The organism is Alcaligenes sp. (assembly GCF_050255915.1).
Lineage (GTDB): Bacteria > Pseudomonadota > Gammaproteobacteria > Burkholderiales > Burkholderiaceae_B > Alcaligenes > Alcaligenes aquatilis.
The window spans coordinates 57,672-115,342 of sequence record NZ_JBFWIQ010000011.1; the positions used below are offsets into that span (position 1 = coordinate 57,672).

The 57,671-nt window shown below is 56.0% G+C and carries 49 protein-coding genes (1 of these 49 only partly in view); 16 read left to right on the plus strand and 33 right to left on the minus strand.

Annotated features, from left to right (window positions below; genetic code table 11):
• Positions 1–281: 281 nt before the first annotated feature.
• From accD to AB7E06_RS14300, 4 genes are all read right to left on the minus strand, one after another.
• Positions 282–1,160, minus strand: coding sequence for an acetyl-CoA carboxylase, carboxyltransferase subunit beta (accD, locus tag AB7E06_RS14285; RefSeq protein WP_094197320.1), 879 nt, complete (start codon positions 1,158–1,160; stop codon positions 282–284).
• A gap of 117 nt (positions 1,161–1,277) precedes the next feature.
• Positions 1,278–2,111 (minus strand): tryptophan synthase subunit alpha, encoded by an 834-nt coding sequence (gene trpA, locus AB7E06_RS14290; protein ID WP_094197321.1) that lies wholly within the window; start codon positions 2,109–2,111, stop codon positions 1,278–1,280.
• A gap of 16 nt (positions 2,112–2,127) precedes the next feature.
• On the minus strand, positions 2,128–3,327 hold the full coding sequence (gene trpB / locus AB7E06_RS14295; protein ID WP_094197322.1) for a tryptophan synthase subunit beta: 1,200 nt from the start codon (positions 3,325–3,327) through the stop codon (positions 2,128–2,130).
• Positions 3,328–3,402: 75 nt separating this feature from the next.
• Entirely contained in the window at positions 3,403–5,697 is a 2,295-nt protein-coding gene (locus tag AB7E06_RS14300; RefSeq protein ID WP_094197323.1) for a RelA/SpoT family protein, read from the minus strand.
• A gap of 83 nt (positions 5,698–5,780) precedes the next feature.
• On the opposite strand from AB7E06_RS14300, the gene AB7E06_RS14305 reads away from it, so the two are divergent.
• On the plus strand, positions 5,781–6,299 hold the full coding sequence (locus tag AB7E06_RS14305) for a flavodoxin family protein (RefSeq protein WP_094197324.1): 519 nt from the start codon (positions 5,781–5,783) through the stop codon (positions 6,297–6,299).
• A 63-nt stretch (positions 6,300–6,362) separates the two neighbouring features.
• Here AB7E06_RS14305 and pncB read toward each other — a convergent pair whose 3' ends face one another.
• Positions 6,363–7,538, minus strand: a complete 1,176-nt coding sequence (pncB, locus tag AB7E06_RS14310; protein WP_094197325.1) for a nicotinate phosphoribosyltransferase — start codon at positions 7,536–7,538, stop codon at positions 6,363–6,365.
• Positions 7,539–7,778: 240 nt separating this feature from the next.
• Here pncB and fdxA point away from each other — a divergent pair, with 240 nt between their 5' ends.
• The 6 genes from fdxA (at position 7,779) to AB7E06_RS14340 (ending at position 12,692) form a co-directional block, all read left to right on the plus strand.
• Complete coding sequence (fdxA, locus tag AB7E06_RS14315; protein ID WP_026483116.1) at positions 7,779–8,102, plus strand: ferredoxin FdxA; 324 nt, start codon at positions 7,779–7,781, stop codon at positions 8,100–8,102.
• 214 nt (positions 8,103–8,316) lie between these two features.
• Positions 8,317–9,540: a polyhydroxyalkanoate depolymerase gene (locus tag AB7E06_RS14320; RefSeq protein WP_094197326.1), complete on the plus strand. Its 1,224-nt coding sequence runs from the start codon at positions 8,317–8,319 to the stop codon at positions 9,538–9,540.
• Between the two features lie 52 nt (positions 9,541–9,592).
• Positions 9,593–10,234, plus strand: a complete 642-nt coding sequence (locus tag AB7E06_RS14325) for an RnfABCDGE type electron transport complex subunit B (RefSeq protein WP_094197327.1) — start codon at positions 9,593–9,595, stop codon at positions 10,232–10,234.
• A complete protein-coding gene (gene nth / locus AB7E06_RS14330; RefSeq protein ID WP_108727760.1) occupies positions 10,231–10,869 on the plus strand; it encodes an endonuclease III in 639 nt (212 codons plus the stop codon). The genes AB7E06_RS14325 and nth overlap by 4 nt, the downstream gene beginning before the upstream one ends.
• A gap of 244 nt (positions 10,870–11,113) precedes the next feature.
• On the plus strand, positions 11,114–11,827 hold the full coding sequence (locus AB7E06_RS14335; RefSeq protein ID WP_094197329.1) for an ABC transporter ATP-binding protein: 714 nt from the start codon (positions 11,114–11,116) through the stop codon (positions 11,825–11,827).
• A 223-nt stretch (positions 11,828–12,050) separates the two neighbouring features.
• Entirely contained in the window at positions 12,051–12,692 is a 642-nt protein-coding gene (locus AB7E06_RS14340; RefSeq protein WP_094197330.1) for an OmpW/AlkL family protein, read from the plus strand.
• Here the strand turns inward: AB7E06_RS14340 and AB7E06_RS14345 are convergent.
• The 4 genes from AB7E06_RS14345 to AB7E06_RS14360 form a co-directional block, all read right to left on the minus strand.
• Positions 12,689–13,471: an ABC transporter ATP-binding protein gene (locus AB7E06_RS14345; RefSeq protein WP_094197331.1), complete on the minus strand. Its 783-nt coding sequence runs from the start codon at positions 13,469–13,471 to the stop codon at positions 12,689–12,691. The genes AB7E06_RS14340 and AB7E06_RS14345 overlap by 4 nt on opposite strands.
• Entirely contained in the window at positions 13,468–15,300 is a 1,833-nt protein-coding gene (locus tag AB7E06_RS14350; RefSeq protein ID WP_094197332.1) for an ABC transporter permease subunit, read from the minus strand. Before AB7E06_RS14350 ends, AB7E06_RS14345 begins: the two co-directional genes overlap by 4 nt.
• A 5-nt stretch (positions 15,301–15,305) precedes the next feature.
• Positions 15,306–16,343: a branched-chain amino acid ABC transporter permease gene (locus AB7E06_RS14355; protein ID WP_094197333.1), complete on the minus strand. Its 1,038-nt coding sequence runs from the start codon at positions 16,341–16,343 to the stop codon at positions 15,306–15,308.
• Positions 16,344–16,481: 138 nt separating this feature from the next.
• Entirely contained in the window at positions 16,482–17,651 is a 1,170-nt protein-coding gene (locus tag AB7E06_RS14360; RefSeq protein ID WP_094197334.1) for an ABC transporter substrate-binding protein, read from the minus strand.
• 328 nt (positions 17,652–17,979) lie between these two features.
• Here AB7E06_RS14360 and msrB point away from each other — a divergent pair, with 328 nt between their 5' ends.
• Genes msrB through AB7E06_RS14380 form a run of 4 tightly spaced genes read left to right on the plus strand, consistent with a single transcriptional unit; the run spans position 17,980 to position 19,994 of the window.
• Complete coding sequence (msrB, locus tag AB7E06_RS14365) at positions 17,980–18,375, plus strand: peptide-methionine (R)-S-oxide reductase MsrB (RefSeq protein ID WP_094197335.1); 396 nt, start codon at positions 17,980–17,982, stop codon at positions 18,373–18,375.
• Positions 18,372–18,938: a septation protein A gene (locus AB7E06_RS14370; protein ID WP_009456639.1), complete on the plus strand. Its 567-nt coding sequence runs from the start codon at positions 18,372–18,374 to the stop codon at positions 18,936–18,938. Before msrB ends, AB7E06_RS14370 begins: the two co-directional genes overlap by 4 nt.
• A 7-nt stretch (positions 18,939–18,945) precedes the next feature.
• On the plus strand, positions 18,946–19,209 hold the full coding sequence (locus AB7E06_RS14375; protein WP_094197336.1) for a BolA family protein: 264 nt from the start codon (positions 18,946–18,948) through the stop codon (positions 19,207–19,209).
• Positions 19,210–19,217: 8 nt separating this feature from the next.
• Positions 19,218–19,994 (plus strand): peptidylprolyl isomerase, encoded by a 777-nt coding sequence (locus AB7E06_RS14380; RefSeq protein ID WP_094197337.1) that lies wholly within the window; start codon positions 19,218–19,220, stop codon positions 19,992–19,994.
• 300 nt (positions 19,995–20,294) lie between these two features.
• Here AB7E06_RS14380 and ligA read toward each other — a convergent pair whose 3' ends face one another.
• From ligA to smc, 3 genes are read right to left on the minus strand one after another with little or no spacing between them, the layout of a single operon-like run.
• Positions 20,295–22,382, minus strand: coding sequence for an NAD-dependent DNA ligase LigA (gene ligA, locus AB7E06_RS14385; protein WP_094197338.1), 2,088 nt, complete (start codon positions 22,380–22,382; stop codon positions 20,295–20,297).
• Entirely contained in the window at positions 22,379–23,401 is a 1,023-nt protein-coding gene (locus tag AB7E06_RS14390) for a cell division protein ZipA C-terminal FtsZ-binding domain-containing protein (RefSeq protein WP_094197339.1), read from the minus strand. Before AB7E06_RS14390 ends, ligA begins: the two co-directional genes overlap by 4 nt.
• Positions 23,402–23,446: 45 nt before the next feature.
• Complete coding sequence (gene smc, locus AB7E06_RS14395; RefSeq protein WP_094197340.1) at positions 23,447–26,971, minus strand: chromosome segregation protein SMC; 3,525 nt, start codon at positions 26,969–26,971, stop codon at positions 23,447–23,449.
• Positions 26,972–27,470: 499 nt separating this feature from the next.
• Between smc and lplT the strand changes: the two genes are divergently transcribed.
• The gene (gene lplT / locus AB7E06_RS14400) at positions 27,471–28,781 is read left to right on the plus strand and encodes a lysophospholipid transporter LplT (protein ID WP_094197341.1); all 1,311 of its coding nucleotides are present in this window, start codon (positions 27,471–27,473) and stop codon (positions 28,779–28,781) included.
• A 243-nt stretch (positions 28,782–29,024) separates the two neighbouring features.
• On the opposite strand, the gene AB7E06_RS14405 is transcribed toward lplT, so the two are convergent.
• Entirely contained in the window at positions 29,025–29,942 is a 918-nt protein-coding gene (locus AB7E06_RS14405; RefSeq protein ID WP_108727765.1) for a uracil-DNA glycosylase, read from the minus strand.
• Complete coding sequence (gene tsaB, locus AB7E06_RS14410) at positions 29,939–31,171, minus strand: tRNA (adenosine(37)-N6)-threonylcarbamoyltransferase complex dimerization subunit type 1 TsaB (protein WP_108727766.1); 1,233 nt, start codon at positions 31,169–31,171, stop codon at positions 29,939–29,941. Before tsaB ends, AB7E06_RS14405 begins: the two co-directional genes overlap by 4 nt.
• A 278-nt stretch (positions 31,172–31,449) precedes the next feature.
• Between tsaB and ompR the strand changes: the two genes are divergently transcribed.
• Together ompR and AB7E06_RS14420 are read left to right on the plus strand one after the other, a co-directional pair.
• On the plus strand, positions 31,450–32,184 hold the full coding sequence (ompR, locus tag AB7E06_RS14415) for a two-component system response regulator OmpR (protein WP_003801024.1): 735 nt from the start codon (positions 31,450–31,452) through the stop codon (positions 32,182–32,184).
• A 35-nt stretch (positions 32,185–32,219) separates the two neighbouring features.
• On the plus strand, positions 32,220–33,629 hold the full coding sequence (locus AB7E06_RS14420) for an ATP-binding protein (RefSeq protein ID WP_283255439.1): 1,410 nt from the start codon (positions 32,220–32,222) through the stop codon (positions 33,627–33,629).
• A gap of 60 nt (positions 33,630–33,689) precedes the next feature.
• Here the strand turns inward: AB7E06_RS14420 and ispF are convergent, their stop codons facing one another.
• Both ispF and ispD read right to left on the minus strand, forming a co-directional pair.
• A complete protein-coding gene (gene ispF, locus AB7E06_RS14425; RefSeq protein WP_125277934.1) occupies positions 33,690–34,175 on the minus strand; it encodes a 2-C-methyl-D-erythritol 2,4-cyclodiphosphate synthase in 486 nt (161 codons plus the stop codon).
• Positions 34,172–34,873 carry a 2-C-methyl-D-erythritol 4-phosphate cytidylyltransferase gene (ispD, locus tag AB7E06_RS14430; RefSeq protein WP_108727768.1) on the minus strand — a complete coding sequence of 234 codons (702 nt, stop codon included), beginning with the start codon at positions 34,871–34,873 and terminating at the stop codon, positions 34,172–34,174. Before ispD ends, ispF begins: the two co-directional genes overlap by 4 nt.
• Positions 34,874–34,902: 29 nt before the next feature.
• Between ispD and mfd the strand changes: the two genes are divergently transcribed.
• On the plus strand, positions 34,903–38,382 hold the full coding sequence (gene mfd, locus AB7E06_RS14435; RefSeq protein WP_264671828.1) for a transcription-repair coupling factor: 3,480 nt from the start codon (positions 34,903–34,905) through the stop codon (positions 38,380–38,382).
• A gap of 314 nt (positions 38,383–38,696) precedes the next feature.
• Here mfd and serB read toward each other — a convergent pair whose 3' ends face one another.
• Complete coding sequence (serB, locus tag AB7E06_RS14440) at positions 38,697–39,548, minus strand: phosphoserine phosphatase SerB (RefSeq protein WP_249459818.1); 852 nt, start codon at positions 39,546–39,548, stop codon at positions 38,697–38,699.
• A gap of 169 nt (positions 39,549–39,717) precedes the next feature.
• Here serB and AB7E06_RS14445 point away from each other — a divergent pair, with 169 nt between their 5' ends.
• Positions 39,718–40,833: an NAD(P)H-dependent flavin oxidoreductase gene (locus AB7E06_RS14445; RefSeq protein ID WP_094197349.1), complete on the plus strand. Its 1,116-nt coding sequence runs from the start codon at positions 39,718–39,720 to the stop codon at positions 40,831–40,833.
• A 226-nt stretch (positions 40,834–41,059) separates the two neighbouring features.
• On the opposite strand, the gene AB7E06_RS14450 is transcribed toward AB7E06_RS14445, so the two are convergent.
• From AB7E06_RS14450 to AB7E06_RS14525, 16 genes are all read right to left on the minus strand, one after another.
• Positions 41,060–41,593 (minus strand): DUF2818 family protein, encoded by a 534-nt coding sequence (locus AB7E06_RS14450; protein WP_094197350.1) that lies wholly within the window; start codon positions 41,591–41,593, stop codon positions 41,060–41,062.
• A 12-nt stretch (positions 41,594–41,605) separates the two neighbouring features.
• Entirely contained in the window at positions 41,606–43,084 is a 1,479-nt protein-coding gene (nuoN, locus tag AB7E06_RS14455) for an NADH-quinone oxidoreductase subunit NuoN (RefSeq protein WP_094197351.1), read from the minus strand.
• A gap of 11 nt (positions 43,085–43,095) precedes the next feature.
• Positions 43,096–44,583 carry an NADH-quinone oxidoreductase subunit M gene (locus tag AB7E06_RS14460; RefSeq protein WP_162496904.1) on the minus strand — a complete coding sequence of 496 codons (1,488 nt, stop codon included), beginning with the start codon at positions 44,581–44,583 and terminating at the stop codon, positions 43,096–43,098.
• 11 nt (positions 44,584–44,594) lie between these two features.
• Positions 44,595–46,598, minus strand: a complete 2,004-nt coding sequence (gene nuoL, locus AB7E06_RS14465; RefSeq protein WP_094197353.1) for an NADH-quinone oxidoreductase subunit L — start codon at positions 46,596–46,598, stop codon at positions 44,595–44,597.
• A gap of 15 nt (positions 46,599–46,613) precedes the next feature.
• Positions 46,614–46,922 (minus strand): NADH-quinone oxidoreductase subunit NuoK, encoded by a 309-nt coding sequence (nuoK, locus tag AB7E06_RS14470; RefSeq protein ID WP_026483136.1) that lies wholly within the window; start codon positions 46,920–46,922, stop codon positions 46,614–46,616.
• A gap of 2 nt (positions 46,923–46,924) precedes the next feature.
• Positions 46,925–47,566, minus strand: a complete 642-nt coding sequence (locus AB7E06_RS14475) for an NADH-quinone oxidoreductase subunit J (RefSeq protein ID WP_042482517.1) — start codon at positions 47,564–47,566, stop codon at positions 46,925–46,927.
• Between the two features lie 18 nt (positions 47,567–47,584).
• Positions 47,585–48,073 carry an NADH-quinone oxidoreductase subunit NuoI gene (nuoI, locus tag AB7E06_RS14480; RefSeq protein WP_003801051.1) on the minus strand — a complete coding sequence of 163 codons (489 nt, stop codon included), beginning with the start codon at positions 48,071–48,073 and terminating at the stop codon, positions 47,585–47,587.
• 17 nt (positions 48,074–48,090) lie between these two features.
• Entirely contained in the window at positions 48,091–49,164 is a 1,074-nt protein-coding gene (nuoH, locus tag AB7E06_RS14485; RefSeq protein ID WP_094197354.1) for an NADH-quinone oxidoreductase subunit NuoH, read from the minus strand.
• 1 nt (position 49,165) lies between these two features.
• Entirely contained in the window at positions 49,166–51,496 is a 2,331-nt protein-coding gene (gene nuoG, locus AB7E06_RS14490; RefSeq protein WP_094197355.1) for an NADH-quinone oxidoreductase subunit NuoG, read from the minus strand.
• A gap of 14 nt (positions 51,497–51,510) precedes the next feature.
• A complete protein-coding gene (nuoF, locus tag AB7E06_RS14495; RefSeq protein WP_094197356.1) occupies positions 51,511–52,878 on the minus strand; it encodes an NADH-quinone oxidoreductase subunit NuoF in 1,368 nt (455 codons plus the stop codon).
• Positions 52,875–53,369 carry an NADH-quinone oxidoreductase subunit NuoE gene (gene nuoE, locus AB7E06_RS14500; protein ID WP_026483139.1) on the minus strand — a complete coding sequence of 165 codons (495 nt, stop codon included), beginning with the start codon at positions 53,367–53,369 and terminating at the stop codon, positions 52,875–52,877. Before nuoE ends, nuoF begins: the two co-directional genes overlap by 4 nt.
• Positions 53,370–53,398: 29 nt before the next feature.
• The gene (locus AB7E06_RS14505) at positions 53,399–54,652 is read right to left on the minus strand and encodes an NADH-quinone oxidoreductase subunit D (RefSeq protein ID WP_094197357.1); all 1,254 of its coding nucleotides are present in this window, start codon (positions 54,650–54,652) and stop codon (positions 53,399–53,401) included.
• A 5-nt stretch (positions 54,653–54,657) separates the two neighbouring features.
• Complete coding sequence (locus AB7E06_RS14510) at positions 54,658–55,269, minus strand: NADH-quinone oxidoreductase subunit C (protein WP_042482529.1); 612 nt, start codon at positions 55,267–55,269, stop codon at positions 54,658–54,660.
• Between the two features lie 26 nt (positions 55,270–55,295).
• Positions 55,296–55,772 carry a NuoB/complex I 20 kDa subunit family protein gene (locus AB7E06_RS14515; RefSeq protein ID WP_003801059.1) on the minus strand — a complete coding sequence of 159 codons (477 nt, stop codon included), beginning with the start codon at positions 55,770–55,772 and terminating at the stop codon, positions 55,296–55,298.
• A 145-nt stretch (positions 55,773–55,917) separates the two neighbouring features.
• Complete coding sequence (locus AB7E06_RS14520; protein WP_003801061.1) at positions 55,918–56,277, minus strand: NADH-quinone oxidoreductase subunit A; 360 nt, start codon at positions 56,275–56,277, stop codon at positions 55,918–55,920.
• A 605-nt stretch (positions 56,278–56,882) separates the two neighbouring features.
• Positions 56,883–57,671, minus strand: partial view of a porin gene (locus AB7E06_RS14525; RefSeq protein ID WP_427957410.1) — the 3' portion only. Its footprint extends 405 nt past the window's final position; 789 of the gene's 1,194 nt are visible here — the last part of the coding sequence; its start codon lies beyond the right edge, outside the window; it ends in the stop codon at positions 56,883–56,885.

The following is a 57,671-nucleotide window of genomic DNA, read 5'->3' on the forward strand; positions in this document are numbered from 1 at the left end:
GTACTTGGTCCGAGGGGACCGAGTACCTGGCGAGTTCACTGGGCGCCTGGGTTGTTCAATAGCCAAGAGCACCCGTGCGCAGCACGGGCCAAGGCCCCGCCCCCAGGCCGTACTCCCCCCACCCCAAGAAAACCAAGCCAATCTCGCCCTGAAGTCTCAACCAAGAGACCAACGTTCCAATAGCACAACCCCCTATGCAAAAAAAACTACAGCGGAGTAGGCAAAAAAAAACGCCACCTGAACCCAGATGGCGTTTTTCCCTAAGCGTCAAGCCGTGGCAATCAAGAATGACGCGACACAGCCTCAGCCGGTTGACGAGTCAACAAAGCCAGCAGCTCCGCCAGTTCACGCTGCAACTCACGACGGTCCACCACCATATCGATCGCGCCCTTCTCCAGCAAGAACTCGGCACGCTGGAAGCCTTCAGGCAGCTTCTCACGCACAGTCTGCTCAATCACGCGAGGACCGGCAAAGCCAATCAAGGCATTAGGCTCGGCAATCACCACATCGCCCATAAAGGCAAAACTGGCCGATACACCACCCATGGTTGGGTCAGTCAAAATACTGATAAACGGCAAACCCGCCTCGGACAGTTCGGCCAGGATAGCCGTGGTCTTGGCCATCTGCATCAGGGAGAACAAGCTCTCCTGCATACGCGCGCCACCCGAAGCGGCCACACAGATGAAAGGACTACGGTCGGCAATAGCCGCCTTAACACCACGTGTGAAACGCTCACCCACCACCGACCCCATGGAACCGGCCATGTATTCAAACTCGAAGCAAGCCACCACGGCTGGCACAGACAAAATCGTGCCGCTCATGACCACCATCGCCTCAGTTTCGCCCGTTTGTTTGGCTGCCTCGGAAACGCGTTCGGTGTATTTGCGCGAATCGCGGAACTTCAAGGGGTCCATAGGACGGGTGTTAGAACCAATTTCGGTCTGGCCTTCGGGGTCCAGCAAGGATTTGATCCGGCCACGCGCACCAATACGCATGTGATGACTGCACTTGGGGCAAACATTCAAAGTTGCCTGGAGATCTTCCTTGTAGAGCACAGACTCACACGACGGACATTTCACCCACAGCCCCTCGGGAACGCGACGGCTGCTTTCGGGGTTACGGTTAATTCGCGGCGGGAGTATTTTCTCGATCCAGCTCATTGTTAGATCCTGTTTTCGCTTGGCCGGCACCCGGCCCACCAAACTCTTTATTCTGAAAAAAAGCGCCTGTTCCTCAAGAACAGGCAGATGATTCTATACGCGGAATAGGTATTTAGGCTAATTATCCAGCGCCTGACGTATCTGTGCGAGCCATTGACTGGCCGCGGCAACCGCCGCTGCGTCCTTATCCTTTTGCTCTTTGCCCGCGTTTTCTTGCACGGCCTGCTCCATAGTCTGAATCAGCTTGGAACCAATAACAACTGCGTCCGCACAACGGGAGATGGCTTTGGCACTTTGCGCATCACGAATCCCGAAACCTACTCCGACCGGAATTTTGACGTGCTGACGAATGCGCTGCAAGTGGTGTTCCACATCAGCCACATCAATCTGGGCCGAACCGGTCACCCCTTTCAGGGAAACATAGTACACATAGCCTTGAGCCAACTCGGCCACCTTGGCAATGCGTTCGTCCGTGGAAGTGGGCGACAGCAGGAAAATGGTGTCCACGCCCTGCTCGGTCAGCAAACGGGTGAAATCCTCGGACTCTTCAGGCGGGTAATCCACCGTCAGCACGCCGTCCACACCCGCCTTGCCCGCCATCACGGCAAACTCGGCCTGACCGATACGTTCGATAGGATTGGCGTAACCCATCAGCACAACCGGCGTTTCCTCGTCGATCAGGCGAAACTGCTGCACAATCTCCAGCACTTTACGCAAGCCGACACCACGGCTGATGGCACGTTCAGCGGCTTGCTGAATCACCGGGCCATCGGCAGTGGGATCAGAAAAAGGCACACCCAGTTCAATGACATCTGCCCCGGCCTGACGCAAGGCATGCATCAAGGCCACGGTAGCGGGCACCGAAGGGTCTCCGGCCGTAATATACGGCACCAGGGCGCAACGCCCATTCAAACCTTCAAACGTCTTTTGCAGACGCACATTACTCGACATATCAGTTCCCGATTGCTTACAGAGTCAAGCCGCCGTACTCGGCGACCGTATGCATGTCCTTATCGCCACGACCGGACAAACTGACCAGAATGATTTTATCCTTGGACAAAGTCGGAGCAATGCGAGCCGCATGAGCCAGCGCGTGCGAGGACTCCAGCGCAGGCATGATGCCTTCGATGCGGCAGCAATCGTGAAACGCTTTCAGAGCGTCTTCATCGGTGCAGGTGGCGTAGTGGGCGCGGCCACAATCTTTCAGCCAGGCGTGCTCGGGGCCCACACCCGGGTAATCCAGACCAGCCGACACCGAGTGCGTAGGCATGACGTTGCCGTCATCATCCTGCAGTACATAGGTACGGTTACCGTGCAGCACACCCACCAGTCCCTTGTTCAGGGAAGCCGAGTGCTCCAGCGTATCCAGGCCGCGTCCAGCCGCTTCCACACCGATCAGCTCCACGTCCTTGTGCTCGATATAGGGGTAGAAAATGCCCATGGCATTGGAACCGCCACCGACTGACGCCAAGACGTAATCAGGCTGACGACCAGCATCCTCAGGCATTTGCTGCACGCACTCTTCACCGATCACGCATTGGAAGTCGCGCACCATCATCGGGTAAGGATGAGGACCAGCCACCGTGCCAATGATGTAGAAGGTATTACTGATGTTGGTGACCCAGTCACGCATGGCCTCGTTCAGCGCATCTTTCAGGGTGCGCGAACCGGATTCCACGGGCACAACCGTCGCACCGAGCAGCTTCATGCGGTACACATTGGAAGCCTGACGACGCACGTCCTCGCTACCCATGTAGACCACACATTCCAGACCGTAACGGGCAGCGACCGTAGCCGTTGCCACGCCGTGCTGGCCTGCACCGGTTTCAGCAATAATGCGTGGCTTGCCCATGCGGCGAGCCAGCAGGATCTGACCAATACAGTTATTGATCTTGTGTGCGCCAGTGTGATTGAGGTCTTCGCGCTTGAACCAGATCTGAGCTCCACCTAGTTGCTCCGACCATCGACGGGCATGGTACACGGGGCTGGGACGACCGACAAAATGCTTGAGTTCGTAATGAAACTCGCGCAGAAACTCAGGATCGTTCCGATACTGTTCGTAGGCTGCTTTCAACTCGTCCAGGGCGTGGACCAGCGTTTCAGCGACAAACGAACCACCAAACTGACCAAAATGTCCATCCGGGTCGGGCAAGGTATAGGTTTTCAAAGCTCGCTCTCTTGATTGACAAGAACAATCGCGGGCACAACACCCGCGAGGTTTAGGTTTACCAATTTTAGCAGTTCAGGACGAGTAGCGGCGGGCGCTAACACCCGATAACTCGTTCAAGGCCGCTAAAGCCTTTTGAATTTGCTCGCCATCACGCACTTCAATGGTAAATATCATGCGTGTCAACGAACGACGGCTCAAGGTATTAATACCCGTTACGTTCAAGCGCAGGCGGGCAAATACTTCAGACAGATCACGCAAGAGGCTGGGATGCTCCTGAGCCTCAATCGCCAGATCCACCGGATACTGAGTATCCCCCGTATCGCCCCAATCAACGCTAATAGCCCTTTCAGGTTGTCTGTCAGCCAGTTCCTGATAAGACTTGCAGTCGGCACGGTGTATGGACACTCCCCGACCACGGGTCACAAAACCGGCAATCAGGTCAGGCGGTGCGGGACGGCAACAGCGGGCCAGCTGTGTCATGAGGGAGTCCACGCCCACCACCAGCACACCGCTTTTCCCGGTTTTGGAAACACTTTCCCGGGCCGCATCAAACACGCGCTGTACGGGTTCTTCTTCCTGCACATCCTCACGGAACAAGGCGTCCACTTGGCGCAGACTGAATTCATCCTTGGCCACCGCCACATACAAGTCATCCGCCTTGGCAAAACCCAGTTGCTGGGCCATCTGTTCCAGATTGACGGCGGTACGGCCCAGCCTTTGCAGCTCTTTTTCGACCATGCTCTGGCCTTGGGAGATACGCTGCTGCAATTCAATCGCGTTGAACCAGGCCCGCACCTTGGAGCGCGAACGCGGGCTGGCCAGAAAGCCCAGTTGTACGTTCAGCCAGTCACGCGAGGGGCCACCGGATTTGGCCGCCACAATCTCTACCGTCTGGCCCGTCGACAAGCGCGTGGACAAAGGCACCATCTGCCCGTCAACCCGCGCACCACGACAACGGTGGCCCAGGTCGGTATGCAGATAGTAGGCAAAGTCCACCGGCGTCGCCCCCACAGGCAGCTCGATAACGCGAGCCTGCGGCGTCAGCACATAAATATGCTCGTCTTCCTGAGCCTTCAAAGGCCGGGCAACAGCCGGTTTCTTACTGGCGGCGGGTTCTACTGTCTTTTCGGAAGCCGACTCTTTGCTGCTGTCTGCTTGCGGACCAGGCGCGGTAGCGTTTGACGTGGACGCCTCCCTGTCCCAGGCCAGCAATTGACGCATCCAGGCGATCTTTCTATCGTCCTCACCATCGGCCACCTGCTGCCCGCCTTGGGCTCCCGCTTCCTTGTAGCGCCAGTGGGCAGCCATCCCGTATTCCGCGAACTGATGCATGTCGCGCGTGCGGATCTGAATTTCAAAGCAACGCCCCTGCGCATCCGCAATGACGGTATGCAAGGAGCGATAACCATTGGGCTTGGGGCGGGAGATGTAATCGTCAAACTCCTCGGGCACGGGTGTCCACAGCGAATGCACCACAGCCAACGTGTGGTAGCAGCTGCGTTCATCCTCAACGATGACGCGCAAGGCGCGCAAATCAAACAGTTGTTCAAAGTCCAGATGCTTGTTACGCATCTTGTTCCAGATGCTGAAGATATGCTTGGGTCGGCCCGAGACCTCGGCCACGATATGCTCGCGTTTCAAGGCCGCCAAAAGTTGATCACGAACCTGACTGATCAGGGTTTCGCGCTCCACGCGCTTGTCTTCAAGCTGACTGGCAATATGTTTGTAAACCTCGGGGTTCAGAAAACGAAAGGCCAGATCCTCCATTTCCCACTTGATCTGCCAAATCCCCAGGCGGTTAGCCAGCGGCGTATACAGCTCCAGCGTTTCGCGCGCGAACCCTACCGGACAGACATTTCTAGACTGTCGGTACCAGCGCAAGGACTGCAAGCGCGAGGCCAGGCGCATCAAGACAATGCGCAAATCGGCGGCCATCGCCAGCAGCATCTTGCGCTTCATTTCTTTTTGATCACCCCCGCCCGTCTGCTCCTTGGCCTGGCCTGTCAGCGATCCCAGGCGGTACAAGGCGCGCGAGCCACGCACCAGGGTCATGACCTCGGCACCAAAGGCTTTTTGAACCGGATCCTGTTTGATCTCCGGCCCAGGGGCGGGGGTGACGGCCAACAAGGCACTGGCACGGGTTTGGGCATCCACACCCAAACCAGCCAAAATAAGCGCTACCTGAGCGCAATGGCTGTCCAACGGTTCGCCGGTACTTCCGGCCAGATCCAGCAAAATAGGCCCCGCCCAGTCGGCAGCCGCCTGCAATAGCGTACGCCCTGCTTCATCCAGTCCGTGGCTGGCTTGCGCGAACCATAGAGGGTTGAAGGCCGACTCGGCCATAGGGGGAGAAGCGGTGTGATTCATGTGAATTACGTCGATGTGGCCACTCAGCGCTGAGGTGGCTCTCTATACTGTAGACGCTAGTCTATCACCGCGAGTAAGAGCTTATGAGTCTGAACACATGCCGCCAACTTCTATTGATTTGGCACTCCCGTACCGGCGCGGCCCGGCAATTGGCTGAACAGGCTGAACAAGGCGCGCTGGAGGTGCTCCAGGAGTTGGGAGGGCTAGAACAGATCCGTATCAAACGTTTGCATTGCGATCAGGTGCAAGCGCAGGATTTGCGCGACTCCCACGCTTATCTGTTCTGCGCCCCCGAAAACCTGGCCAGTCTGAGCGGGGCCATGAAAGAGTGTCTGGACCGGAATTACTACGAGGTGCTGGATCAGCTAAATGGCCGTCCCTACTCTGCCTTGATCAGTGCCGGTAGCGATGGACAAGGAGCCCAGCGACAACTGGAGCGGATTTGTACCGGCTGGCGGCTGGAGCTGGCCGCCCCGATCCGGATCTTCAATTTTCACGCCCAGACGCCTGAGGCCATTCTGGCGCCCAAGACCTTGAATGAGGAGCACATTGCCCAGGCACGTGAAGCCGGAGGGCACCTGGCGGCCCTGCTTTGTCTATGAAAAAAACCCTTTGCGTGTGCAAAGGGTTTTGAAACAACATTAACGCCTCAGGTCGCCAAAGGCTTACGCTGGCGGCAACTGAAAAACCTGCCGCAAATACGCCAGATACGCCGGATCATCACACATGGTCTTTTCCGGAGCATCGGACACTTTCGCCACCGGCTGACCATTGCAGCGCACCATCTTCATGACAATCTGCAAAGGCTCATGGCCAAGGTCATTGGTCAGGTTGGTGCCAATCCCAAAAGACACCTTGCAGCGACCTGCAAAACGCAGCGCCAGCTCAATGGCTTTAGGAATGGTCAAACCATCAGAAAACACCAAGGTCTTGGTACGCGGATCGGTACGGTTAGCCTGATAGTGCGCCAGCAAGCGCTCACCCCAGATGAAAGGATCGCCAGAGTCGTGACGGGCACCGTCAAACAGCTTGCAAAAATACATGTCAAAGTCGCGCAGGAAAGCATCCATGCCGTACACATCCGACAAGGCAATGCCCAGGTCACCGCGATATTCTTTGGCCCACACCTCCAGGGCGAAAATCTGCGAATCACGCAAGCGAGGGCCCAGAGCCTGACAAGCCTGCAAGTACTCGTGTCCCATGGTGCCCAGCGGCGTTACCCCATACTTCATGGCCAGCCAGACGTTGCTGGTGCCGGCAAAGTGCGGTTTCATCTGCTCGATCATGGTGGTGACCACCTCTTCGTGCCACTGCTTGGAAAAGCGGCGGCGCGTGCCGTAATCAGCCACACGAAAGTCACTTAAGGCCGGATCATCCACCACCAGACGCATCTTGGACTGCAGACGCTCGCGCCCTTCCGCCCATTGTGGTTGTGGACATTCGTTGCGAAAGTAGACCTCGTTCACGATGGCCAGCACAGGGATCTCGAACAGAATCGTATGCAGCCAGGGGCCTTGGACCGAAATTTCGATCTCGCCGGGAACAGCCCCAGCCTGCACCTGAATACAACGCTCGGGCAGATGGAACAGACCCAGAAAATCGACAAAATCGCTTTTGATAAAGCGCAGGCTGCGTAAATAATCCAGCTCGGCGTCTGAAAAACGCAACTGGCACAGGGCATGAATTTCCGCCCGGATCTCGTCCAGGTACTGGCTTAAATTAATATTGGGAGTGCGGCATTTATAGCGATACTCCACATGCGCAGCCGGGAAATGATGCAAGACAACCTGCATCATGGAAAACTTGTACAGGTCCGTATCAAGTAAAGAGGTAATGATCATCACAAACCTACCGATTTTGATTGCGCAACCATAGCACGGGCGCCAGTTCTTGCGTACCGCTATCTAGCAGATGAGCTATTGCGCCATCTCAATAAGCAAGAAGCTGAATATTCGTTAAAATCGAAAGATTCGATTCAAATCCCATTTTTATCGTTCAGGCCCTGTGCGTTGTCGCGCACCCCATCCACGGCCTTTTGCCGTGATCAACCGCCTTAGCGATACCGCAGGAGTGTTACTGAAATGACCCACGTCGTCACCGAAAACTGTATCAAGTGCAAATTCACCGATTGTGTGGACGTGTGCCCCGTCGACTGTTTTCGTGAAGGCCCGAACTTTCTGGTGATTGACCCGGACGAGTGCATTGACTGCGCCGTCTGTATTCCCGAATGCCCGGCCAATGCCATTTTTGCCGAAGAGGACGTGCCCCAAGATCAGGTGCACTTCATCGAACTGAACGCTGAATTGACGCCTGTTTTTGGCAGCATCAACCGCTCCAAAAAACCGCTGGAAGATGCGGACGACTGGAACGGTGTGGAGAACAAACTACAGTATCTGGAACGCTAAGCACGTCGCTCGCTCTATATAGACCCGACTCGGTGGCTGCGTTTGTATCCAGCCACTCTTGCGCCCAATCTCGCCTTTTGATAAAAAAACCTGCCGCACCGCAGCAAGGGAAAATACCAAGGCCAGAGGAACGATAAACGTCGTATTGTTTCCCACAAGGAAATAAGCATATACATTCCTCTGTATCAAATTAGGCAACACCAAGGCGCACACTATGCTTTACGATCTGCACGAACTTCAGCGGTCCTTTCTGGCTCCGCTCGCCGCCTTTACCGGCACCGGCTCTCAATGGTTTTCCAACCCCTACAGTCCACTGGCCTATACGCCCCTGTCGCGCCAACTGGCGGCGGCCTCTGAACTGGTACACCGTATCGGCAAGGATTACGAAAAACCAGCCTGGGGGCTGGACGAAACCCAGATCGACGGCCAAACCGTCGCCGTGCAGGAGGTCGAGCACCTGAGCAAACCGTTCTGTAGGCTGATCCACTTCAAGCGCGATCATCCCAAAGCGGATCAGGACCCCACGATCCTGCTGGTCGCGCCTCTGTCCGGCCACCACGCCACCTTGCTGCGCGAAACCGTACGCGCGCTGCTGCCCGATCACTCGGTTTATGTTACTGACTGGATTGATGCCCGCATGGTGCCTCGTTCAGCCGGCCCCTTCCATCTGGACGATTACGTCCTGTATGTGCAGGAATTCATCCAGGCACTGGGCCCGAAAGTGCACGTCATGTCGGTTTGTCAGCCCACGGTGCCGGTCTTGGCTGCCGTCTCCTTAATGGCAAGCCGTCGCTCGGCCGTGATGCCACGCAGCATGATCATGATGGGTGGGCCTATCGACACGCGTCAGTCACCCACCGAGGTGAATCGTCTGGCCACCACCAAGTCCTATTCCTGGTTCGAAAACAATCTGATTCACCGGGTGCCCACCAAATACCCTGGTGCTCACCGCCGTGTGTACCCCGGCTTTTTGCAGCACGCCGGTTTTGTCGCCATGAATCCGGATCGTCACGTCAGCTCACACTACGACTTTTATCAGCACCTGATCAAAGGTGACGATGACGATGCACAAGCCCACCGCCGTTTCTACGACGAATACAACGCCGTGCTGGACATGCCCGCCGAGTTCTACCTGGACACGATCCGCATTGTGTTCCAGGAGCACCGTCTGCCCAAAGGCCAATGGCACGTGCATGGCGAACAAGTCCGTCCCCAGGATATCGATGGCGTGGCCTTGTTTACTATTGAAGGCGAATTGGACGATATTTCCGGCCAGGGCCAGACTCATTCGGCTCAGGGGCTATGTTCGAAAATCGCGCCTGAACTCAAGCAACAATTCACCGCGCCCAACTGTGGTCATTACGGGATTTTCTCCGGAAGCCGCTGGCGCACGCTGATCTGTCCTAAAATCAGGGACTTCATCCGTCAGCACAACTGATATTTGGCTAAGGCCGTTTCTGACGGGGCCAGACGGCCCCGTTTTTGCATTCATGTCCAACACCTTAATACGGCGCATTGACGCCCTGCTCCCTCAAACCCAGTGCACCCGCTGTGGTTACGATGCCTGTTTGCCCTATGCCCAAGCCATTGCGCTTGAAGGCGAGGCGATCAACCGCTGCCCGCCCGGCGGCCAGGAAGGCGTGCAGGCCCTGGCCGAGCTGCTGGGTCGTGAAGCCCTGCCCCTGGACCCTTCCTGTGGGGAATTCACCGGCCCCAGCCGCGCAGTCATTATTGAAGAGCACTGCATTGGTTGCACGCTCTGTATTCAGGCCTGTCCGGTGGACGCCATTATCGGTGCCAACAAATTGATGCACACCGTACTGGCTGACCGCTGTACCGGCTGTGAGCTATGTGTGCCGCCCTGTCCAGTAGACTGCATCAGCATGATCCCTACGGATGAATGGAGCAGCGAACAGGCCATACAGGCTCGCCTGGACACGGAACGACGCCGCGACCGCCTGCTGGCCCGACACCAGGAAAGCTCGGATCTGGCTGCCCGTACGCTGGCTAATAAACCCGTCCTGGCCAACTCGGCCGATCAGGCCGATAAACGAGAGGCCTCCATTGCCTCTGCTCTGGCCCGCGCCCGTGCGCGACGCGCCGGCAAGACTGCAAGCGAAACTACGCCATGAACGCTGCCAAGCGCCACGAGATTTTCAGCCGTTTTCAGGCCGCCAACCCCAAGCCCACCACCGAACTGGAATACGCCGACACCTTTCAACTGCTGATTGCGGTGATTCTGTCGGCCCAGGCCACTGATCGCTCCGTGAACCTGGCTACTGCCCGCTTTTTTCCCGAACACGGCACACCGCAAGGGATTCTGGCTATGGGTGAAGAAGGGCTGCGTGAAGCCATCAAGACCATTGGCCTGTACAAGACCAAAGCCGCCAACGTCATCAAGACCTGTCGGATTTTGCTGGAGCAGCATCAAGGCCAGGTTCCCTGTGACCGCGCAGCACTGGAGGCTCTTCCTGGCGTAGGACGCAAAACCGCCAACGTGGTCTTGAATACCGCTTTTGGCCTGCCCACCATTGCCGTGGATACCCATATTTTTCGCGTTGCCAACCGCACCGGCATTGCGCCAGGAAAAAACGTGGTCGAAGTGGAAAAGAAGCTGGAAAAAGTGATTCCCAAGCCTTTTTTACTGGACGCCCACCACTGGCTGATTTTGCATGGCCGCTACATTTGCGTGGCCCGCAAACCCAAGTGTCCCCAGTGTGGTATCTCGGACTTGTGTGACTTCAAGCCGAAAACCGTTAACACTTAAGTAACACATGCCTGGTTTAACAACATTTGTTTACCAAACAGTGCATTAAACCGATCTCTCCTATGACAAACCCGCATGGTTTTGCTTCGTTGGCGCTTCCATACTGAAACACATGAAGAACCCTGCCTAAAGTTCGCTGGTGATGGAATCACCACAATCAGCGGCGAAGGACACGTAACGGAATCCTGAGCCGACCAGCCAACGTACAGGCCCATATTGACGCCTTACGACAAGGAGCATTCTCATGACACGGGCTGCCCTGGATATTGAGAATCTGTACGCCTGCCAACGAGAGTTTCCGCTCTTGCGCGGATTGAGTTTGCAGGTTGCTGCGGGCGAGATCTGCACTGTACTGAGCCGAAGTCGGGCCGGCCGCAGCGCCATGTTACGCGCCATCGCGGGATTAACCGATAGCCGCCGAGGCTCCATCCGTATTCAAGGCACCGAAACCATACACCTGAGCCAACACCAGTTGGCAGATCTGGGAGTGGGCTACAGCCCTTACGAACAGAGCATCTTCACCGGTCTGAGCTGTGAGGAAAACCTCTTGCTGCCGCCCGCTATAGGGACTGCCCTGGGTGGTGGAATGTCACTGGTGCAGATCTATGAGCTGTTACCCAGCCTGGAGCAACGTCGCCACCATATGGCCACCCATCTGTCTACCGGCGAACAAAAAATACTGGCCATTGCGCGCTTGCTGCGCACAGGTGTGAATCTACTGCTGCTGGACAAGGTGTCCGAGGGACTGGCTCCGGTACAGGCCCAGGCACTTGGCAAGCTGATCTGCACCTTACGCCACGAAGGCTACACCATTGTGCTGGCCGAGCAATGCCCACAGTTCTCGGCAGAATTCAGCGATCAGTTTCATGTCTTGGAACAAGGGCAAATTATCGAGCGATTCAGCCGCAGCGAATTAAGCCATAAGTACGACGCCCTGCACGCACTCCTGGGGGTGTGAGCCCATCATCCGAGCTCTCCCACGCCCGCCTTTCTCTTTTCCAGCTCGTTACCAGGTGATGCAAAAAACACACATAGGGGTGAATTTGGCCCCGTATGAATTCTACTTACTTGATCTACAACAAGGTCAGGCGGTCAACTACCCCTGAAGCTTGCTTTGGATCAAATCTGCAAACCCAGCCCTCATTCACTCTGTAGGCTTTACACCCCCCTACGGAGTCATTATGAAAGCCCGCCACTTGTTTCCCGGTCTGCACCTGTCCTTGCTCGCGGTAGGACTGGCCGCTGTTTTGTACGCGCCTCAAGGCCAAACACACGAAGCGGGTGATTTCTTGCTCAAAGGTGGCGTGACCTGGGTATCCCCAAAATCCAATAACGGCTCTGTGGCTGACGGCACCGTCAAGCTGGACGTAGGCAATAATGCCCGCCCCAGCTTCTCGCTGACCTATATGGCCACCCGCAATATTGGTATTGAACTGCTGGGCGCTTTCCCCTTCCAGCACAATATTGACAGCAATCTGGGCCGTATCGGCAAAACCAAGCACTTGCCCCCAACCCTGAGCCTGCAATACCACTTCCTGCCTGACAGCGACTTCCAGCCCTATGTGGGCGTGGGCGTGAACTACACCATGTTCTTTGACACCGAATCGCGCGGTGCGCTGGCGGGCTCCGACCTGAAACTGAAAAACAGCTGGGGTTTTGCAGCCCAGGTCGGTGTGGATTACAAGCTGGACAAGAACTGGTTCCTGAACGCCGATGTACGCTACATCAGCATCCGTCCAGACGTGAAACTGAACGGTCAGTCCATTGGTAAGGCCAAGCTGGACCCCGTGGTTGCCACCATCGGGGTCGGCTACCGCTTCTAAGCGCTCGCTTCTTCCTGCTCGCGTTTGCCCTGCCCCAAGCCCAGATAGCTTTCTATCACTCGGGGATTATGAGCCAGGTCAGACGCGGGCCCTTGCAGCACCACATCGCCCGTCTCCAGTACATAACCGTAGTCAGCCACTTGCAAAGCGGCACGAGCATTTTGCTCGACCAGCAAGATGGCCACGCCGGTACTGCGCAGTCGGGCGATGATCATAAAGATCTCCCGCACCACACGCGGCGCCAGGCCCAGGCTGGGTTCATCCAGCATCAGCACTTTGGGTTGCGCCATCAAGGCACGGCCTACGGCCAGCATCTGCCGCTCCCCGCCTGACAAAGTCCCTGCCAGCTGAGTACGGCGCTCTTTCAAACGTGGAAACAAGGTGTAAACCTTGTCCATGGTGTCGCGCCAGCCGGGATGACGGGCGCGATACAGGCGAAAGCCGCCCAGCAGAAGATTGTCTTCCACCGTCATGCTGCCAAACAGCTCGCGGCGTTCCGGCACCAGGGAAATACCAGCCGCCACGCGACGCTCCACTTCCCAATGACTGATCTCCTGCCCTTCATACTGCACCGAGCCTGTGCTGCGGCCCACGCTAGGCAAAGAGCCCATCATAGAGTTCAGCAAGGTGGACTTACCTGCACCATTGGCGCCGATCACCGTCACAATGCTGCCTGCCCGAACGTCCAGACTGGCTCCCGTCACGGCCGTGACTTTGCCGTACTGAGCCGCCAGATTGTCTACTTTCAGGATAATGTCTTTCGATTGTGCCGAACTCATAGCGCTGCTCCTGCCGAGGCGGGCTCATTGACCTGATCCAGATCCAGGTCGTCATCAATACCACCCAGGTAGGCTTCCAGCACCGCTGGATTTTCCTGAATCTCCTTGGGCAAACCTTCGGCCAGCTTGGTGCCAAAATCCATGACAACCAGCTTGTCCGTCAAATTCATGACAAAGTCCATGTCATGCTCAACCAGCAAAATGCTCATGCCTTCGCTACGCAGCTGATCCAGCACTTTGGCCAGTTCCTGCTTTTCCTTGTAGCGCAAGCCAGCAGCCGGCTCGTCCAGCAGCAAGAGCAGCGGATCGGAAGCCAGGGCACGGGCAATTTCCAAAATACGCTGTTGGCCCAGGGCCAGATTGCCCGCCTCTTCGTACAGGTAATCACCCAGGCCCACGCGCTGCAGCTGAACAGCCGCTTCGTGCAAAAGCTCGGCTTCGCTACGGCGCTCAGTATGCAGAACGGCGGACACCACACCGACATTGCGACGCAAGTGAGCGCCCAATGCCACGTTTTCCAGAACCGTCATGGTAGGCAGCAGTTGCACGTGCTGGAAGGTACGGCCTACGCCCAGACGAGAAATCTCGCGTGCAGGCTTGCCATCAATCCGCTGCCCCAGGAAGCTGACCTGGCCGCTGGTGGCCGACAGCACGCCGGTAATCAGGTTAAAGGTTGTGCTCTTGCCCGCGCCGTTAGGACCGATCAGGCCCATGATCTGACCCGCATTCAAGGTGAAGCTGATGTCATTCACGGCGACCAGACCACCGAACTCCTTGCGGATCTTGTTCACTTCCAGAACCAGCGAGCCGGCCTGGGGACGCTCACGCTGAGGCAGAGCCTCGGCTTGCGGAGGAGCCGCCTGATTGCGCTTCTGCGCACCGAAAACCTGTTCCCAAGCCTTGTGCAAAATGGGCCACAGACCGTCGCGAGCGTATTGCAGAATCAGCACCATCAAAATACCGAAAACGATCAGCTCGAAGTTGATGTCGGTATTGAGCAGCTTGGGCAGCCAGTTCTGCAATTGATCTTTCAGGCTCAGCACGAGAGCCGAACCCAAAACAGCACCCCAAACACTGCCTGCCCCGCCCAGCACAGCCATGAACAAGTATTCAATACCGTAGTTCAAGCCGAAAGGACTGGGTGATACCGCGCGCTGGTAGTGCGCATAGAGCCAACCGGATACGCAAGCCAGCAAGGCAGCGTAAACGAACACAATGACCTTGTAATTGGCCATGTTCACGCCAAAGGATTCGGCCATGCCGCTGCCATGCTTCAGAGCACGAATGGCACGTCCGGGACGGGAGTTCAGCAGGTTGCGCGTACCCCACATCGCCAGCAAGGCGAACGCCCAGATCAGGTAGTAAATATCCCGGCCCGAGGACAGGGAAATACCGAAGAACTCCAAAGGAGCAATACCGGAAATACCGTCGTACTGACCCAGGAACTCCAGGTTGCCGAACAGGTAGTACAAGGCCAGCCCCCAAGCCAAGGTACACAGGGGCAGGAAGTGGCCGGACAAGCGCAGTGTGATCGCCCCCAGAATGTAGGCCACCATCATGGTGATAGCCATGCCAATCAGCAGATTGAACCAGGGCGACCAACCCAGACGAGCCGTCAGATAGGCCGTGGTGTAGGCACCCAGACCCACAAACGCGGCCTGACCAAACGAAGTCAAACCACCCACGCCGGTCAACAGCACCAGGCCCAGAACAACCAGGCTGGTCAAGCCAATATAGTTAAGCTGGGTAATCCAGAATTCGGGCGTTGCGCCCAACTGCGGCAAAACCAACAGAACCGCAATAAACAGTAGCGTCAGCAAGTGTCTCATGTGATTTACTCCTCATCATCCACGTGCTTGCTACCGAAGGAGCGCCACAACAACACCGGTATCACCATGGTAAATACAATAACTTCTTTGTAGGCACTAGCCCAGAAAGAGGAAAACGCCTCCAGAACACCCAGGAACAAAGCGCCCAACAAGGTGACGGGGTAACTGATCAAACCGCCAAAAATCGCCGCCACAAAACCTTTAAGACCGATCAAAAAGCCGGTGTCGTAGTAGATGGTCGTCACAGGAGCGATCAGCATGCCGGACAAGGCACCAATGGCTGCAGCCAGCGTGAAAGTCAGAGAGCCGGACATATTGGTGCTGATACCCACCAGACGGGCACCACGACGGTTCACCGCCGTTGCACGCAAAGCGCGACCATACAGGGTCTTACCGAAAAAGCCCCACAAGGCCAGAATCAGCAACACGCAAGCGCCCATCACAAAAAAGGTTTGGGCCGACCAGCTTACTGCGCCCAGGGACACTTCGCCCTCCATGAAAGGAGGCGTGCGCCAGCCTTCCGGACCGAAGAACACCAGACCCAAACCGGTCAGCGCAAAGTGCACGGCTACCGAAGTAATCAGCAGCACCAGCACGCTGGCTTCGGCAATCGGCTGGTACACCAGGCGATACACCATGGGACCCAGCGGGATCACAACCGCCAGCGAGAACAATACGGCCACCCACAAGGGCAACTGCGAGCTGACAATGGCAGGGGCGGCAAAGTAAACCGCGACAGGAATCACGATATTGACCAGAAACTTGCGTGGCATGCCTGTCAGGCTGCGACTGCGCAAGGCAGAGAGCAACTCCAGCAAGAACACCAGAGCACCGGCGATCAATAACAAAATAACGGTTCCCGGCATGCGGCCATTGACCACGAAAGCCAAGGTCAAGGCGCCAAAGGTGACGAACTCACCTTGTGGAATAAAGATGACGCGGGTAACCAGGAAAACCAGAACCAGGGCGAGCCCGAGCAAAGCATAGATGGCGCCATTCAATATGCCATCCTGCAACAAAATCAAAGCGATGGTGGTATCCATGTCGGACAACATCCTGTACAACAAAAAGGGCAAAGGGCTTACGGCAAACGCAGGCCTGTAGCGGGAACGGGCGCCAGGATCCTCAGGCACCCGCCTTGGAAAAAACCGGCTTGGGAGCCGGTTTTTGCCTGTCAGATATTACAGATCAGGCTGATACGTCCATTTACCGTCGACCACTTTCACAATCACGTGGGCCCGCTTATCCAGACCGGCATGATCTGTTGCAGACATATTGAACACGCCTTGGGAAGCGGCCAGTTCCTTGGTTTGCTCCAGAGCATCACGCAAGGCTGCGCGGAACTCGGGGGTACCTGGCTTGGCACCAGATTTCAGGGCCTCTGGAATGGCTTCGGTCACGAGCAGACCGGCATCCCACATATGCCCACCAAAGGTGTTGATGGAGCCAGCACCATATTTGGCTTCGTATTTTTCCTTGTACTCCATAGCCGTCTTTTTCACCGTGCTGCTGTCAGGCAGTTGTTCGGCGACCAGCAAAGGACCGGCTGGCAAGATCATATCGTTACAGTCCTTGCCACATACACGCAGCACGTCGCTGTTGGCGGCACCGTGTGTCTGGTAAATGATGCCTGCAAAGCCACGGCCTTTCAGTTCACGCTGAGGCAAGGCAACTGGAGTGCCGGAACCGGCGATCAAAATGGCGTCGGGTTTGGTGCCCAGCAGCTTGAGAACCTGACCGGTCACACTGGTATCGTTGCGGCCATAGCGCTCGGCACCCAGCACTTTAATGCCCTTGGCTTGAGCCGCTTCAGTAATCACGTTCAGCCAGCCATCACCGTAGGCGTCGTTGTAACCAATAAAGCCCAGGGTTTTGACGTTTTGCTTGACCATGGCCTCTGCCAAGGCACCGGCCATCAACTGGTCATTCTGGGGAGTTTTGAAGACCCAGGTACGAGCGCCTTCGACAGGCTCAACAATCTTGGCGTTGGCAGCCACGCTGATCATGGGAGTCTTGGTTTCACCAGCAACGTCCACCATCGCCAGGGAGCCGGGAGTCACGGACGTACCGATCACCACGTCCACTTTGTCGTCCGTAATCAGCTTGCGCATATTGCGTACGGCCACCGTGGTATCGGTGGCATCGTCCAGAACGATGTACTCGATTTTCTGGCCGGCCACCTCAGTAGGCAACAGGCTGACGGTATTGCGTTCAGGAATGCCCAGCGAGGCCGCCGGTCCTGTCGCTGCCACCGTCACACCCACTTTGATCTGCGCAGACACGGCGACGGGCAGACTCAAAGCCAGGGCTGCAGCCAATGTCGTCAGACGACCAGTAGTAATGCAGTTCATCCTTTTCTCCCAATATTTGTTCGTTGTTGTGGACCGATTTCACGGTCAAAAAATCGTAATACAGATAATCACCAGCAGATACCAGAAACGTATCAAGTCACACGAATTTCAGATATTGGTGTTTACCTTAAATATTAAAAGTTTAAATAGTGCACTAACTAAAGTGATAGCTCACTAAGTAAGTGCCCTGTACCGCTATTTTCTTGACTGGGCAGTCAGGACAGGCTGCACTTTGGAACCCTCTGTTCCAAACGCACTCTAATTGTCGATTACTATGTAGGACTGCGCCTCTTGTAGGCATTGATCTGTTTTTCATAAGGCAGCACACGTGGAAAAAGTACGTAAAACCGAAGCCGAGTGGCGCGCCCAACTCAGCCCCGAAGAATTCTATGTCACGCGTCAGAAAGGGACGGAACGTGCCTTTACCGGCCGTTACTGGGACACCACCACGCCCGGCATTTACCGCTGTGTTGGCTGCGGCACGCCCCTGTTTGCTTCTGACACCAAGTTTGATGCCGGTTGCGGCTGGCCCAGCTACTTCACTCCCCTGAACCCGGACAATGTGCGCGAGGAACTGGATACCAGCCACGGCATGCGGCGCACCGAAGTGCTGTGCAATGTCTGCGATGCTCATTTGGGCCACGTCTTTGAAGACGGCCCCCCACCCACTGGGCTACGATATTGCATTAACTCCCTGTCCATGACCTTTGAACCTGACGCATGAAGAAGCTTTTATTTGATCTGTTCCCGCTCGTTCTGTTTTTTCTGGCGTTTCGTTTCTCCGACATCTATGTCGCAACCGGCGTGGCCATGGCCGCCTCGGTATTGCAGATACTCTGGTTAAAACTCACCAGCAAGGCAATCGAGACCTCGCACTGGATCAATCTGGCCGTCATTGTGGTCTTTGGCGGTGCCACCTTGTTTTTCCACAACGATGTCTTCATCCGCTGGAAACCGACCGTGCTGTATTGGATCTTTGCGCTGGTGCTGCTGGGCGGACGCTATCTGATGCATCGCAACCTGATGCAAAAATTCATGGGCACCCATCTGGTATTGCCCGGCCATGTTTGGGACAAATTAAACCTGGTCTGGGCCAGCTTCTTTGTCGCCATGGGCCTGGTGAATTTGTACGTTGCCTTCTCGGGCCACTTTACCGAGTCCCAATGGGTCAACTTCAAAGCCTTTGGTCTGCTGGGTTTGATGCTGGTGTTTGTCGTTGCCCAATCCTTGTGGCTGGGCCGCTACCTGCAAGACTCGTCCGACAACTCCACTCCCCCAAAATCTTGATTTCACCATGACAGACGCACTCGCTTCCCTGATTCACGAACGGCTCCAGGCTCTGGACCCCTCTGAACTGGACATCATTAATGAATCCCATCTGCATGCCGGCCACGCCGGTGCTCAAGGGGGCGCAAGCCACTTTCGGGTGATCATCGCCTCGAAACAATTTGATGGAATTTCAACACTGGCACGACACAGACTTGTGTATGATCGCGTCCACGATCTAATGCCTTTCCCGATTCACGCATTGGCTATTCAAGCCAAAACTACTGCTTAAGGATGCTCATGAAACGTATTGCCGCATTTGCCTTGACCTGCGCTATGGCTGCTCCGGTCTATGCACAGACGATTGCCACCGTAAATGGCAAAAACCTCACGCAAAAAGACCTGGATCAGTTCGTCGCCGTTCTGGTCGAGCAAGGCGCCAAGGACTCGCCCGAGCTGCGTGAGCAAGTCAAACAGGAAATGGTCAACCGTCTGGCCGTGGTGCAAGCCGCTGAAAAAGCCGGTATCGACAAGACCAACCAGGTTCAACAAGAGCTGGAACTGGCTCGCCAGAGCATTCTGGTCCGTGCCTTGATGGCCGATTACCTGAAAAAGAACCCTGTTACCGAAGCCGATCTGACCAAGGAATACAACACCATCAAGGCGATGGAAGAAGGTCAGCAGGAATACAAGGTGCGCCACATCCTGGTCAAGGACGAAGCGGCTGCCAAAGACCTGTTGGCAAAGATCAAGTCCAAGAAAGTCAGCTTTGCGGATGCCGCCAAGAAAGACTCCATCGACACCGGTAGCGGCCAGCAAGGCGGCGATCTGGGCTGGGCGCCTAGCTCCACCTACGTACCGGAGTTCGCTCAGGCGGTAGAGAAAATGAAAAAAGGCGAACTGAGCGCAGCACCTGTACAGTCCCAGTTTGGCTGGCACATCATTCAGGTAGACGATGCTCGTCCTGTGACCTTCCCGGCCATGGCTGAAGTCAAGCCTCAACTGGAAGAGATGATGCGTCAGCGCAAGCTGGCCGAGTACCAGCAGAAAATCCTGAAAGAAGCCAACATCAAGTAACGGCTTTGACGGCCGCTTTGTCTTTCCGATAAAACGGCTGGCAGGAAAACAAATATGGCGCCCTTGAGGCGCCATATTTATTGCTCATGAAGTCGGATCATGCCTCTTTCGGAACCAAGGCCAAGGATAACCCCTCGGTCAATTCACCTCGGGCTTGAAACAAGAGGTAAAGCGCCAGCAACTCTACGCTTGTTCTCCCGCAGACAATAACAGGAATAAGACTCTGCTGGACCGCTGGCTTCAGACAAGAGCACTCCGCTCCTCATGCTCGCCAGACACTGACCTTCATACACCAGCGCCTTACTCACCCGCCAATAAAGCCAGAAACTGGGCTTCGTCCAAAATAGTCACGCCTAATTCTTGTGCCTTGGTCAGCTTGGAACCGGCCTCAGCTCCCGCTAGCACATAGGCGGTCTTTTTGGAGACTGAGCCACTGGCCTTGCCGCCCGCCTCTAATACGCGGCGCGTAGCCTCGTCACGGCTCATGCTGGGCAAGGTTCCCGTGATGACAACCGTTTTGCCCGCCAGCGGCAGATTAGCGCTATTGGCACGGGCTTGTGCCTGTTGAGGTGTCACCCCAGCGGCCAGCAAATCATCCAGGGCTTCACGATTATGAGGTTCCTGAAAAAAGTGCCGTACGGAAGCCGCGACAACCGGGCCCACTTCGTTAACTTGCAGCAGCGCCTCTTCATCAGCCTGCTCCAAGGCCTGCAAGGAGCCAAAATGCTGTGCCAGATCGCGTGCCGTAGTCTCGCCAACATGGCGGATACCCAAGGCATAGATCAGACGATTCAAGGCTGGCTCACGCACCTTGTTGATCGCCTCGATCAGGTTCTCGGCGGACTTGCGTCCCATCCGCTCCAGCAGCACCAACTTCTCTACCTTCAGCTTGAAAATATCGGCCAAGGTATGGACCAGTCCGGTTTCCACCAACTGGTCCACCAGCTTTTCACCCAGACCTTCAATATCCAGGGCTTTACGGCTGGCCGCGTGAATCAGCGTTTGCTTGCGCTGGGCGGGGCAAATCAAGCCACCGGTACAGCGCCAGGCGGACTCACCGTCCAGACGCTCCAGCGCCGAATGACACGCCGGGCACTCCTTGACCATCTCGAAGGGCAGACTGCCTTCAGGGCGCTGCTCTAGCACCACGGCAACAACTTCCGGAATCACATCTCCGGCACGACGAACAACCACGGTATCGCCTGCGCGCACATCTTTGCGACGTACCTCGTCTTCGTTATGCAGCGTGGCATTGGTCACTGTAACGCCACCCACAAAGACCGGTTTCAAACGTGCGACTGGCGTGACAACACCGGTGCGACCCACTTGAAACTCGATGTTCTCCACACGCGTTATTTCTTCCTGCGCGGGGAATTTGTGAGCGACAGCAAAGCGTGGCGCACGTGCCACATAGCCCAGGACACGCTGCGCGGCCAAAGAATTGACTTTGTACACCACACCGTCAATTTCAAAGGGCAAACCGGTACGGCGCTCTTGCGTCTCGGTATAAAAATCCAGCAGGCCCTGCACGCCCTTGACGACTTTTCGGTCGCGGCTCAAGGGCATACCCAGGCTTTCCAGCCAGTCCATCATGCCCGATTGGGTATCACGGGGCAGCGCATCGCCTACGGGTTCGGCAAACAAGGCATGTTGCGGCTGAGTCACGGCAGGCATAGGGCTGACTTCCCCCCAGCCATAGGCAAAAAAGCGCAAAGGCCGTTTAGCAGTGATTTTCGGATCCAACTGGCGCAAGCTGCCTGCGGCCGCATTACGCGGATTCACAAATACTTTTTCGCCACGCTTGGTCTGGTTCTCGTTCAGGCGCTCAAAGTCCGCCCGATTCATCAAGACCTCGCCCCGCACCTCCAGCACGGCGGGCAATTGCGCCGCATCGCCGCGCAAGCGCAGAGGAATGGATTTAATGGTGCGAATATTGCTGGTGACGTCCTCACCCGTGGTGCCATCACCGCGAGTCGATGCTTGTACCAACAGACCTTGTTCATAACGCAGGCTGATCGCCAAGCCGTCAAACTTGTATTCGGCCAGATAATCTACCCGGCGGTCTAAACCCACCACACCGGCCTCGACCAAGGTATCGGCGACGCGCTTGTCAAAAGCCTGCACCTCCGCATCATCAAAGGCATTACCCAAAGACAACATGGGAACGGCATGCTCAACAGTGTCAAAGCCGTCCAAAGGTGCTGCGCCCACGCGTTGCGTAGGAGAGTCCGGGGTAATCCATTCCGGGTGCTCGGCTTCCAGCGCCAGCAGCTCGTTCATCAATGCGTCGTATTGCGCGTCCGAAATGCTGGGTGCATCCTGAACGTAATAGGCCCAGTTATGCTGGGCCAGTTCTTCATGTAACTGCTGTACTCGCTTCAAACTCACGAAAAAATCCTGCCTGTACGTTCCTGGCCTGCCGTAAAGCCAGCTTGCTCCAGGCGTTCGTACAGATTGCTTAGTTGCTCATCAATGTTTTGATCGGTGCTCTCGGGCAAGGGGCGACCTTGGTCATCCAACACCACGCCGTCCAGACGGCTGGCCAGATCACGGGCCACCGTTGCCATACGGCTAAAGGCATGATCGTCCGCCGGGCTGTTGGGTAAGTCCAGCAACAAGTCAATACGCTCAATGCTGGCCGACTGAATATCCCTGGGTTGGGCGCCGTCGAACATGGCGGTAAAACGGGGCTGGCCCGAATCGGCCAGCCAGGCCAGTTGCTGACCAAAGGGTAAAAAACCGGCGTCCTTGACCATCTGAATCACGGAAGAAGCCGGCATAGGGCCGGGCAAACGCACCGACACCCCCACCAACGCGTCCAGATCGGCGCAGGTATTGTCCAGGGCAGTTGCACGACGCAACACATCGTCCTGTTCAGGACCTTCTACCGAGCCATCAAATTGTTGCGCCAACGCTTGCGCGGCCATCCAGACCTGCGACCACTCAATGGCTGACAAGGGACCGCTGCGATTGGCCAGCAAAACGGCAATTTGCATGCTGGCGTAGGACTCGCCCGAACGCAAACGAGCACGATGACCGCCCCCTTCGCACTCGGCAAAGTAACGCACGGGCTTGGCGCCCGTACGCGAGATGGACTGCAAGGCCTGAGCCAAATCCTGGGCGTCCACTGGCTGGCTGAAACTGATGTCAATGACGGCCTCGGTGGTGCAATCGGCCTCAGCGGCATCGTGCTCGCTGCCAGCAGCCGCAGCATCCCCGCCACGCGTTATGCTGGGCTCGCGACGTTCCAGCTCGGTGAGCTGGCTCATCAAAGGATCCGTATCCCCATCCGGGAATTGGCTTTGCATCTGCTGGCGCACTCGGCGGTCTTGCCACCAGTTAAAGACCACCACGAGCAAGATGAGCAAAATGCCCAATAAAATCAGTGCGATTTGCAAATCACTCATTGTCAGTTCCGTCGAATCAACACTAGCGGATTAAAAAAAACAGGCTTACACACTGCTCATTTGCATGGCAGCGTCTACGTCCACTGCCACAATTCGGGACACACCTTGCTCTTGCATGGTGACACCGATCAGTTGTTTAGCCATCTGCATGGCAATTTTATTGTGAGAAATAAACAAAAACTGGGTTTGTTCACTCATGCTGGCCACCAGATTGGCATAGCGTTCGGTATTTGCATCATCCAATGGCGCATCCACCTCGTCCAGCAAACAAAAGGGGGCAGGATTCAGTTTGAAAAAGGCAAAAACCAACGCTGTCGCGGTCAAGGCCTTTTCACCACCAGAGAGCAAATGAATCGTGCTATTGCGTTTACCTGGTGGTTGAGCCATGACTTGCACCCCGGCTTCCAGCACTTCATCGCCCACCATCGTCAGTTTAGCCTCTCCACCACCAAATAGCCTTGGGAAAAGCTCACCAAAGTGCTGATTAACGATGTTGAATGTTTCCATGAGCAACTGGCGCGTCTCGCGGTCAATCTTGCGAATTGCATCTTCCAGGGTCTCGATGGCATCACTCAAATCCTTATGCTGGGCATCCAGATAAGTCTTGCGTTCTTGCGCTGTAGTCAGCTCTTCAAGGGCCGCCAGGTTCACCGGACCCAAGCCTTCAATCTGGCGCGAGATACGCTGCACTTCAGACTGCAACCAACCCACGCGCTGCCATTCCGGTGTCTTTTCCTGTAACAAGCTCCACAGTTCGGAACGGTTTACCTTTCTGCTGTCCAACTGTTCAGCAAACTGTTCGACCGCCAGACGCGACGCTTGTTCCTGCAACTGCAATTCAGTGACTTGCTCGCGCAAAGGTCCCAGATTCTTTTCATGCTCGGCACGGGCCTGTTCATGCTCGCGCAATTGGGCTGCCAGTGTATCGAGCTGGATTTTTGCCAAGCGTACTGCTTCCTCGCGTTCGGCACGCAATTCCAGCGCATCCTGCAAACCGGCTTGTGCGGCCGAGGCATCCAGATCCAGCAGTTCGCCTTGCAAACCTTCCAACTGGCCGGCAGTGCGTTGTGCCTGCTCCTGCGCCAAGGCCAGATTGCGCTCCAGTTCGGCCATACGTTGCACTAAGGCACGTTCGGCAAACTGGGCATCGTGCACAGCACGTTCGCGCTCGTGGACTGTGCGCCGAGCCTGCTCAGCCTGCTCGGCGCCCTTCTCGCCTTCCATCTGCGCTTCGGCAAATACCCCCTGATGCTCGGCCAACTCTTCGTCCAGCGTTTCAAAGCGGGCCTCGAACTCCTCGCGGTTCGCTTGCAGCTCTTCGCGCTGCACCGCCAGTTCTTCCAGTTCCTCGTTGATACGACCACCGCGCTCTTGCGATTGCTGCGCTTGCTGAGCCAGCTTGGAGTGTTCCAATTGCACATCGTGCATACGAGCGGTCAGCTCGCCCACGCGGGCTCGGGCCGGAACCAGACCATTACGCACTTGCTGCAAGGCCATTTCGGCCTGGGTGCTGGTATGGCCCAGCTCGTCCACAATCAATTGAGCGCCACGCAGCTCTCGCTCGAGATGCGCAATTTCCTGCTGACGAGCCAGCATCCCGGCTTGCTCGGAGTCCGGTGCATAAAAGCGAATGCTGTGCTTATCCACCAAATGACCGCCACGCACCACAATGGCCATTTGATCCGTCAGTTGCTCGCGCAGGCTCAGGGCCTGCTTCAAATCCTGGCAGACATAAACCTGGTGCAACCAGTTATCCAGCAAGCTGCGCAAACCGCCTTCCTGCTGTCGCAGCACCGAGGTCAGCAAGGGCAAATCCAGCGCGGGCTTGGCAGGCGCCCCCGCTTCGGGCAACTGGTAAAAACTTAAACGAGCAGGTGGCGCATCGCTGGCGAACGCAGCCGCCATATCCAGGCGACGCAGCTCCAAAGCCGTCATGCGCTCACGCAGCACGGCTTCCAGCGCGGTTTCCCAGCCCTTCTCCACGTCCAGGCTTTGCCAAAGACGTTTCATGCTCTCCAGCCCGTGCTTGGCCAGCCAGGGTTCCAGAGTCCCCTTGCGGGCCACGTCTTCCTGCAAACGGCTCAAGGCCAGATGACGCGCTTCCAGACGGGCCATGTCCTGCCCGCCTTGCACAGCTTGTTCCTGCGCTTCTTTGCGCTCTTGTTCCAATCGAGGAAGCTGGGCTTCCAGATGCTGCATATGCTCCTGAGCTTGCTGCAACTGATTTTGCAGCATGTTCAGATCGCCTTGCAGACGTTCCAGATTGTCCGGGTCCGGGGCATTGAGTTCGCGCAGTTCCTGCTTCAAACGCTCCTGACGCTGCTCCACGCCTTGGATCTGGCGGTCAGCATCGCGCTGCGATTGCGCAGCCAAGGCCAGATTCTGCTCCAGACGCGCCAAAGCCATGCGCATTTCGTCCCGACGCTGGGCCTGTTCGCGTACACGCCGCTCCAGATCGGGCAAGGCTCCTTGCGCCTCTTCTAGCTGAATCTGTAACTCCTCCAGCTTTACCGCCGCTTCTTCACGCTGCTGTTCGCTGTTTTCCAGCTCCTGCTGACAATGTTCTTGTTGCTCGACCCAGTCGTGCTGTTGTTGCTCCAGTTGCTCGCGACGCTGCGCCATGCGGCTGCGCGAATCGAGCACGTGGCGAATTTCCGCCTCCAGGCTAGACACTTGGGAGCCGGCCTCATACAACTGGCTTTGCGCTTGATGTAAAGCGTCCCCAGCCTGCAAATGCGCCTGTCGCTGAGACTCCAACGCAGACTCGGTATGCCGCAAACCTGCAATAGATTCTTCCAGCTTGGTCTGGGCTTGCTCAATTGCCAGGAAACGGGCTTTCTGATCGCCCTGCGCATTGGACTCTTTGAGCAGCCACAGCAGATTTTGCTTGAGCTCGCCATCTTGCTGCAAATCACGATACTGGCGCGCCACTTCGGCCTGCGCCTGCAATTTCTCCAGTTGCGCATCCAGTTCTCTTTGGATGTCTTCTACCCGCAGCAGGTTTTCGCGGGTGTCGCGCAGGCGACTCTCGGTTTCGCGACGACGTTCCTTGTAGCGCGACACGCCCGCCGCCTCTTCCAGAAATACGCGCAGCTCTTCGGGCTTGGCTTCAATCAGGCGGTTAATCATGCCCTGCCCGATGATGGCGTAACCACGCGCCCCCAGGCCCGTACCTAAAAAGATGTCGTGAATGTCACGCCGACGAACGGCCTGATTGTTCAGAAAGTAGCTGCTTGTCCCGTCCCGACTCAGGACACGCCGTACCGAGATCTCGGCATAGGTGCTCCACTGGCCTGAGGCCCGCCCTTCGGAATTATCAAAAACCAGTTCAACCGACGCACGGCCAGCCGGTTTACGTTGCGATGAACCGTTGAAAATAACGTCCTGCATGGACTCGCCACGCAACTCGGAGGCTTTGCTCTCGCCCAGCACCCAACGCACCGCATCGATGATGTTCGATTTCCCACAGCCATTGGGCCCGACAACACCCACCAACTGACTGGGAGTTGGGATGGAGGTCGGGTCCACAAAAGATTTGAAACCAGCGAGTTTGATCTGGGTTAGACGCACAGGGTAGAAGTCAGCTCAGAAAAGACCAATTTGAACAGGCACACGGCGCCATTTTGATCTGCCTGGCACCGCGAGTCGTATGATACCGCAGCACCTGCCACCCACCGCAAAGACAGCTAAAAAACAAATAAAAACCACGGCTCGGCTGCTGAAATAGTAAGGCAGCCCCCATCGCCCGCCGTCAAGCCCTGTTTACCCTGCGTGGCAAGCGGGGCAATAGTGTCGAGCAGACCATTTACAATAGTGCTTTGGCAGTGCCCGCTCGTCCCGAAAATCCAAGCAGACAAACACATGCAATGAATTTCTGATACCACTGCCCCCGCAGTCCCTGTTATTCTTGCTCCCCATCTCTGTTCGTAAATTTCGCACCGGCACAGGTTTTTCAGGAGAACCGTGGTGAGCAGCCCCCGGCCAGCTCGTCCTGCCTGATACCTGGCCTAGATTCGTGCTTTGCAGCCACCATACTGTTTTCAAAAAGCACACGCATTCGGAATGTATTTTGAATAAAGGTTTTTATCTGGTCATGGCCGCGCAGGCATTGTCATCAGTTGCTGACAATGCCTTGCTGATTGCCGCTATCGCCCTGATCGCAGATTTGCACGGACCTATCTGGATGGTCCCGATGATGAAATGGTGGTTTGCACTGTCCTACGTCCTGTTGGCGGCGTTTGTAGGTGCTTTTGCCGACTCGTATCCCAAGGGTCGAGTCATGTTCGCCACCAACGCCATCAAGCTGATTGGCTGTATGTTGATGTTCTGCCACCAGTACTTTGGCATGAACGACTCCCAGCAGTTGGTTCTGGTCTTTATCTCCTACACCCTGGTTGGTATCGGTGCTGCCGCCTACTCCCCCGCCAAATACGGCATCGTCACGGAAATGCTCAAGCCCGAATTGCTCGTCAAGGGCAATAGCTGGATTGAAGGGCTAACCGTTCTGTCCATCATCGGCGGCACGGTGTTGGGCGGTATCCTGATCAACCCATCGATCGCTAGCGCGCTGGCCGAACACCCTCTGATTGCACCGTTGGCCCAGACGCGTGCCGAAGTCGCTATCTTGCTGATTTCCTTTATTTATCTGTCTGCAGCACTGTGCAATCTGCTGATTCCCCGCACCAATATCGACTACCCACCTCAACAAAAAAATCCCATCTTGCTGCTCAAGGAGTTTCGTTCCTACGTGTGCATTTTGTGGCAGGACAAGCTGGGCCAAATCTCACTGGCCGTCACTACCTTGTTCTGGGGTGCCGGTGCCACCTTGCAATTCATTGTGATCGAATGGGGCGCCCAGCATCTGGGCTACCGTTTGGATCAGGCCTCGGTGCTGATGGGAGTAGCAGCCTTGGGGACGGTTTTTGGCGCTGTCTTTGCCGCTCGCGTTCCCTTGAAGAAATCCCTGGCCGTTCTGCCGGTGGGCGTGGCCATGGGCTTTGTGGTTTTGCTCATGCCGTTGGTCCACGAAAAATGGGCGGTCTATACCCTGCTGATGGGTATTGGGGGCTTATCCGGCTTTTTCGTCGTCCCCATGAACGCCCTGCTACAGCATCGCGGCCACGTCATGTTGTCGGCCGGTCACTCCATTGCCGTCCAGAACTTCAATGAACAACTGAATATTCTGTTCATGCTGGCGCTGTACAGCCTACTGCTGTGGCTGCGTTTACCCATCAACTACATCATTGTGTTCTTTGGCCTGATGGTGGCATCCTTGATGACGGTATTCATCATCTGGAAAAATGCCAATCTGCGCGCCCATCCCGAGTTGGAAGCCTGCATCGGACAAGAAGGACATGGGCAGGCATTGACGGCCAAGTAAGCAAAAGCGCCCCAAAGGGGCGCTTTTGATCGGGGGCGCCGAGCCTTGGGGCGGCCCGGCGATAAAAAATACCCCCACGCTGCGCCTGTGGCTTGCTGCCCCCCAAGGGGGCGCTTTTTATCTTGGGGCGGCCCGGCGATAAAACATACCCCCCACGCTGCGCCTACGGCTTGCTGCCCCCCCAAAGGGGGCGCTTTTTATCTTGGGGCGGCCCGGCGATAAAAAATACCCAAAGGACCTGTATCAGGGCTGGTTTTGCAATTCGCGCAGCAAAGACAAATCCCGCCAGGCATTGGCTTTGTGCTGCGGGCGCAACAAGAGCGAGGCCGGATGGTATGTCACCACCAAAGGCAGGCTGCGCCCCTGAGCATCGGTATACGTTAAAGCCTGACCCCGCAAGGTTTCCAGATCCTCATCACGACCACTTAGTGCCACCGCCGCCAAATGGCCGACGGCCAACAAACGACGTGGCTGTACCAAGCGAATTTGCGCGTCCAGAAAAGCCCGGCATGCAGCCAACTCTTCCTGTGTGGGGGGACGATTGCCCAGGGGGCGGCACTTCACCAGATGCGTTTTATAAACCGAGGCATTGGGAATCGCGCTATTGAGCATGGCTTGCAAGAGCAGACCCGCCTTGCCATCAAAAGGCTTGGCGCTACGATCATCGCTCGTGCCCGGTGCTTCGCCAATAATCATCCAGTCCGGCTCGGACAAGAGCTCTGAACCAAACACTACTTGAGCTCGCCCCGTGTGCAAACCACATTCCTGACAAGCCTGTACTTGCTCCAGCAAGCTGGCCATATCCTGCGCTTTTTCAGGCTGAATCAGCACGGCAGGCCGCTGCACCACTTCCTCGACAGGAGCTGCCGCTACCGGTCTGGCACCGGATTTACGCAAGACAGCCAGCGCCTGATCTCGGGCCGACATGGCATCCGTAGCCGCTGCGGGGGCTGAGGGGGACGGACTGCCCGCATCATTAAGATGCCGCTCTACCGGCTGAGCCGTCTGCATCGCTGCTGCGGCCTCTTGCGCAGGGGCGGCCACAGGGGCGGACTGCCCACCAGGCTGCGCCTGGGGCAGACGCGCCAAAAAAGCACGCTCCAGCCCCAACTCCAAAAGCCAGGTGCGCTGCAAAGGGGAGATAGGCTGAAAATCGATCATGCCCCTGCCTTGCTGGCCAAGCTCAGGCTCATCAAGACCGCGTCTTCACGCCGTCCATCGCTAAGCGGATAGTAGTTTTTACGTAAACCATCCGCCTTGAAACCATACTTCTGATATAAGCCGATAGCCGGCGCATTTGAGGCTCGCACCTCCAGAACCACGCGCTCGAGCTGCTGCTGACGGGCCCATTCCAGGCCATCGTCCAGCAATTGCCAGGCCAGACCGCGGCGCTGCTGCTCGGGGGACACCCCAATCAGCAGAAGTTCAATCATATCGGGGGCTTGCAACCAAATGGCATAGCCTTGAACCTGCCCTTGCTTGTGAATGATTCGGGAGCAATACGCACTATTGCCCAAAGCATCCGTGAAATTACCTGCCGTCCAAGGGTGTGTTTCCACGCAGCGTTCAATATCCAGCACAGCAGATACATGGCCTGCCTGCATGGCTTCAATTTGCAGAGGTTGATCCAGAGCGGCCGGGTTTCCACCCAAGCCCTGTTCACGTTCCTGAATGGTGTAGGCAACTTTCTCGCGCACATACAATGGCATGGCCAGGTCTGGGGAGACACCGCGTCCTTCGTCCAGATCATGCAAGGCCAAATGCGCCACACTGGCACCGGTTGCACGCCACGGCTGGCCCACTTCCCAGCCCTGAGCCAGAACGGCTGGGGCCAGATCAGGAAACTGCTCCAGAGCGTCACCAAGGACACAAATGGGCTGTTGCTGGGCAATCAACCCTTCCGCTTGCAAACGAACAATCCAGGTAGTGACCTGGGCGGCATCGAGCAAGACCGGACTTTGCAGCACGGACCAGGAACCCTTGGCCGTCCAACTGTACACAGCGGCATACACCTCTTGCATGCGCGCATCCTGCGCCACCACATAAGCCGTCCCCTCGATGGGCGTGCCGCAAGCGGCAGCCGCCAACAAGGACGAGACCGGCAGTACCGGCAAGCCCAAGGCAAAAGCCATACCCTGAGCCACGCCACAGGCCACGCGCAGCCCGGTAAATCCACCTGGGCCTTGCCCGAACGCAATCGCGGTCAAGGCGTGTCTATCTACCCCCGCCTGCTCCAGCAGTTGCTCGGCCATGGGCAAAAGGCGTTCGGCGTGGTCGCCGCTCCCCTCGTGACTCAGCTCCACAAGCGAAATACCCGCCTGTGTGCGAGATAACAAGGTCAGTTCACAGAGATTGGAGGAAGTCTCCAAGGCAAGAATATGTGCATCCATCGCGCTATTTTAGTTTAAGCAGCCTCAAAATAGGCAGCTCCCTGGGATCGGACAAGGACAAAACACTCCACAGCGCAACTCAGAGCGCATTTCTTCTCTGACCGCTCTTTTTTTTGACTTGGCTCAAACCGACCAATCAGATTATTTGCCACCATACAATCGTCTTCTAAATCACCCTAAACCTGCTGCAAGGCGCATAAATAGTACAAAACACTTAATGTGTAATATTTTTCTACACCCCCCTATACGCGCTTTCTGATGCCTGTTACATTTTCGCTATGAATACGCCGACACCCCCCCTCACCCGCAAAATCCTTGTCGTTGACGACGATCCCCGGCTGCGCGATTTGCTGCGCCGCTACCTGTCTGAACAAGGATTCAACGTCTTCGTTGCCGAAGACGGTAAAGAAATGGCCAAACTCTGGCAACGTGAGCATTTCGATCTGCTGGTACTGGATCTGATGCTGCCAGGCGAGGATGGCCTATCCATCTGTCGCCGGCTGCGCGGCGGTCACGACAATACCCCCATCATCATGCTTACCGCCAAGGCCGAAGAAATCGACCGTATCGTGGGCCTGGAAATGGGTGCCGATGACTACCTCATCAAACCTTTCAACCCCCGCGAACTGCTGGCCCGTGTCAACGCTATCTTGCGACGCCGTGGTACCGAGGAACACCCCGGCGCACCTAGTCAGGAAAATGAATCGATTGAGTTCGGTCCTTATGTGCTGAACCTGTCCACTCGAACACTGACACGCAATAACGAAGTTGTCCCCATCACAACGGGCGAGTTCTCCGTGTTGAAAGTGTTTGCCCGTCACCCCAAGATCCCCTTGTCGCGCGACAAACTGATGGAATTGGCGCGTGGCCGTGAATACGAAGCCTTTGACCGTAGTTTGGACGTCCAGATTTCGCGTCTGCGCAAGCTGATCGAACCCAATGCTTCCAAGCCCGTGTTTATTCAAACGGTCTGGGGCCTGGGCTACGTTTTTGTTCCAGACGGCGGTAACTGACCTTGTCTTCCGGTCAGCAAGACGGGCGGCCCGCCGTGGCCGCCCAACGCCGAGCAACAAAAAACTCAAGTATCCGGCTGGGTTTATTCAGCCGGTCTTTTTTATTGCTCGCAGCGTTAATGCTCGTCAGCCTGGGTGCCTGGCTGCAAGTATTCTTCAGTATGGAAGAAGGCCCACGCGCAGCCCAAATGGCGCAGCGCGTGGCGTCCATTGTCAGCATCACCCGTTCGGCCCTGGTGTACGCGCCCCCAGCGGTACGCCCTGCCCTGTTGCTGGATTTGGCTACCAAGGAAAGTCTGCGCGTGCAGCCACGCGAGAACACGGACGAGCTTGAACCCCTGCCGCGCTCCAACTACTGGCAGCATGTCTCTACCGAAGTACGTGGCGCATTAGGCAGCCAGACCTTGATCATGTGGTCGGTCAACAGCGTGCCGGGCATCTGGGTTTCGTTTGATATCAATGACGATCAGTATTGGCTGGTCTTTGATCGCGAACAATTAAGTCTGACTGCCGGAGTGGAATGGCTGGGCTGGGGCGCTACCGCCTTGCTGCTGGCCCTGATCGGTGCCGCTGTCAGTGTGCGCTTTGTGAACCGGCCTTTGGCCCAACTGGCCAAAGTGGCCCAGCAGTTGGCTCGTGGTGAAACACCCAGCACCCTGCCTGAAAAAGGCCCGGTTGAAATCCGTGACATGAATATCGCCTTTAACCGCATGGCCCGAGATATCCGCCAAACAGAGGCGGATCGAGAGATCATGCTGGCCGGTATTTCGCACGATTTGCGCACACCACTGGCCCGCATGCGTCTGGAAATTGAATTAAGTCAGGTATCGGACGAGACTCGTGCCGCCATTGACGAGGACTTGGCTCAGATTGACCACAGTATTGGTCAATTGATGGAATATGCCCGTCCTGCTGCGGCTGTGCCCGAGCATGGCATTGATGTGTCCGCCGTGCTCAATGATGTCTACGAGCGTGAGCGCACGCATACCGAATCGCTGGGTGGCATTTTGACGGCCTCCGTCGAACCCAATCTGTATGCCCGCATCAGCGCACACGATTTGAAGCGCATTGTCTCTAACCTGATCGAAAATGCCCGCCGCTATGGACGCAGTCCCGAAGATGATCGGGCACGCATCGAGCTGTCGGCGCATCAACATGGCAATATTTTGATCATCGCCGTCAAGGATCAGGGAGCCGGTATTGCAAAAAGCGACATCCAGCGCCTGCTACGCCCCTTCTCGCGCGGTGTCTCTGCCCGCACAGGTGTCAGTGGTGCTGGTTTGGGACTGGCGATTGTGGAACGTTTGCTAGGACAGGTCGGAGGGCACTTTGAACTGGTCAGTGCTCCGTCCGAAGGCTTGACCGCCCGTATCCAGTTGCCACGTATCCGTGCCAGTCGCAATGCGCCTGGAACGCAGAGCGATAAGGACAGCAAAGCTTCCTGAGCCGAATAAAACTTGGGCAGGGATTTTCCCTGCCCAAGGCTAGTCTCAGACCAAAACCACTCAGGCGCGATACAGCAGAGCCACGGCAGTGACCGCAATCCCTTCCTGGCGCCCGACAAAGCCAATCGCCTCGTTTGTCTTGCCCTTGATGTTCACACTGCCAGGCTCCAATTTCAGATCGGCCTCGATATTGGCCACCATCGCCGGGGCATGTGGTGCGATCTTGGGTTTTTGCGCATGAATCGTGGCATCTACATTCCCAACCAACCAACCCGCAGCGCGCACCTGCTCATAAGCATGACGCAACAAGACACGGCTATCAGCGCCCTTGTATTGAGGGTCTGTATCGGGAAAGTGGCGACCAATATCGCCCAGGCCTGCCGCCCCCAAAATCGCATCGGTAATGGCATGCAGCAAGGCATCGGCATCCGAATGCCCCATCAAGCCATGCGTATGCGGGATGGTGACGCCGCCCAAGATCAAAGGCCGGCCTTCGCACAGCACATGCACATCAAAACCTTGTCCTACGCGAATTGGCATGCTCATAACCACTTCTCCATCAATTCAAAATCTTCAGGCCAGGTGACTTTAAAATTCCGCGCCGACCCCAATATTAATAAGGGTTGGCTACCCGCCAATTCCATGGCGCTAGCCTCATCCGTCACCACAAAACCCTGCTCTTTAGCCGCTTGTAAGGCCCCACGTAAGGCACGGGCGGGAAACAACTGGGGAGTCTGCGCCAGCCAGAGTCCTTCTCTGTCCACCGTTTCCAACACCCCCACTGGCTCCGCAGGCGTTGCGCGCTTGACAGTATCAGGCACGGGCAAGGCCAACAAGCCACCACGTTGCGCCTGCAAGCAGGCATCAATCAAACGTGCCAGGGCCTGCTTGGGCAAACCGGGGCGAGCGGCATCGTGAACCAGAACCCAGGCCTGTTCGTCCTTATCCAGGCTCTGCACAGTATTGAGCACCGTTTCAGCCCGCGTGTCACCACCACAGGGAAGGCAAACCGTACGCGGCAAGCCGTCCAGTGCCGCCGTCGCCCAGGTATCACCGGGGGCCACGGCCACCCGCACCTGGCTGATGCGCTCATCAGCCAGCAAAGCCTGTACCGAACGGCGCAACATGGGCTGCCCGCCCAGCAAACGATATTGCTTGGGCACGCCTTGCGTCTTCGTGGCAGAATCCAGGGCGCGCGAGCCAATACCGGCGGCTGGAACAATTGCAATCAAGGTAGTCTTCATAGGTGGGTGATTTTATAATGACAATCCTGATGGAAACCGAAAAACAGCACTCCCTGTCCCTGCCCAGCACTCAAGATGTGCTGGCCGCCTTACGCCCCGGTCAACGCTACTCGCAGCCCATGCCTCCTGGCTCGGGCGATGCCTGCCTGATTGCCGACCTGGCCCGCCAGCATAAAGAGCCTATTCTGGTACTGTGTGCCGATCCCTTGACCGCCCAAAGGCTGGCCGAGGAAATCCTGTTGTTTGGACCCGCCCTGCGCGTGCGCCAGTTGCCAGACTGGGAAACCTTGCCCTATGACAGCTTCTCTCCCCACCAGGATCTGATCTCCGAGCGTTTGCGCACCTTGCATGCCCTGACCATGCACGAGGTTGATGTGCTGACGGTTCCCGTCACCACCGCCCTGTATCGTCTGGCACCGCCTTCTTTTCTGGCCGCCTACACCTTTTCCTTCCGCCAGGGCGATGAGCTGGACGAGGCGCAATTGCGCGCCCAGTTGATGCTGGCCAATTACACCCACATGACACAGGTCAGCGCTCCGGGCGAATTCAGTATTCGCGGTGGCCTGATTGACCTGTTCCCTATGGGTTCGGTGCTGCCCTACCGTCTGGACCTGTTCGACAACGAGATCGAAAGCATACGCAGCTTTGATATCGATACCCAGCGCAGCCTGTATCCGGTCAAGGAAATCCAGCTCTTGCCCGGTCGTGAATTCCCTATGGACGAAGAGGCGCGCACGCAATTCCGGGCGCGTTTTCGCGAGTTTTTTGAAGGCGATCCTTCACGCGCCCTGCCCTATAAAGATGTAGGCAATGGCATTGCCTTTGCGGGCATCGAATACTATCTGCCGCTCTTCTTTGAAGAGACCGCCACCTTGATGGACTATGTGCCAGCAGGCAGCCTGGTCATCACGCACGGGGACGCACAAAACGCGATTGGCCGCTTCCAAAGCGATACCCATAGCCGTTTTTCCTTCCTGAAAAACGACCGTGAGCGCCCGATTTTGCCTCCAGAAAGCCTGTTTCTGTCTGATGAGCAGTTTTTCAACGGCATCAAACCTTTTAGTCGCCTCAGTCTGAACACGCAAGCTGACGATCAGCCCATTGCCCACCCAGACTTCGAGGCTTTACCCCTTGTCGCAGTCAACCGGCGCGACAAGGATCCGTTGGCTCAATTGCGGCAAGAGGTGTTGGACCCAAAGAACCGGACGGTGCTGTGCGCTGATTCGGCGGGCCGTCGGGAAACCTTGCTACAAATGCTGCGTGACCACGATCTGTCGCCCGCAGCCGACTGTCAGAGTCTGACCGATTTTCTGGAGTCGGACGCCGCTTTTGCCCTGATCGTCGCCCCCCTGTCGCGCGGCTTTGCGCTGGTGCACGACAGTCTGAGTCTGCTGACCGAAAATGACCTTTACCCCTCCCAGACACGCACACAAAGCAGCCGCCGCCGCAACGAGCGCAGCAGCGATGTGGAAGCGATGGTGCGGGATCTGTCGGAACTGCGCGAGGGCGACCCCGTGGTTCACGCCGAGCACGGGATTGGTCGCTACTGCGGTCTGAAAGAAATGGACCTGGGCGAAGGCCCGGTCGAGTTTCTGCATCTGGAATATGCCAAGGGCAGCACCTTATATGTCCCTGTGGCGCAGTTGCACGTCATTGCCCGCTACAGCGGTGCCGACCCCGAACATGCGCCCCTGCACCAACTGGGCTCCGGTCAATGGGATAAAGCCCGCCGTCGCGCGGCCAAGCAAGCGCGTGACAGCGCGGCTGAATTGCTGGCACTGTACGCCCAGCGCGCTGCTCGTGAAGGCTTTCAATTCAAACTGCCTCTGAATGATTATCAGGCCTTTTCCGAAGGTTTCGGCTTTGAGGAAACACCGGATCAGGCCGCTGCTATTGAGGCAGTCGTAAACGACATGACCTCCGGCCAGCCTATGGACCGCCTCGTTTGTGGGGATGTGGGCTTTGGTAAAACCGAAGTCGCCCTGCGTGCCGCTTTCCTGGCCGTGGCCAATGGCAAACAAGTGGCCTTGTTGTGCCCAACCACCCTGCTGGCCGAGCAACACACACAAACATTTTCAGATCGTTTCGCCGACTGGCCTATCCGTGTTGCTGAGCTGTCTCGCTTCCGCTCGACCAAAGAAACCCAAGCCGCCATTGCGGGCCTGCGCGACGGCAGCGTCGATATTGTGATTGGCACGCACAAGATCCTATCCTCGGACGTACGCTTCAAGCAACTGGGCCTGGTTATCATCGATGAGGAGCACCGCTTTGGTGTGCGCCAGAAAGAGGCCCTAAAGCAGTTGCGGGCCGAAGTCGATATCCTGACCCTGACCGCCACCCCTATCCCCCGTACCTTGGGCATGTCTCTGGAGGGTATACGGGACTTCTCCGTGATTGCCACGGCGCCGCAAAAACGTCTGGCGATCAAAACCTTTGTACGTCGTGAAGATGGCAGCACCATACGCGAGGCCCTGCTACGCGAATTAAAACGCGGTGGCCAGGTCTACTTCCTGCACAACGAAGTTGAAACCATCCACAACCGCCGCGCCCGTCTGGAAGAGCTGGTGCCTGAGGCCAGTATTGCCGTGGCTCATGGTCAAATGCCCGAGCGCGAGCTGGAAGCCGTCATGAAGGGCTTTTACCAGAAGCGCTACAACGTGCTGCTGTGCACCACGATTATTGAAACCGGCATTGACGTGCCAACCGCCAACACCATCGTCATCCACCGCGCGGATCGCTTAGGTCTGGCTCAATTACACCAGTTACGTGGGCGCGTCGGCCGCTCTCACCACCAGGCATACGCCTATCTGCTGACCCCCGGCGAAGATGCCATCACCAGCAATGCAAAAAAACGCCTGGAAGCTATTCAAGCCATGGAAGAGCTGGGCGCAGGCTTTTTCCTGGCCATGCACGATCTCGAAATTCGGGGTGCCGGTGAAGTACTGGGCGAGTCCCAGTCCGGAGACATTCAGGAAGTAGGCTATTCCATGTATGCAGATATGCTCAACACCGCCGTCAAAGCCCTGAAAGCCGGTGAAGAGCCTGACTTGGATTCGCCCTTTGCCTTGCAGTGCGAAGTGAACCTGCACACGTCCGCCCTGCTGCCGGCCAACTACTGCCCGGATGTGAATGCCCGTTTGGGGCACTACAAGGCCCTGTCACACGCTCGTACAGAAGACGATCTGATCCATATCCATGAGGAACTGATCGACCGCTATGGCTTGCTGCCAGAGGCGGGCGAGAACCTGCTGGCGGTGCATCGCTTGCGCATCAAGGCCGAACCATTAGGGATTGTAAAAATCGATGCCAGCGAAGCCCAGGCAACAATTCAGTTTTCTTCCAAACCCAATGTAGACGCAGTCAGCATTATCGAGCTGGTGCAAAAGAACAAGCAGGTGCGCCTGGCTGGACCGGACAAGCTGAAGATTGAAATTACCAAGGGCGAGGAAATCAAGAACCGCATCCAGGCCGTACGTAATGTGCTGAACAGTTTGCGCAAAGAGAAATAAGCCTTAACAACAAGGCTGGACATAAAAAGAGCGCTGCCACTGACAGCGCTCTTTTTTCGACGGTAAAGGCTGACTGCTTGAGTGTTTACTCTAGCCAATGAGGCGTTCTGAATACGGATCGAACCATTGCACTGTTTGCTTGGCAACAAACCGAATTCCGGGCTCAAGAGAAGCGCCCAACACTATAAGGAAATAACCGGATCGACGCATCGTTCCATTGCCCCTCTTTCTGCCTGGCCTGGTTCTCAGGTAGTTTGCTGCGCTGCGTTTAGCTTTACTTTGCATCGCCAGACTACGCTGGCGATCCACCACCATCAAACATCCAGGCGGAACCAGTTCAGTACGGCATCCAGTGGAGAGTGATTCAACGCAAAGCTGGCTTGCTCCTGCACCACCGGTTTGGCACGGTAGGCCACCGAGTACTTGGCCTTGGACATCATGGGCAGGTCATTGGCCCCGTCGCCTATCGCAATACATTGTTCCGGACCAGCGCCCAGTTCCACAGCCAGTTCCTGCAAGAAGCGAGCTTTGGCCTGACCATCTACGATTGCGCCCAGCACCTTGCCAGTCAGCGTGCCGTCCACCACTTCCAAGGTATTGGAGTGGGCGTAGCTCAAGCTGAAACGGTCTTTCATACGTTCGGTAAAGAAGGTGAAGCCACCCGAGACCAACAAGGTTTTCACGCCATGGGCATGAGCCGTCGCAATCAAGCGGTCTGCGCCCAGATTGGGTTGCAAACGCTCTTCATAGACACGAGTCAGATCACTGACAGGCACACCTTCCAGAAACGCAACACGACGATTCAGGCTTTCGGAGAAATCCTTGATCTCGCCGCGCATGGCTGCTTCGGTAATCGTGGCAACCTGCTCTTTACGGCCAGCCATATCGGCAATCTCATCAATACACTCGATATTGATCAGCGTGGAATCCATGTCCATTGCCAGCACACGCATTTCTTTCAGGCGGTCAATCTGCTCCAAAAAGGCAAAGTCCATCGCGCCGGTCTTGCACAAGGTTTGCACGTGGGCACGTTGCGTGGCGTCAGCACCCAACAGGCGTACGGCGGTAGGCCCCAGCTCCTGCACTCCATCGGCCTGCACCACTGCGGCAATTTTTTCGATGATGGCGCTATCTAGGCGCGGCCCTTGAAGAATGAGATGAGACATCAGATCGTCCACAAAGCAAAAAATACAGCACAGCCATTGTGCCAAAAGACGATTATTGTAGCCTGCTACGGGCCCTGCACACCCCAAGCTGTACACGACGATGTCAGTTTCCAGCCTGAACCCATCCTGCTACGATAAACGCTATCGCGAAATGACGAGGACGCCTTTCATGTACATCTGGCCCAACAATACTTTGCTGGATCTGCTTCACATCGAGCAACCCATCGTTCAAGCCCCTATGGCAGGTGCCCAAGACAGCGAACTGGCTATTGCCGTTGCTCGCGCGGGCGGTCTGGGATCTCTGGCCTGCGCCATGCTCAGCCCAGAACAGATTCGGGAACAAGTGGGTTTGTTCCGGCAAGCTGTCTCGGCCCCTATCAACCTGAACTTCTTTTGTCACGACGATCTGCGCCTGGAGCCAGAGGCCCTGCAAGAGTGGCGGCTGCGATTAATCCCCTATTACCAGGAATACGGCCTGGATCCGAATCAGGAACTGCCCAAAGCAGCACGCGCACCGTTCTCCAACCCACATGCTGAATTGGTTGAGGAATTAAAACCTGAAGTCGTCAGTTTTCACTTTGGTCTGCCCTCCCCCGAGCTGCTTGAACGCGTGAAAAAGGTCGGCACTCTGGTCATGTCCAGTGCGACTTCCACGGCCGAAGCGGTCTGGCTGCAAGAGCACGGTGCCGACATCATCATCGCCCAAGGCCTGGAAGCCGGTGGCCACCGTGGCATGTTCCTGGACGATAAGGTGCATACACAAGTAGGCACCCTGTCTTTGGTTCCCCAAATTGCTGATGCTGTCAGCATCCCCGTGATTGCTGCCGGAGGTATTGCCGATGGGCGCGGTATTGCTGCTGCCCTGGCCTTGGGTGCCAGCGCCGCTCAAATTGGTACTGCCTATTTGTTCTGTCCTGAATCCAAGATCACCCCGCTGCATCGCCAAGCCCTGTCCAATAGTCGTTCAGACGGCACAGCGCTGACCAATTTGTTCTCTGGCCGCCCGGCTCGCAGCATCCGCACTCGCCTGATGGATGAAATCGGCCCGTTAAGCACCAGTGCTCCGGTATTCCCCCATGCGGGTTCGGCACTGAGCCCGCTACGTATCGAAGCCGAGAAACAAGGTCGCACTGAATTCAGCTCCCTGTGGAGCGGACAAAGTGCTGCCTTGGGCCGTGCCCTGCCTGCCGAGCAACTGACGCTGGTACTAGCTCAAGAGGCTCAGGGCGTCTGCAAGCGACTGGGAGTGGCTGGTGCCACCCATGCCCCTTTGGACAAACCTTGATCGATTGTACGGGCAGCTTGTGGCTAGACTGACGAACGAAGCAAGTCTAGCCCAACAGGCCTTCAACAGACAGCTATCGAGCATCCAGGCGGGATAATAATCGGACGACAAGACTTTAGGACTGACGCACTGAAAAAGGCACCAAACAGTTTTTTGACCTTGAGCGGCCAGACATAAAAAAAACCTCGCAAACTGATTTGCGAGGTTTTTTTATTCAATAGCACCACTACTCAAACTTGCCCTTGGGGTGTCGCATCAAATAGCGATACACAAAACCGGGATACGCCATTACCAAGAACAACGCAAAGGTAATGGTGTAGAACACCCAAGTCTGTTTGAACGGATTACCGATGCTTGCTTCAAAAGCAAAGCCGAACGCACCCACAATCCCGTAAAACGCACAGACTTCCAAAAGGCGAGAAAAAAAGCCTTTGGACACTTTCTGATGGCGCGAGCGCCAAACCGGAAAGTAAAACATGGCTCCTACCAATACCAGACCCAGAAGCAGCTTACCCAACAGAACGGGCAAGGAGTTCAGGCCAGAGCTGGAGGCAATCATTGTGTAGATTCCCAAGCCCAACACGGCCAGCACGGCCAGGTACACAAGGCCGACAATCAGTTGCAGCCAGGGCGAGAGACCAGAGCGCTCGCCCGGCAAGGACCAAGGCAAAACCAGCAAGGGCTTTTCCACAAGAAACGGCAAGTTTGCCGTAATCACGGAAAGAACAATCAAGACCCAGATGGAAAGGCTTTGGTCCATAGTGCTACCTACTTAAAACTGCAAGGAAGACTGAATCACGCGGATGCAGGTATCCATCAGGCCACCCGGCAACAAGCCCAGGCCGATAATCAGAACACCATTCACCATCATGACCAGCTTGGTCATCAAGCCTGTTGCCACAGGATGCGCTTCACCTTCGGGCTCGTCGAAGTAAACGACCTTGACGACACGCAGGTAATAGAAAGCACCGATCAAGGACATGATCACGGCAAACACGGCCAGCCAGACATAGCCCGCACCCACCACGGCTTGCAGAACACTCAGCTTGGCAGCAAAGCCGGACAGCGGAGGAATACCAGCCAGGGAGAACATGGACAGCAGCCAGACCAGAGCCAAGCCAGGGTTGCGACGGTTCAGACCTTTCAGGTCATTGATGTTTTCACATTCAAAACCGCGACGGCTCAAGATCAGAATCAGGCCGAAGGTGCTCAGTGTGGTCAGAACGTAGATCACCACGTAGAACAACGAAGCGCCGTAGGCTTGAGAGTGAGTCTCGCCATTGAACACGCCAGCCAGCAAGCCCAAGAAAATGAAACCCATGTGCGAGATGGTCGAATACGCAAGCATACGCTTGAGATTCTTTTGCATGATCGCCGTCAGGTTACCCAGAGCCAGCGACAGCACAGCCATGATCAGCAACATAGGCTGCCAGTCCACGGCAATACCGTGCAAGGCTTCAACCAGGAAGCGCATGGTCACGGCAAAAGCAGCCAGTTTGGGAGCAGCACCGATGATCAGGGTGACGGTGGTTGGGGCGCCTTGGTAGACGTCCGGTGTCCACATGTGGAAAGGAGCCGCCGTCAATTTGAAGGCCAGACCAGCCACCACAAACACCACACCAAAGACCAGAGCCAGACGCTCGGCTTGACCGTTGGAGATGACTTCAGCGATGAGCGGGAATTCCAGATGGCCGGTAGCGCCAAAAATCATGGACATACCGTACAGCAAGATACCCGATGCCAAAGCACCCAGCACGAAGTACTTCAGAGCCGCTTCGATGGACTGGCGATGTTCACGACGCAGTGCAACCAATGCGTACAGCGCAAAGGACATCAGCTCCACACCCAGATAAGCGGTCAACATGCTGTTGGCCGAAATCATGATCATCTGACCCAGCAGAGCCATCAGAGTCAGGGTGTACAGCTCGCCACCACGTTCCATCATGTCACGCTGCTCAGCGTATTCACGGCCATAAATCAGGGTGGCGGCCACGGCTGCACACGAGAGCAGCTTCAGGAAGTGAGCCATCTCGTCCACGACGAACAGGCCACCGAACGAGACGCCGCTAACGCCCTTGGACCACTGCCAGGCCACGCTGGCCGCAACCACGGCAAGCGTCAGCAGGCTGAAAACAAACGTCGAGTGGCGCTGTTTGTGTGTACTGAATGCATCAAAAATCAGCACACACGAAGCCAGAACCAGGAGCAGGATCTCGGGCAAAGCCAGAGAAAAGTTAAAGGTAGTATCCATAGTGATTCGGCCTACAGTTTCGAGATGGAGACGTGTTGCAGCAACGCTTCAACCGAAACGTGCATGACCTCGGTGAACGGCTTGGGATAGACACCCATGCCCAGCACCGCAATCGCCATTACGCCAAGAACGAAGAACTCACGGCCGCTCAGGTCGCTCATGCCGGCAACCTTGTCGTTACCGACAGGGCCAAAAGCCACACGTTTGAGCATCCACAGCGAGTAAGACGCACCTGTAATCAGCGCTGTTGCAGTCAACAGACCAATCCAGAAGTTGTACTCAACCGCACCCATGATGACGGTGAACTCACCGATAAAGCCGCTGGTGCCTGGCAAACCGCTGTTGGCCATCGAGAACAGCACAAAGAAGGTGACGAAACGAGGCATGACCTTGACCACACCACCGTAATCGGCAATTTGGCGGCTGTGCAGACGGTCGTACAGAACGCCAATACACAGGAACATGGCGCCAGACACGAAACCGTGCGAGATCATTTGCATGATCGCGCCTTCCATACCCGTGGTGTTGAATACGAAAAAGCCCAGTGTGACAAAACCCATGTGAGCCACAGAGGAGTAAGCCACCAGCTTTTTCATATCGTCCTGAACGATGGCGACCAGACCAATGTAGATCACCGCGACCAGGGACAAGGCAATAATGATTCCGGCCAGACCTTGCGAGGCATCAGGAGCGATGGGCAGGGAAAACCGCAGGAAACCGTAAGCACCCAGTTTCAACATGATGGCAGCCAACACCACGGAACCACCGGTAGGTGCTTCCACGTGGGCATCCGGCAACCAGGTGTGGACAGGCCACATAGGCACTTTCACTGCAAACGCCATGAACAGCGCCACAAAGATCAGCACCTGCGTGGTGTAGTCCAGGGGGACTTTGTGCCAGGTCAGGATATCGAAGGTGCCGCCGGACACGTTCCACAGGTAGATGAAAGCAACCAGCGTCAGCAGGGAGCCCATCAGGGTGTAAAGGAAGAACTTGACCGATGCATACACGCGGTTTGGACCACCCCAGATCCCGATAATCAGATACATCGGGATCAGCGTGGCTTCAAAGAACACGTAGAACAGCAAGCCATCCAGAGCAGCAAACACGCCCACCATCAGACCCGAAAGGATCAGGAAGGCGCCCATGTATTGCGCCACGCGGCTGGTAATCACCTGCCAGCCCGCCAGCACCACAATCACCGTGATGAAAGCGGTCAGCAGAACAAACCACATGGAAATACCGTCCACACCAAGGTGGTAATTCACCTTGAAGGCATCAATCCAGGGGGCCAGCTCGACAAACTGCATGTCGGCTGTACCGGGATTGAAGCCCGTGTACAGAGGAATAGTGACAACAAGACCGGCAATCGAACCCAGCAGAGCCAGCCAGCGGGTGAAGGTGGGACGATCATCACGCCCCAGAGCCAGCACCAACAGGCCAGCGACGATGGGTACGAAAATCGCCAGCGTTAACCAAGGAAGAGTAGAAGACGCCATATCGCTAGCCATTACCGAACCGTCAGTACAAAAAAGGATAAGAGCGCCAGGATCCCGAGGATCATGGCAAAGGCGTAGTGATAGACATAGCCGGACTGGATATGACGGCTGATTGCAGCCACCCAGCCCACTACGCGCGCACTACCGTTGACCACCAGGCCGTCAATCAGACCGCGGTCAGCACCTTTCCAAAGGCCCGTACCCAGGCAGCGAACGCCACGAGACAGCACTTGCTCGTTGAACCAGTCAACGTAGTACTTGTTCTCCAGGATACGGTAGATAAAAGAGCAGTTCTTTTTGATAGCGGCAGGCAAGGCGGGATTGACCAGGTACATGTACCAAGCCACCACAGCACCGGCTACAACCAGCCAGAATGGCACCGTCACAAAACCATGCAAGGCATATGCCATCCAATCAGTCCAGTGGGCAGCCAGGTTTGCCATTGCAGGGTGGTCGGGCAGAACGGTCACAATGCCGTCAAAGTAACCACCGAACAGCAGCGGATCCACAAACCAGATACCAGCGAAAATCGATGGAATGGCCAGCAGAACCAGAGGCAGCGTCACCACCCAGGGCGACTCGTGAGGATCACCACCGTGAGCGTGATGATCGTCATGAGCATGCGACTCGTCGTGTTTGACATCACGGAAGCGCTCTTTGCCGTGGAAGACCAGGAAATACAGACGGAAGGAGTACAGCGAGGTGACGAACACACCGATCAGTGTGGCGTAGTAAGCATAGGTCGAACCCCAAATGCCAGCTTCGCCTGCGGCTTCGATGATGTGCTCTTTCGAATAGAAACCCGAGAAGAACGGTGTACCCACCAGCGCCAGCGTACCGATCAGGAATGTCAGCCAGGTAATAGGCATGTACTTGCGCAGACCACCCATGTTGCGGATGTCCTGATCATGATGCATGCCGATAATGACCGAACCAGCGCCCAGGAACAGCAAGGCTTTGAAGAAGGCGTGCGTCATCAGGTGGAACACAGCGGCCGAGTAAGCCGAAGCTCCCAGAGCCACCGTCATGTAACCGAGCTGGGACAAGGTGGAGTACGCCACAACGCGTTTGACGTCGTTCTGGATAATACCCAGCAAGCCCAGGAACAAGGCACCGGTTGCACCGATCACGATGATGAAGGACAGCGCGGTTGTCGACTGTTCAAACACAGGCGAGAAACGCGCCACCATGAAGATACCGGCCGTCACCATGGTCGCGGCGTGAATCAGTGCCGAGATAGGGGTAGGACCTTCCATGGAGTCAGGCAACCAGCTGTGCAAAGGAACCTGAGCCGATTTACCCATGGCACCTACAAACAGGGCCAGAGCCGCAACGGTCAGCAATTGCCAGTCGGTACCGGGGAATGTCATGGTGCTCAGTTCCTGAACCTTGGCGAACACGTCGCTGTAGTTCATGGAGCCGGTGTAGGCATAAAGCAAGCCAATCCCCAGAGCAAAACCGAAGTCACCTACACGGTTGACCAGAAAGGCCTTCATGTTGGCGAAAATTGCGGTCTTGCGCTCGTACCAGAAACCGATCAGCAGGTAGGAGACCAGACCCACTGCTTCCCAACCGAAGAACAGCTGCAGCATGTTGTTGGACATGACCAGCATCAGCATCGAGAAGGTAAACAGCGAGATGTAGGAGAAAAAGCGCTGATAACCGGGGTCATCTTTCATGTAGCCAATGGTGTAGATATGCACCATCAGCGACACGGAAGTGACCACCACCATCATCAGGGCAGTGAGCTTGTCGATCAGAAAACCGATGTCCCACTGAATGCTGCCAATGGTGATCCAGGTGTAGACCGGACCATTGAAGGTCTGGCCGTCCAGAACCTGAAACAGGACCATGACCGAGCCGACAAAAGAAAGCAGCACGCCCGCGATCGTGATCAGGTGAGCGCCTGTCTTGCCGATAAATCGACCCAGAAAGCCGGTACCGAACAAACCGGCTAGCGCCGAGCCCACCAAGGGGGCAAGCGCAATCGTTAAGTAAAGATTTATGGAGTTCATTAGTGTGCTATCCCATCAACCCTTGAGCTGGTCGAGATCTTGGACATTGATCGAATTAAGGTTACGGAACAACAGAACCAGAATTGCAAGACCAATGGCCGCCTCGGCCGCTGCGACCGTCAGGACGAAAAAGACAAACACCTGACCGGCCTCGTTGCCCATCCACGTTGAGAAGGCCACAAAGTTCATGTTGGCCGACAAAAGAATCAGCTCAACAGACATGAGCAGGATAATCAGGTTGCGACGGTTCAGGAAAAAGCCAAACAGGCCGATCGTGAACAGCACAGCGCCCAGGACCAAATAGTGCGCAAGCGTCAGCGTCATCATCATTTGTCTCCTGGCACGACAGCGTCAGCCGAACTGGACACCGACGGCTTTTCGGTTTGAGAAGGAATAGAAACCATGCGCAGACGGTCTTTGGCGCGAACCTTGACCTGTTCGCTGGAGACGGTGCGCTTGACACCCTCACGTTTACGCAGAGTCAGCGCAATGGCCGAGATCATGCCAACCAGCAGCACAATGCCGCCCAGCAACACCGCCAGTACATACTGGGAGTACATCAACTCGCCAATGACGCGGGTGTTGTTGTAGTCCGCAGCCACTGCGGCAGCAGGTGCCGTTGTGAACCACAGTTTGGTCAACACAAAGCCCATTTCCAGAACCATGATGGCGCCGATCAACAGCCCCATCGGCACATGAGCCTTGAATTTCTTGGCAGCGGATTCCTGACGTACGTCCAGCATCATGATGACGAACAGGAACATCACCATCACCGCGCCCACATAGACCACCACCAGCAAAAGGCCCAGGAACTCGGCCCCCATGGTGATCCACATCATGGCGGCCGTGAAGAACACCAGAATCAAGTGCAATACGGCCGTAACCGGGTTTTTGGCAGCGATCACGCGATACGCGGCCACCACCATCACCAGCGCCAACACATAAAACAGAACAGTAGTAAATAACATGAGTGTAGAGCTCCGGCCTTAGCGATAAGGTGCATCTGCGGCACGACGACGAGCGATCTCGTCTTCGTAGCGATCACCGATAGCCAGCAGCATGTCCTTGGTGTAGTACAAATCGCCGCGTTTTTCGCCGTGGTATTCGTGAATATGCGTTTCCACGATCGAATCGACCGGGCAGCTTTCTTCACAGAAACCACAGAAAATACACTTGGCCAGATCGATGTCGTAACGCGTGGTGCGACGGGTGCCGTCCTCACGTTCGGCCGATTCGATCGAGATAGCCATGGCGGGACATACTGCCTCGCACAGTTTGCACGCGATGCAACGCTCTTCGCCGTTTTCGTAGCGACGCAAAGCGTGCAAACCGCGAAAACGTGGCGAAGCGGGCGTGGTTTCAACGGGATAACGCAGCGTCACTTTACGCTTGAAGAAATACTTCCCCGTCAGGCGCATGCCTTTGAGCATCTCGGACAGCATCAGGCTGCCAAAGAAATCTTTGATTGCTTCCATAATCTTGCCCCTTAGCCTTATTGCCAGATGTTCCAGGGCGTCTGCATCCAGATCGCCACAATAACCAGCCAAACACCGGTCAGCGGGATAAATACTTTCCAGCCCAAACGCATGATCTGGTCATAGCGGTAACGTGGGAACGTTGCACGGAACCAGATGAACATGGAGACCACGACAAAGGTCTTCAGACCCAGCCACAGCCACCCCGGAATCCAGGTAAATGGAGCGAACTCAACGATTGGAGTCCAGCCACCCAAGAACATGATGGACGCCAGAGCCGACAAGAAAATCATGTTGGCATATTCGCCCAAGAAGAACAGAGCGAAACCGGTACCGGAGTACTCCACCATAGGACCGGCCACAATTTCCGATTCGCCTTCCACCACGTCAAACGGGTGACGGTTGGTTTCAGCAACGGCGGAAATCACGTAGATCACAAACAGTGGCAGCAGTGGCAGCCAGTTCCAGGACAGGAAGTTCAAGCCCTTCTCCGCAAAGTAACCCTGAGTCTGACCGACCACGATACCCGACAGATTCAGCGTGCCGGACACCAGCAGCACGGTAATCAGGACAAAGCCGATGGCCAGTTCGTAGGACAGCACCTGAGCGGCGGCACGCAAACCACCTAGCAAGGCGTACTTGGAGTTGGATGCCCAACCGGCCACGATCACACCGTACACGCCCAGCGAGGTAATCGCCAGAATGTACAACAAACCGGCGTTAACGTCGGCCAGAACCACATCGGGGCTGAAAGGAATCACCGCCCAGGCGGCCAAAGCAGGCATCAGCGTCACTACCGGAGCCAACAGGTACAGAACCTTGTTGGACTTCGCCGGCACGATCAGCTCTTTGGTCAGCAGTTTGAAAACGTCAGCGAAAGGCTGCAGCAAGCCGCGGTAACCAACACGGGTCGGTCCCAGACGAACATGCATGAAGCCGATCATCTTGCGTTCCCAGTAGGTCAGGTAAGCAACACACAGAATGACGGGCACCGCGATAGCAACAATCTTCAGCAGCGTCCACACCACATACCATGCGTCCGGACCCAGCAGGTCCGAACCGTAGCTATTGATGGCAGAGAGAAATTCCATGTTATGCACGCTCCACTGTCAATTGACCGAATGCGCTACCCAAAGCGGCAGTTTCAGAAAAAGCGGTGGCAACACGCACCGAGTTCAATGCCACGGTGTCATCCAGCTGAGCTGGCAAGCTGACTTCGCCTTGCGAAGAACGAACCTTCACCAGATCGCCGTCGGCCAAACCCAGTTGAGTCAGCGTGGCGGCGGCCATGCGAGCCGTAGGGGCGACCGAAGCAGGTGTTTCCTGCAAAGGAGCCGAACGGCGCACCAGCGCATCGCTGCGGTAGATAGGTACATCAGCCACACGCTCCAGACCGCTAGCAGCAGGCAGCACGCTGGCAGCCAGATTGATCTGGTTGGACAGACGCGATTCCACACCGGCAGCCATGACAGAGTCACGCACCGATTCGGAAGTTTCGTCGTCAAAACCATCCAGCTGGAACAGATTGCCCAGTACGCGCAGAACCTTCCAGGCCGGACGGGTATCACCCACAGGAGCAGCAGCGCCCTTGAAGCTTTGTACACGGCCTTCGGCATTCACAAAGGTACCGGAGGTTTCAGTGAAAGGAGATACCGGCAACATCACATCGGCCCACTGCTCGGCAGCGGAACGATAGGAAGTCAGTGCCACCGAGAAAGTGGCGGACTTCAATGTTTCTACAGCTCGTTCGCCCAGATCGCTGTCCAGTGCAGGCTCGACATTTAAAACCAGGTAAGCACGCAGGGTTTGAGCCAGCATTTGCTCGGCGGTCAGACCGCCCTTACCCGGTACGGCGTTGGCCAGGTAACCACCCACCGTGTTACCACCGGCAGTCAGGAAACCCAGCTTGGCACCGCTAGCCTGTGCAATGGCATTGGCGTTAGCAGCAATCACGCTGGCCTGATCCGAGTTGACAGCCATATTGCCCAGCAAGATAGCCACACGTTCGCCGGAGGCCAGGCTGTCAGCAATCTGCTGAGCTTCAGCAGAAACCTGTACGCCTTCCAGACCAGCAGGAACAGCGCTGTCCTTGGCTTTGGCAACAGCAACCAGCACTTGAGCCAAGGAATTGGCCAACTGGCTGGGAGCCACCGTCATGCGGCCAGCAATCGCATTGAACAATGGATTATCGGCAGCCGAATCAATAAAGGAAACTTGAGCACCGCGTTTGACTGCCTGACGCAGACGCTGAGCCATCAAGGGGTGATCTTTGCGCAGGAAGGAACCTACGACCAGAACGCGATCCAGCTCGTTCAAGGCCGTCAGAGGCATACCCAACCAAGGCACACCGGCCAGAGCGCCGTCCAGACGGGCATCGGTTTGACGCAGACGGAAGTCCACGTTTTCGGTACCCAGCGCACGACCCAGACGAGCCAGCAAAGCCAGTTCTTCGGTTGTGGAGGTAGCCGAACCAATACAGCCCAGTTGATCTGCACCAAACTTCTCGCGTACGGCATTCATGCCGGCAACGATGGTTTGCATGGCGTCGTTCCAGGAGGCTTCACGCCACTGGCCATCATCACCACGCACCATGGGGCGAGTCAGACGGTCTTCGGTGTACAGGCCTTCGTAGGAGAAACGGTCACGGTCGCTGATCCAGCACTCGTTGACTTCGTCGTTCTCGAAAGGAACAACACGCAGTACCTTGTCCATCTTGGCTTGCAGTACCAGGTTGGCACCCACGCTGTCGTGCGGGCTAACGCTGCGACGACGGGCCAATTCCCAGGTACGGGCATTGAAACGGAAAGGTTTGGACAACAAGGCACCCACGGGACAAACGTCAATCATATTGCCCGACAATTCGGACTCGACTGCGCGACCCACAAAGGTGGTGATTTCGGCGTGTTCGCCACGGTTGAGCATACCAACCTCTTGGACACCGGCGATTTCTTCACCAGTACGCACGCAGCGGGTGCAGTGAATGCAACGCTGCATGGCTTCGGTCGAAATCAGCGGGCCCATGGATTTGGCGGCCACGACGCGCTTTTCTTCCTTGTAGCGCGACTCGGAGCCACCGTAACCCACGGCCAGATCCTGCAGCTGACACTCACCGCCCTGGTCACACACGGGGCAATCCAGAGGGTGGTTGATCAGCAGAAATTCCATGACGCTCTTTTGAGCAGCCACAGCTTTTTCCGAACGAGTACGCACAACCATGCCGTTGGTGACGGGAGTGGCGCAAGCAGGCAAAGGCTTGGGCGCTTTTTCCACGTCCACCAAACACATGCGGCAGTTGGCGGCAATACTCAGTTTTTTGTGATAACAGAAGTGCGGCACGTAGACCCCGGCGTCATGGGCAGCCTGAATGACCATGCTGCCTTCCGGGGCGTCAACTTTAATGCCATCGATGGTGAGTTCTACCATTACGTTGTCCTGGCCTACAAATATTGAGGCACCACACAGCCTTTATGCTCGATGTGGTGTGCGAACTCGTCGCGGAAATGCTTAACGAAACTGCGCACCGGCATGGCCGCAGCATCACCCAGGGCGCAAATGGTGCGGCCCATGATGTTGTGTGCGATGTCGTCGAGCATGTCCAGATCTTCCGGACGACCTTGACCGTTCTCGATACGATGCACCATACGCCACAACCAGCCTGTGCCTTCCCGGCACGGCGTACACTGGCCGCAGCTTTCGTGATAGTAAAAATAAGACAGGCGCAGCAGGGACTTGACCATGCAGCGCGTCTCGTCCATCACGATGACAGCGCCCGAACCCAGCATGGAACCCGCCTTGGCAATGGAGTCATAGTCCAGGTTGGTGGCCATCATGATGTCAGCGGGCAAAACGGGCGAGCTGGAACCACCGGGGATCACCGCTTTCAGTTTGCGACCGTCACGCATGCCACCGGCCAGTTCCAGCAAGGTGGCAAAGGGGGTACCCAAAGGCACTTCGTAATTGCCGGGACGCTCTACGTCGCCAGTAATGGAGAAGATCTTGGTGCCGCCGGCGTTAGGGATACCTACTTCCAGGTATTCCTGGCCGCTGTTGCGCAGAATCCAGGGTACAGCCGCGAAGGTTTCGGTATTGTTGATGGTCGTTGGCTTGCCGTACAGACCGAAACTGGCTGGAAATGGTGGCTTGAAGCGAGGCTGGCCCTTCTTGCCCTCCAGGGACTCCAGCAATGCGGTTTCTTCACCGCAAATGTAGGCGCCGTAGCCGTGGAACGCATGCAGTTGGAAGCTGAAGTCCGACCCCAGGATCTTGTCACCCAGAAAGCCTGCCGCGCGGGCCTGCTCCAGCGCTTCTTCAAAACGCTGATAGATTTCAAACACTTCACCGTGGATGTAGTTGTAGCCGACGGTAATGCCCATGGCGTAGGCGGCAATGGCCATGCCTTCGATCACGATGTGCGGGTTAAAACGCAGAATATCGCGGTCTTTAAAAGTGCCGGGCTCACCCTCGTCAGAGTTACATACCAGGTACTTTTGACCGGGCAAGCTGCGAGGCATGAAGCTCCACTTCAAACCTGATGGGAAACCTGCACCACCACGACCACGTAACGCCGAAGTCTTGACTTCAGCAATCACGTCTTCGGGCTTCATGCCAGTGGTCAATACTTTACGCAGGGCTTCATAGCCACCACGCTTGACGTACTCTTCCAGGCCCCAGTTGTCGCCGTTCAAACCAGCCAGAATCTGTGGCTGAATATGACGATCATGAAAAATCATGCTGCGCGACAGGTCGCCACCAGGGTTAGGTTCCAATCCCTGAGCGAACTTGCGCAGAATGTCCGGTGCAATCATGCCGATTCTCCGTGTGTCTTCAATTCTTCGAGCATGGCATCAATGCGCTCGGCTTCCATGCGCACGCACATGTGCTGATTGTTCAGCAACATGACGGGCGAATCACCACATGAACCCATGCACTCTCCCATGATCAGTGAGAACTGGCCGTCCGCCGTGGTTTCACCATATTCGATACCCAGCTTCTCTTTCAGGTATTCGCCAGCCTTGACGCCATCACGCAGCGCACAGGGCAAGTTGGTGCAAACGGAAATAGTGACGCGACCAACGGGTTTGGTGTGGAACATGTTGTAGAAGGTCGCAACCTCCTGCACCGCGATCGGCTCCACGCCAATGTATTGGGCAACATCCTCGATAATTTCTGGCGATACCCAGCCTTTTTCCTGCTGGGCAATGGCCAGGGAGGCCATGATGGCAGAGCGACGTTGATCTGCCGGGAACTTGCTCAGTTCCTTATCTATCTGTTGGTAGGCTTTTTCGGAAAGCAACATAATTCGGTTCCGTTTTTCCAGGCGCGACCTTAACGGTCGATCTCGCCAAACACAATGTCCTGCGTACCGATGATCGTGACCGCGTCAGCAATCATGTGACCGCGGCTCATTTCATCGAGGGCCTGCAAGTGGACGAAGCCCGGAGCACGGATCTTCATGCGGTAAGGCTTGTTGCCGCCGTCAGATACCAGATAAATGCCAAACTCGCCCTTGGGATGCTCCACACCGGCATACACTTCGCCAGTCGGCACGTGCATCCCTTCGGAGAACAGTTTGAAATGGTGGATCAGGTCCTCCATCCCGGTTTTCATGCGTTCGCGCGACGGCGGCGCCACTTTGTGGTTATCCGTGATGACAGGGCCGGGGTTGTTGCGCAGCCACTGCACACACTGACGGATGATGCGGTTACTCTCGCGCATTTCTGCGATACGAACCAGGTAACGGTCGTAAGAGTCACCGTTGCGACCCACAGGAATATCAAACTCGACGCGGTCGTAGACTTCGTAGGGCTGCATCTTGCGCAGATCCCACTCCACGCCCGAACCACGCAGCATGGGGCCGGTAAAGCCCAGCGCCTTGGCGCGATCAGCGTCGACCACACCTACGCCCACCAAACGCTGCTTCCAGATACGGTTATCGGTCAGCAAGGTCTCGTACTCGTCAACACAAGCAGGGAAACGGTTGGTGAAGTCTTCAATGAAATCCAGCAAGGAACCTGAACGCGCTTCGTTCATGGCTTTCAGTTCTTTGTCGGAGCGGTATTTGTTGGCCTTGTACTGGGGCATGCTGCCGGGCAGATCACGGTACACGCCACCTGGACGGTAGTAAGCTGCGTGCAAACGAGCACCGGAGACCGCTTCGTAGCAGTCCATCAGGTCTTCGCGCTCGCGAAAGGCGTACAGAAACACGGCCATGGCACCCACGTCCAGCGCATGCGAACCCACGGACATCAGGTGGTTCAGAATGCGAGTGATCTCGTCAAACATGACGCGGATGTACTGGGCACGCAAAGGCACCTGCACACCGACCAGACGCTCCACAGCCATACAGTAGGCGTGTTCATTCACCATCATGGACACATAGTCCAAGCGGTCCATATAAGGCAGGGTTTGCAGAAAAGTGCGGTTTTCGGCCAGTTTCTCGGTGGCGCGGTGCAACAGACCAATATGAGGGTCAGCACGCTGAATAACTTCGCCGTCCAGCTCAAGCACCAAACGCAACACACCGTGTGCGGCGGGGTGCTGAGGACCAAAGTTCAGGGTGTAGTTTTGAATTTCTGCCATGATGCTTATCGCCCAATTCCGTAATCATCCTCGCGCACCACACGTGGCGTGATCTCACGCGGCTCGATGGTGACGGGCTGGTAAATGACCCGCTTCTGCTCGGTGTCATAGCGCATTTCGACGTAGCCGGAGATGGGGAAGTCTTTGCGGAACGGATGGCCGATGAAACCGTAGTCGGTCAGGATGCGACGCAGATCAGGGTGGTTCTCGAAAATAATGCCGTACAGGTCAAACGCCTCGCGCTCGAACCAGTTCACCGAAGGCCAGACCTCGAACAGGGTTGGCAAAGCGGGGAAATCGTCGTTTGGCACAAAGCAGCGCACACGCAAACGCCAGTTGTGCTTCAAGGACATCAAGTGCAACACAACAGCAAAGCGGTGGGGAAACTGAGCCGATGCAGCCTGATAGGTGGGTGCTTTCCAGGCGGAATAATCAATCCCGCACAAATCAATACAGGTCTCAAAGCGCAAGTCAGCGTGGTCACGCAGCAGTGTGCAGGTATCGAGCCATGCATCAACCGGCACTTCCAAAGTGAGTTCATTGCGCGCTTGCGTCAACGCAGCCTGCTCACCAAGAATAGAGAGCAAGTTGGTTTTTAAAGTTTCTAGCCGTGTCATAGTCTTGTTTAGCCTGTTCTAACCGTTCAGCGTGCGATGGTATTGGTCAAACGGATCTTGTTCTGCATTTGGAGCAAGCCGTAAACCAAAGCCTCAGCGGTTGGAGGACAGCCCGGCACGTACACGTCTACCGGCACGATGCGGTCACAGCCGCGCACAACCGAGTAAGAGTAGTGGTAGTAACCGCCACCATTGGCACAGGAGCCCATGGAAACAACCCAGCGTGGCTCAGCCATCTGGTCGTACACCTTGCGCAAGGCAGGCGCCATCTTGTTGCACAGAGTGCCCGCCACAATCATCAAGTCAGATTGACGAGGGCTGGGACGAAAAATAATGCCAAACTGGTCCAGGTCATAACGAGCCGCACCAGCGTGCATCATTTCCACTGCACAACAGGCCAGACCAAATGTCATGGGCCACATGGACCCTGTTTTTGCCCAGTTCAGAAACTTGTCTGCACTGGTCGTCACAAAACCTTCTTTGAGAATGCCGTCGATAGCCATAGTAGTTGCCTTTTGCCGGATCAGAGCCTGGGAAGCCCCGGCCTATCCTGTTGCTGACCAAACCCGCTGTCATCAAGACGCATCCTCGTGCCCCTTATGCCCAGCAGCAGACGCGAAAACCCCGACAGGGTTCTCTATGAATGGGTTATTCCCAATCCAGAGCGCCTTTTTTCCATTCGTAGATAAAACCGACCGTCAAAACGGCCAGGAACGCCATAACGGTCCAGAAACCGACCAGGCCTACTGTTCCATTGGCCATAGCCCAGGGAAACAGAAAAGCGATTTCCAGATCGAACATGATGAACAGAATCGCGATCAGGTAGTAACGAATGTCCACCTTCATGCGCGAATCGCCGAATGCTTCAAAACCGCATTCGTAAGGAGAGAGCTTTTCAGCATCGGGCCGGTTAGGACCGAGCACTCGACCGACCAAAAGTAAAGCCAGGCCAATCCCAGTGGCAACGATGATAAATAGCAAAACGGGAAAGTACTCTTGCAGGTTCATGCAAAGCATCCAATCGCAGTAAATAAACTCTTGGATTGTAGCATTTTGAGAGCACAGTTTTGGGGGATAACCCCAAAGCATTACATCTATGCGCGGGTGTTGCACCCACGCCGCAAAAACTGTCAGCTACCTGACTGGAAACCCTTCAACTATTGATTATTTATTCTATTAAGGGTTGCGATTGTAGACCTCAATTAAACATCTTACTCGTTTTTGTAAGGTAAATGTCAGCCACCAAGCAGAAGAAAAGGATTTTTCCTGCTTATTTTGTAAGCAAGCCAAACAAGACCAAGCAGTCGCAACGTCTGTTAGACGGACTTAGCACGCACTCCAGCTGCAGCCCCAGACCCAGACCCTACACCACAACAACAGAGCACCACCCCAAGAAACCCACAACCTTAACTCAACAACAAACTCATACCAACACACTCATCAGCACGAGCAGCAAAACCAAATAAAGCCCCTATAGCCCAAACGAACTTAAACAGACACCTCAAAAAACGGCAATAAAAAGCCATCCCGAAGGATGGCTTTTTATACTTCTGCAGTTCAGACGAATCCGAAAATTCGCCTTTCGCAACGCGTAGGCAAGCTACGCGAAACGATTAGAACTGGTGACGCAGACCAACGCCGATCAGAGTCGACTTAGCATCAGGCATGAAGTACACGTTCTTGGCGTAGGAACCAATTGCGTACACGTTCGTGCGCTTGCTCAGTGGGTGGCTGTAACCCAGGCTGAACGTGTGCTGTTTCTTCATTTCCCACGACGCATTGCTGTTAGCCAGCGTGTCTGGAGCCGAACGAGGATCAGCCATCGTCCAAGAACCCATCACAGTACCGGCACCCACAGGAGCGGACAAACCGACCAAGTAGGAGTTAACTTTCAGGCCGTCCAGGCTATCATTCAAAGCAGGATTGGAAGCAAACAAGTCACCCAAGCCAAAACCGCTGTAAGACTGGGCAGCGAACAAACCGTCACGGGTTTGACCGAAAGCCAAGTAAGCCTTCACAACTTCAAAGTCGTAGCTACCACCAATGTTCCAAGACTTGACAGTGTCACCACCAACAACCTGATTACCGGCACGGCTCTCAGCAGTCTTGAACTGATCGTATGTCAGAGCAACACCGATAGGACCGTTAACGTAACGCAGACCAGTGGTCACAGCGCGCTGGTTGCGCTCCAGACCGTCTAGGTTGTTACCAACTTCGTTAATTTTGTACTCTTGAGCACCGTCAGCATTGAAGGAGTAACCAACGCCAAACTGGAAGCCGGAGAAGTTAGGGGTTTGGTACATGACCATGTTGTCGTAACGAGGGGTGTTAGCAGCTGTGAAAGCACCACCGATGTTAGCTTGGTCGAAACCACCGCCGAAAGGATCGGCTACGCCTGGCAG

Bases quoted from the DNA above. Each gene is read 5' to 3' on its own strand.
- AB7E06_RS14510 (WP_042482529.1), bottom strand. From the start codon at position 55,269: ATGACACGGCTAGAAACTTTAAAAACCAACTTGCTCTCTATTCTTGGT.
- AB7E06_RS14405 (WP_108727765.1), bottom strand. From the start codon at position 29,942: ATGATCGATTTTCAGCCTATCTCCCCTTTGCAGCGCACCTGGCTTTTG.
- AB7E06_RS14520 (WP_003801061.1), bottom strand. From the start codon at position 56,277: ATGAACCTGCAAGAGTACTTTCCCGTTTTGCTATTTATCATCGTTGCC.
- AB7E06_RS14475 (WP_042482517.1), bottom strand. From the start codon at position 47,566: ATGTTATTTACTACTGTTCTGTTTTATGTGTTGGCGCTGGTGATGGTG.
- nuoL (WP_094197353.1), bottom strand. From the start codon at position 46,598: ATGAACTCCATAAATCTTTACTTAACGATTGCGCTTGCCCCCTTGGTG.
- AB7E06_RS14515 (WP_003801059.1), bottom strand. From the start codon at position 55,772: ATGGCTATCGACGGCATTCTCAAAGAAGGTTTTGTGACGACCAGTGCA.
- AB7E06_RS14370 (WP_009456639.1), top strand. From the start codon at position 18,372: ATGAAGAAGCTTTTATTTGATCTGTTCCCGCTCGTTCTGTTTTTTCTG.
- AB7E06_RS14445 (WP_094197349.1), top strand. From the start codon at position 39,718: ATGTACATCTGGCCCAACAATACTTTGCTGGATCTGCTTCACATCGAG.
- nuoG (WP_094197355.1), bottom strand. From the start codon at position 51,496: ATGGTAGAACTCACCATCGATGGCATTAAAGTTGACGCCCCGGAAGGC.
- trpA (WP_094197321.1), bottom strand. From the start codon at position 2,111: ATGTCGAGTAATGTGCGTCTGCAAAAGACGTTTGAAGGTTTGAATGGG.
- AB7E06_RS14375 (WP_094197336.1), top strand. From the start codon at position 18,946: ATGACAGACGCACTCGCTTCCCTGATTCACGAACGGCTCCAGGCTCTG.
- AB7E06_RS14320 (WP_094197326.1), top strand. From the start codon at position 8,317: ATGCTTTACGATCTGCACGAACTTCAGCGGTCCTTTCTGGCTCCGCTC.
- AB7E06_RS14505 (WP_094197357.1), bottom strand. From the start codon at position 54,652: ATGGCAGAAATTCAAAACTACACCCTGAACTTTGGTCCTCAGCACCCC.
- nuoF (WP_094197356.1), bottom strand. From the start codon at position 52,878: ATGATTGCACCGGACATTCTGCGCAAGTTCGCTCAGGGATTGGAACCT.
- nuoE (WP_026483139.1), bottom strand. From the start codon at position 53,369: ATGTTGCTTTCCGAAAAAGCCTACCAACAGATAGATAAGGAACTGAGC.
- mfd (WP_264671828.1), top strand. From the start codon at position 34,903: ATGGAAACCGAAAAACAGCACTCCCTGTCCCTGCCCAGCACTCAAGAT.
- nuoK (WP_026483136.1), bottom strand. From the start codon at position 46,922: ATGACGCTGACGCTTGCGCACTATTTGGTCCTGGGCGCTGTGCTGTTC.
- ispD (WP_108727768.1), bottom strand. From the start codon at position 34,873: ATGAAGACTACCTTGATTGCAATTGTTCCAGCCGCCGGTATTGGCTCG.
- AB7E06_RS14335 (WP_094197329.1), top strand. From the start codon at position 11,114: ATGACACGGGCTGCCCTGGATATTGAGAATCTGTACGCCTGCCAACGA.
- fdxA (WP_026483116.1), top strand. From the start codon at position 7,779: ATGACCCACGTCGTCACCGAAAACTGTATCAAGTGCAAATTCACCGAT.
- AB7E06_RS14355 (WP_094197333.1), bottom strand. From the start codon at position 16,343: ATGGATACCACCATCGCTTTGATTTTGTTGCAGGATGGCATATTGAAT.
- AB7E06_RS14300 (WP_094197323.1), bottom strand. From the start codon at position 5,697: ATGAATCACACCGCTTCTCCCCCTATGGCCGAGTCGGCCTTCAACCCT.
- AB7E06_RS14460 (WP_162496904.1), bottom strand. From the start codon at position 44,583: ATGGCGTCTTCTACTCTTCCTTGGTTAACGCTGGCGATTTTCGTACCC.
- nuoN (WP_094197351.1), bottom strand. From the start codon at position 43,084: ATGGATACTACCTTTAACTTTTCTCTGGCTTTGCCCGAGATCCTGCTC.
- AB7E06_RS14325 (WP_094197327.1), top strand. From the start codon at position 9,593: ATGTCCAACACCTTAATACGGCGCATTGACGCCCTGCTCCCTCAAACC.
- AB7E06_RS14350 (WP_094197332.1), bottom strand. From the start codon at position 15,300: ATGAGACACTTGCTGACGCTACTGTTTATTGCGGTTCTGTTGGTTTTG.
- ompR (WP_003801024.1), top strand. From the start codon at position 31,450: ATGAATACGCCGACACCCCCCCTCACCCGCAAAATCCTTGTCGTTGAC.
- AB7E06_RS14345 (WP_094197331.1), bottom strand. From the start codon at position 13,471: ATGAGTTCGGCACAATCGAAAGACATTATCCTGAAAGTAGACAATCTG.
- accD (WP_094197320.1), bottom strand. From the start codon at position 1,160: ATGAGCTGGATCGAGAAAATACTCCCGCCGCGAATTAACCGTAACCCC.
- pncB (WP_094197325.1), bottom strand. From the start codon at position 7,538: ATGATCATTACCTCTTTACTTGATACGGACCTGTACAAGTTTTCCATG.
- AB7E06_RS14380 (WP_094197337.1), top strand. From the start codon at position 19,218: ATGAAACGTATTGCCGCATTTGCCTTGACCTGCGCTATGGCTGCTCCG.
- AB7E06_RS14360 (WP_094197334.1), bottom strand. From the start codon at position 17,651: ATGAACTGCATTACTACTGGTCGTCTGACGACATTGGCTGCAGCCCTG.
- AB7E06_RS14450 (WP_094197350.1), bottom strand. From the start codon at position 41,593: ATGGACCAAAGCCTTTCCATCTGGGTCTTGATTGTTCTTTCCGTGATT.
- serB (WP_249459818.1), bottom strand. From the start codon at position 39,548: ATGTCTCATCTCATTCTTCAAGGGCCGCGCCTAGATAGCGCCATCATC.
- AB7E06_RS14390 (WP_094197339.1), bottom strand. From the start codon at position 23,401: ATGAGTGATTTGCAAATCGCACTGATTTTATTGGGCATTTTGCTCATC.
- nth (WP_108727760.1), top strand. From the start codon at position 10,231: ATGAACGCTGCCAAGCGCCACGAGATTTTCAGCCGTTTTCAGGCCGCC.
- AB7E06_RS14305 (WP_094197324.1), top strand. From the start codon at position 5,781: ATGAGTCTGAACACATGCCGCCAACTTCTATTGATTTGGCACTCCCGT.
- AB7E06_RS14340 (WP_094197330.1), top strand. From the start codon at position 12,051: ATGAAAGCCCGCCACTTGTTTCCCGGTCTGCACCTGTCCTTGCTCGCG.
- ispF (WP_125277934.1), bottom strand. From the start codon at position 34,175: ATGAGCATGCCAATTCGCGTAGGACAAGGTTTTGATGTGCATGTGCTG.
- nuoH (WP_094197354.1), bottom strand. From the start codon at position 49,164: ATGGAATTTCTCTCTGCCATCAATAGCTACGGTTCGGACCTGCTGGGT.
- nuoI (WP_003801051.1), bottom strand. From the start codon at position 48,073: ATGGAAGCAATCAAAGATTTCTTTGGCAGCCTGATGCTGTCCGAGATG.
- tsaB (WP_108727766.1), bottom strand. From the start codon at position 31,171: ATGGATGCACATATTCTTGCCTTGGAGACTTCCTCCAATCTCTGTGAA.